This is a genomic window from Micrococcus sp. 093350064-1, assembly GCF_053627955.1.
In genome coordinates this window covers 55541-111071 of record NZ_JBSEYU010000007.1, presented here as the reverse complement: position 1 = coordinate 111071, position 55531 = coordinate 55541, and the positions used below count along the sequence as shown (strand labels likewise).

49 protein-coding genes and 2 pseudogenes (2 of these 51 cut by a window edge) are annotated in these 55531 nt (G+C 72.6%); 24 read left to right on the top strand and 27 right to left on the bottom strand.

Annotated elements, in window-relative coordinates; all coding sequences use genetic code 11:
• Positions 1 to 978, bottom strand: partial view of an ACR3 family arsenite efflux transporter gene (arsB, locus tag ACUW6W_RS09230; protein WP_095347761.1) — the 5' portion only. 114 nt of this gene lie to the left of the window's left edge; 978 of the gene's 1092 nt are visible here — the first part of the coding sequence; it begins with the start codon at positions 976 to 978; its stop codon lies off the left edge, out of view.
• 82 nt (positions 979 to 1060) lie between these two features.
• Here arsB and ACUW6W_RS09225 point away from each other — a divergent pair, with 82 nt between their 5' ends.
• Together ACUW6W_RS09225 and ACUW6W_RS09220 are read left to right on the top strand one after the other, a co-directional pair.
• Entirely contained in the window at positions 1061 to 1426 is a 366-nt protein-coding gene (locus tag ACUW6W_RS09225) for an ArsR/SmtB family transcription factor (RefSeq protein ID WP_036334534.1), read from the top strand.
• 84 nt (positions 1427 to 1510) lie between these two features.
• Positions 1511 to 1747 (top strand): annotated as a pseudogene (locus ACUW6W_RS09220) (ISL3 family transposase); the annotation flags it as partial.
• Between the two features lie 97 nt (positions 1748 to 1844).
• Here the strand turns inward: ACUW6W_RS09220 and ACUW6W_RS09215 are convergent.
• Together ACUW6W_RS09215 and ACUW6W_RS09210 are read right to left on the bottom strand one after the other, a co-directional pair.
• Positions 1845 to 2669, bottom strand: coding sequence for an aldo/keto reductase (locus tag ACUW6W_RS09215; RefSeq protein ID WP_225348738.1), 825 nt, complete (start codon positions 2667 to 2669; stop codon positions 1845 to 1847).
• A gap of 237 nt (positions 2670 to 2906) precedes the next feature.
• A pseudogene (locus ACUW6W_RS09210) lies at positions 2907 to 3038 on the bottom strand (DJ-1/PfpI family protein); the annotation flags it as partial.
• 299 nt (positions 3039 to 3337) lie between these two features.
• On the opposite strand from ACUW6W_RS09210, the gene ACUW6W_RS09205 reads away from it, so the two are divergent.
• From ACUW6W_RS09205 to ACUW6W_RS09195, 3 genes are read left to right on the top strand one after another with little or no spacing between them, the layout of a single operon-like run.
• Positions 3338 to 4003 (top strand): biotin transporter BioY, encoded by a 666-nt coding sequence (locus tag ACUW6W_RS09205; protein ID WP_119217728.1) that lies wholly within the window; start codon positions 3338 to 3340, stop codon positions 4001 to 4003.
• Positions 4000 to 4761, top strand: a complete 762-nt coding sequence (locus ACUW6W_RS09200; RefSeq protein ID WP_371450084.1) for an energy-coupling factor ABC transporter ATP-binding protein — start codon at positions 4000 to 4002, stop codon at positions 4759 to 4761. The genes ACUW6W_RS09205 and ACUW6W_RS09200 overlap by 4 nt, the downstream gene beginning before the upstream one ends.
• On the top strand, positions 4761 to 5396 hold the full coding sequence (locus ACUW6W_RS09195) for a CbiQ family ECF transporter T component (RefSeq protein ID WP_044658729.1): 636 nt from the start codon (positions 4761 to 4763) through the stop codon (positions 5394 to 5396). Before ACUW6W_RS09200 ends, ACUW6W_RS09195 begins: the two co-directional genes overlap by 1 nt.
• Before the next feature lie 35 nt (positions 5397 to 5431).
• On the opposite strand, the gene ACUW6W_RS09190 is transcribed toward ACUW6W_RS09195, so the two are convergent.
• On the bottom strand, positions 5432 to 5884 hold the full coding sequence (locus tag ACUW6W_RS09190; RefSeq protein ID WP_073117263.1) for an acyl-CoA thioesterase: 453 nt from the start codon (positions 5882 to 5884) through the stop codon (positions 5432 to 5434).
• A 124-nt stretch (positions 5885 to 6008) separates the two neighbouring features.
• Between ACUW6W_RS09190 and ACUW6W_RS09185 the strand changes: the two genes are divergently transcribed.
• Complete coding sequence (locus ACUW6W_RS09185; RefSeq protein ID WP_454180141.1) at positions 6009 to 6830, top strand: hypothetical protein; 822 nt, start codon at positions 6009 to 6011, stop codon at positions 6828 to 6830.
• Positions 6831 to 6836: 6 nt separating this feature from the next.
• Here ACUW6W_RS09185 and ACUW6W_RS09180 read toward each other — a convergent pair whose 3' ends face one another.
• On the bottom strand, positions 6837 to 9368 hold the full coding sequence (locus tag ACUW6W_RS09180) for an HAD-IC family P-type ATPase (RefSeq protein WP_437367434.1): 2532 nt from the start codon (positions 9366 to 9368) through the stop codon (positions 6837 to 6839).
• Positions 9369 to 9461: 93 nt separating this feature from the next.
• The gene (locus ACUW6W_RS09175; RefSeq protein ID WP_010080071.1) at positions 9462 to 10028 is read right to left on the bottom strand and encodes a DinB family protein; all 567 of its coding nucleotides are present in this window, start codon (positions 10026 to 10028) and stop codon (positions 9462 to 9464) included.
• A 303-nt stretch (positions 10029 to 10331) separates the two neighbouring features.
• On the opposite strand from ACUW6W_RS09175, the gene ACUW6W_RS09170 reads away from it, so the two are divergent.
• From ACUW6W_RS09170 to ACUW6W_RS09150, 5 genes are all read left to right on the top strand, one after another.
• Positions 10332 to 11564: an AMP-binding protein gene (locus ACUW6W_RS09170; protein WP_363932586.1), complete on the top strand. Its 1233-nt coding sequence runs from the start codon at positions 10332 to 10334 to the stop codon at positions 11562 to 11564.
• Positions 11565 to 11571: 7 nt separating this feature from the next.
• Entirely contained in the window at positions 11572 to 12483 is a 912-nt protein-coding gene (locus tag ACUW6W_RS09165) for an LD-carboxypeptidase (RefSeq protein ID WP_336574769.1), read from the top strand.
• Positions 12484 to 12842: 359 nt separating this feature from the next.
• Complete coding sequence (locus ACUW6W_RS09160; RefSeq protein WP_313362574.1) at positions 12843 to 13775, top strand: HNH endonuclease; 933 nt, start codon at positions 12843 to 12845, stop codon at positions 13773 to 13775.
• A gap of 228 nt (positions 13776 to 14003) precedes the next feature.
• The gene (locus tag ACUW6W_RS09155; RefSeq protein ID WP_230260117.1) at positions 14004 to 15479 is read left to right on the top strand and encodes an aldehyde dehydrogenase family protein; all 1476 of its coding nucleotides are present in this window, start codon (positions 14004 to 14006) and stop codon (positions 15477 to 15479) included.
• Between the two features lie 225 nt (positions 15480 to 15704).
• Positions 15705 to 16685 (top strand): hypothetical protein, encoded by a 981-nt coding sequence (locus ACUW6W_RS09150; RefSeq protein ID WP_336574774.1) that lies wholly within the window; start codon positions 15705 to 15707, stop codon positions 16683 to 16685.
• Positions 16686 to 16804: 119 nt separating this feature from the next.
• Here the strand turns inward: ACUW6W_RS09150 and ACUW6W_RS09145 are convergent, their stop codons facing one another.
• From ACUW6W_RS09145 to purB, 4 genes are all read right to left on the bottom strand, one after another.
• Positions 16805 to 18361: a DUF1846 domain-containing protein gene (locus ACUW6W_RS09145; protein WP_363932590.1), complete on the bottom strand. Its 1557-nt coding sequence runs from the start codon at positions 18359 to 18361 to the stop codon at positions 16805 to 16807.
• Positions 18362 to 18427: 66 nt separating this feature from the next.
• Positions 18428 to 19441 carry a trimeric intracellular cation channel family protein gene (locus tag ACUW6W_RS09140; RefSeq protein WP_454180140.1) on the bottom strand — a complete coding sequence of 338 codons (1014 nt, stop codon included), beginning with the start codon at positions 19439 to 19441 and terminating at the stop codon, positions 18428 to 18430.
• 72 nt (positions 19442 to 19513) lie between these two features.
• Positions 19514 to 20413 carry a trimeric intracellular cation channel family protein gene (locus ACUW6W_RS09135; protein WP_454180139.1) on the bottom strand — a complete coding sequence of 300 codons (900 nt, stop codon included), beginning with the start codon at positions 20411 to 20413 and terminating at the stop codon, positions 19514 to 19516.
• 32 nt (positions 20414 to 20445) lie between these two features.
• Positions 20446 to 21885 (bottom strand): adenylosuccinate lyase, encoded by a 1440-nt coding sequence (gene purB, locus ACUW6W_RS09130; protein WP_454180138.1) that lies wholly within the window; start codon positions 21883 to 21885, stop codon positions 20446 to 20448.
• A 196-nt stretch (positions 21886 to 22081) separates the two neighbouring features.
• On the opposite strand from purB, the gene ACUW6W_RS09125 reads away from it, so the two are divergent.
• Complete coding sequence (locus ACUW6W_RS09125; RefSeq protein ID WP_363932604.1) at positions 22082 to 23662, top strand: AMP-binding protein; 1581 nt, start codon at positions 22082 to 22084, stop codon at positions 23660 to 23662.
• 1 nt (position 23663) lies between these two features.
• Here ACUW6W_RS09125 and ACUW6W_RS09120 read toward each other — a convergent pair whose 3' ends face one another.
• A complete protein-coding gene (locus ACUW6W_RS09120; RefSeq protein ID WP_454180137.1) occupies positions 23664 to 27254 on the bottom strand; it encodes a TM0106 family RecB-like putative nuclease in 3591 nt (1196 codons plus the stop codon).
• Positions 27255 to 27469: 215 nt separating this feature from the next.
• On the opposite strand from ACUW6W_RS09120, the gene ACUW6W_RS09115 reads away from it, so the two are divergent.
• The 3 genes from ACUW6W_RS09115 to ACUW6W_RS09105 all read left to right on the top strand — a co-directional run bounded on the left by ACUW6W_RS09115 (position 27470) and on the right by ACUW6W_RS09105 (position 30014).
• Complete coding sequence (locus ACUW6W_RS09115) at positions 27470 to 27886, top strand: PaaI family thioesterase (protein WP_020624995.1); 417 nt, start codon at positions 27470 to 27472, stop codon at positions 27884 to 27886.
• Positions 27887 to 27957: 71 nt separating this feature from the next.
• Positions 27958 to 29307, top strand: a complete 1350-nt coding sequence (locus ACUW6W_RS09110) for a phenylacetate--CoA ligase family protein (protein WP_049146481.1) — start codon at positions 27958 to 27960, stop codon at positions 29305 to 29307.
• Positions 29308 to 29402: 95 nt separating this feature from the next.
• Entirely contained in the window at positions 29403 to 30014 is a 612-nt protein-coding gene (locus ACUW6W_RS09105; protein ID WP_363932609.1) for a TetR/AcrR family transcriptional regulator, read from the top strand.
• A 13-nt stretch (positions 30015 to 30027) separates the two neighbouring features.
• Here ACUW6W_RS09105 and ACUW6W_RS09100 read toward each other — a convergent pair whose 3' ends face one another.
• The 3 genes from ACUW6W_RS09100 to paaZ all read right to left on the bottom strand — a co-directional run bounded on the left by ACUW6W_RS09100 (position 30028) and on the right by paaZ (position 34282).
• A complete protein-coding gene (locus ACUW6W_RS09100; protein ID WP_454180136.1) occupies positions 30028 to 30975 on the bottom strand; it encodes a hypothetical protein in 948 nt (315 codons plus the stop codon).
• A 115-nt stretch (positions 30976 to 31090) separates the two neighbouring features.
• Positions 31091 to 32023 (bottom strand): 3-hydroxyacyl-CoA dehydrogenase, encoded by a 933-nt coding sequence (locus ACUW6W_RS09095; protein WP_123244488.1) that lies wholly within the window; start codon positions 32021 to 32023, stop codon positions 31091 to 31093.
• Positions 32024 to 32161: 138 nt separating this feature from the next.
• Positions 32162 to 34282: a phenylacetic acid degradation bifunctional protein PaaZ gene (gene paaZ / locus ACUW6W_RS09090; RefSeq protein ID WP_454180135.1), complete on the bottom strand. Its 2121-nt coding sequence runs from the start codon at positions 34280 to 34282 to the stop codon at positions 32162 to 32164.
• Positions 34283 to 34568: 286 nt separating this feature from the next.
• On the opposite strand from paaZ, the gene ACUW6W_RS09085 reads away from it, so the two are divergent.
• Together ACUW6W_RS09085 and panD are read left to right on the top strand one after the other, a co-directional pair.
• Positions 34569 to 35561 carry a DUF559 domain-containing protein gene (locus ACUW6W_RS09085; RefSeq protein ID WP_454180134.1) on the top strand — a complete coding sequence of 331 codons (993 nt, stop codon included), beginning with the start codon at positions 34569 to 34571 and terminating at the stop codon, positions 35559 to 35561.
• 183 nt (positions 35562 to 35744) lie between these two features.
• On the top strand, positions 35745 to 36182 hold the full coding sequence (gene panD, locus ACUW6W_RS09080; protein WP_010080090.1) for an aspartate 1-decarboxylase: 438 nt from the start codon (positions 35745 to 35747) through the stop codon (positions 36180 to 36182).
• 22 nt (positions 36183 to 36204) lie between these two features.
• On the opposite strand, the gene ACUW6W_RS09075 is transcribed toward panD, so the two are convergent.
• From ACUW6W_RS09075 to paaA, 12 genes are all read right to left on the bottom strand, one after another.
• Entirely contained in the window at positions 36205 to 36699 is a 495-nt protein-coding gene (locus ACUW6W_RS09075; protein WP_170079969.1) for an SRPBCC family protein, read from the bottom strand.
• Complete coding sequence (locus tag ACUW6W_RS09070; RefSeq protein WP_355504855.1) at positions 36699 to 37082, bottom strand: MmcQ/YjbR family DNA-binding protein; 384 nt, start codon at positions 37080 to 37082, stop codon at positions 36699 to 36701. Before ACUW6W_RS09070 ends, ACUW6W_RS09075 begins: the two co-directional genes overlap by 1 nt.
• A gap of 33 nt (positions 37083 to 37115) precedes the next feature.
• Complete coding sequence (locus ACUW6W_RS09065) at positions 37116 to 38003, bottom strand: 3-hydroxyacyl-CoA dehydrogenase family protein (RefSeq protein WP_063188652.1); 888 nt, start codon at positions 38001 to 38003, stop codon at positions 37116 to 37118.
• Between the two features lie 8 nt (positions 38004 to 38011).
• Positions 38012 to 38797 (bottom strand): enoyl-CoA hydratase/isomerase family protein, encoded by a 786-nt coding sequence (locus ACUW6W_RS09060; RefSeq protein WP_454180133.1) that lies wholly within the window; start codon positions 38795 to 38797, stop codon positions 38012 to 38014.
• 4 nt (positions 38798 to 38801) lie between these two features.
• Positions 38802 to 40019, bottom strand: a complete 1218-nt coding sequence (locus ACUW6W_RS09055) for a thiolase family protein (protein WP_036318114.1) — start codon at positions 40017 to 40019, stop codon at positions 38802 to 38804.
• Positions 40020 to 40366: 347 nt separating this feature from the next.
• Positions 40367 to 41725, bottom strand: coding sequence for an MFS transporter (locus ACUW6W_RS09050; RefSeq protein WP_036339067.1), 1359 nt, complete (start codon positions 41723 to 41725; stop codon positions 40367 to 40369).
• A gap of 231 nt (positions 41726 to 41956) precedes the next feature.
• Entirely contained in the window at positions 41957 to 42742 is a 786-nt protein-coding gene (locus tag ACUW6W_RS09045; RefSeq protein ID WP_049146507.1) for an enoyl-CoA hydratase/isomerase family protein, read from the bottom strand.
• A 31-nt stretch (positions 42743 to 42773) separates the two neighbouring features.
• Positions 42774 to 43943, bottom strand: coding sequence for a 1,2-phenylacetyl-CoA epoxidase subunit PaaE (gene paaE / locus ACUW6W_RS09040; protein ID WP_061866839.1), 1170 nt, complete (start codon positions 43941 to 43943; stop codon positions 42774 to 42776).
• Positions 43943 to 44452 carry a 1,2-phenylacetyl-CoA epoxidase subunit PaaD gene (paaD, locus tag ACUW6W_RS09035; RefSeq protein WP_049146511.1) on the bottom strand — a complete coding sequence of 170 codons (510 nt, stop codon included), beginning with the start codon at positions 44450 to 44452 and terminating at the stop codon, positions 43943 to 43945. Before paaD ends, paaE begins: the two co-directional genes overlap by 1 nt.
• Positions 44449 to 45282 (bottom strand): 1,2-phenylacetyl-CoA epoxidase subunit PaaC, encoded by an 834-nt coding sequence (paaC, locus tag ACUW6W_RS09030; RefSeq protein ID WP_041102600.1) that lies wholly within the window; start codon positions 45280 to 45282, stop codon positions 44449 to 44451. Before paaC ends, paaD begins: the two co-directional genes overlap by 4 nt.
• On the bottom strand, positions 45279 to 45581 hold the full coding sequence (gene paaB / locus ACUW6W_RS09025; RefSeq protein ID WP_020624884.1) for a 1,2-phenylacetyl-CoA epoxidase subunit PaaB: 303 nt from the start codon (positions 45579 to 45581) through the stop codon (positions 45279 to 45281). The genes paaC and paaB overlap by 4 nt, the downstream gene beginning before the upstream one ends.
• Before the next feature lie 3 nt (positions 45582 to 45584).
• On the bottom strand, positions 45585 to 46592 hold the full coding sequence (gene paaA, locus ACUW6W_RS09020; RefSeq protein ID WP_144859535.1) for a 1,2-phenylacetyl-CoA epoxidase subunit PaaA: 1008 nt from the start codon (positions 46590 to 46592) through the stop codon (positions 45585 to 45587).
• A gap of 259 nt (positions 46593 to 46851) precedes the next feature.
• Between paaA and ACUW6W_RS09015 the strand changes: the two genes are divergently transcribed.
• Positions 46852 to 47289, top strand: coding sequence for a hypothetical protein (locus ACUW6W_RS09015; RefSeq protein ID WP_044658769.1), 438 nt, complete (start codon positions 46852 to 46854; stop codon positions 47287 to 47289).
• Entirely contained in the window at positions 47286 to 48818 is a 1533-nt protein-coding gene (locus tag ACUW6W_RS09010) for a hypothetical protein (protein ID WP_044658770.1), read from the top strand. The genes ACUW6W_RS09015 and ACUW6W_RS09010 overlap by 4 nt, the downstream gene beginning before the upstream one ends.
• A gap of 34 nt (positions 48819 to 48852) precedes the next feature.
• On the opposite strand, the gene ACUW6W_RS09005 is transcribed toward ACUW6W_RS09010, so the two are convergent.
• Positions 48853 to 50766: an FAD-binding monooxygenase gene (locus ACUW6W_RS09005; protein ID WP_206481319.1), complete on the bottom strand. Its 1914-nt coding sequence runs from the start codon at positions 50764 to 50766 to the stop codon at positions 48853 to 48855.
• Positions 50767 to 50964: 198 nt separating this feature from the next.
• Between ACUW6W_RS09005 and ACUW6W_RS09000 the strand changes: the two genes are divergently transcribed.
• From ACUW6W_RS09000 to pcaH, 5 genes are all read left to right on the top strand, one after another.
• On the top strand, positions 50965 to 51693 hold the full coding sequence (locus tag ACUW6W_RS09000; RefSeq protein ID WP_020624880.1) for an IclR family transcriptional regulator: 729 nt from the start codon (positions 50965 to 50967) through the stop codon (positions 51691 to 51693).
• Between the two features lie 71 nt (positions 51694 to 51764).
• Entirely contained in the window at positions 51765 to 52895 is a 1131-nt protein-coding gene (locus tag ACUW6W_RS08995; RefSeq protein ID WP_186299336.1) for a histidinol-phosphate transaminase, read from the top strand.
• A 22-nt stretch (positions 52896 to 52917) separates the two neighbouring features.
• Positions 52918 to 53706, top strand: coding sequence for an IclR family transcriptional regulator (locus ACUW6W_RS08990; RefSeq protein ID WP_036339040.1), 789 nt, complete (start codon positions 52918 to 52920; stop codon positions 53704 to 53706).
• 123 nt (positions 53707 to 53829) lie between these two features.
• Positions 53830 to 55038 (top strand): 4-hydroxybenzoate 3-monooxygenase, encoded by a 1209-nt coding sequence (locus tag ACUW6W_RS08985; RefSeq protein WP_036316631.1) that lies wholly within the window; start codon positions 53830 to 53832, stop codon positions 55036 to 55038.
• Between the two features lie 45 nt (positions 55039 to 55083).
• On the top strand, positions 55084 to 55531 hold the 5' portion of the coding sequence (pcaH, locus tag ACUW6W_RS08980; RefSeq protein WP_196489408.1) for a protocatechuate 3,4-dioxygenase subunit beta. The gene runs 362 nt beyond the window's last position; 448 of the gene's 810 nt are visible here — the first part of the coding sequence; it begins with the start codon at positions 55084 to 55086; the stop codon falls past the right edge of the window.

The following is a 55531-nucleotide window of genomic DNA, read 5'->3' as shown; positions in this document are numbered from 1 at the left end:
GAGGGCCTGGCCGGAGGTGACTCCGAAGGTGCCGATGGCGACGGCGATGGCGAGCTCGAAGTTGTTGCCCGAGGCCGTGAACGCGACGGTCGTGGCCTTCGCGTAGTCGAGGCCGATCGCGCGGCCGAGCAGGAAGGACCCCAGGAACATGACGACGAAGTAGACCAGCAGCGGCAGGGCGATGCGGGCCACGTCCCCCGGTGCGGAGATGATCGCGTCGCCCTGGAGGGCGAACAGCAGCACGATGGTGAACAGCAGCCCGTACAGCGCCCAGGGGCCGATCTTCGGGAGGAACCGCTCCTCGTACCAGGTCCGACCCTTGGCTCGCTCACCGAGGATGCGGGTCAGGAACCCTGCGACCAGCGGGATCCCGAGGAAGATCAGCACGCTGAGGACGATCGCGCCGATCGAGAACTCGGCCGACGTGGTCGGCAGCCCCAGCCAGGATGGCAGCGCCTGGAGGTAGAACCAGCCCAGGGCACCGAAGGCGATCACCTGGAAGACGGAGTTGATCGCGACCAGCACCGCGGCTGCTTCTCGGTCACCGCAGGCGAGGTCGTTCCAGATGAGGACCATCGCGATGCAGCGTGCGAGTCCGACGATGATCAGGCCGGTGCGGTACTCTGGAAGGTCGGCCAGGAAGATCCAGGCCAGGGCGAACATGAGTGCCGGGCCGACGATCCAGTTCAGCACCAGCGAGGTCACCAGCAGGCGTCGGTCCGCGCCGATGCGCCGGGTCTCGTCGTAGCGGACCTTCGCCAGGACCGGGTACATCATCACCAACAGTCCGATCGCAATGGGCAGGGACACGGATCCGATCTTCACCGCTTCCAGCGCGGTGTTCAGGCCGGGGATGAACCGCCCCAGCAGGAGACCCACTGCCATGGCGGCCAGGATCCACACCGGGAGCCAGCGATCAAGGAAGGACATCTTCTTCATCACGCGGGGCTGCTCCACATCCTTGGTGGTCGTACTCATAAGGGGGGCTGAACCTTCCATCGACGGATATCGATGCGAACGCTATGCTTCACATCGATGACTGTCAATGTAAGGTGGGGGCATGTCCACGACGACCGCGATCACAGCTGCCGGGCTCGAGACGATGAACGGCCCTGAGGAGTGCTGCAGGCTCTCAGCGGGGCCCGTCGACAGCGTCGAGGCCGAGAGGATCGCGTTCTTGCTCAAGGCGCTTTCCGATCCGACCCGTCTCCGGCTTCTATCCCATGTCGCTGCTCAGGGCTGCAATTCGGTCTGCGCCTGTGATCTCACCGAGCCGCTGGGCATCAGCCAGCCGACCGTGAGTCACCACATGAAGAAGCTCGTCGACGCTGGCCTGCTCACGCGCGAGCAGAAGGGCCGCTGGGCGCACTACTCCGTTGTGCCGTCGGCCTTCGCCGAGCTCCGTTCCTTCCTCGACATCGCCTGAACCCCCGCCGCCGACTTTGGAGATCCTCCTGACCGCACGGCCCAGTGTCCTGTTCGTCTGCGTCCACGACGCCGGTCGCTCGCAGTCCGGTTAGCCGGCGACGCGTTGGTCCGCTGCCACCGCCGGGTCCAGCAGGACCTGCATGGCCACCGCGGCCGCACGGGCGACCCGCTCTACTCCGCCCGTCGAACCCTGCACGCCGGAACCGGGTTGCTCACCGACAAGCAGAGGGCCCGGCTCGAGGCCACTTGGGGGACCTGCCAGCGGATGATCAGCGCCTACCGCGAACCCGACAAGGCCCGAGGAAAGGAGTTGATGGATGGCGTGCACAGGTTCAGGAGGAGGTGACAGGCAGGTCCTTCGGAGACTTGCGCTGTCCGCACTGCCCGGAACGACCGGGCTGCGCCCTTGGGCAGGGTCACAGCATTTCCAGTGGTCGCGGTCCGCTCGGGGGCGGAAACGCACGGTCCAGAGCATCCAGGTCTTCGCGGGTCAGCTCCACGTCCAGTGCTGTGGCGTTGTCTCGCACGTGCTGCGGGCTGCTCGCCTTGGGGATCGTGCAGAGCGAGTCGCGGCGCAGCACCCAGGCGAGGGCCGCCGCCGCGGGGCTGACGCTGTGACGGGCCGCGACGTCGTTCAGCGTCGTGTCCTGAAGGATGCGGCCCTGCTCGATCGGCGAGTACGCCATGACCGGCAGCTGGTGGTCGGCGCACCACGGCAGCAGGTCGTACTCCGGTCCTCGCCGCGACAGGTTGTACAGCACCTGATCCGTGGCCAGCCCGCCGCTGCCCGGCACGTCCTGCAGGTCGGCGAGGGCCCGGTGGTCGAAGTTGCTGACGCCCCAGTATCGGATTTTCCCGTCCTCGACGAGATGGTGGAAGGCCGCGACGGTGTCCTGCAGCGGGTACCTGCCCTGCCAGTGCAGCAGGTAGAGGTCGATCCGATCGGTGCCCAGGCGTTTCAGGCTGCGTTCGCAGGCCGCGATCGTGCCGGAACGGGAGGCGTGGGACGGCATGACCTTGCTGACCACGAACGCCTCGTCGCGGCGACCCGCCAATGCTTCACCGACCACCTCCTCCGCGCCGCCGTCGGCGTACATCTCGGCGGTGTCGACCAGCGTCATGCCCAGCTCGAGGCCGGCGTGCAGCGCGGCGACCTCGTCGCCGCGGCGGCCGGGGTCCTCACCCCAGCCCCAGGTGCCCTGGCCCAGCACAGGGATGGACTCCCCGCTCGGCAGCGTCATCCGTCGCATCCGGGATCACTTCCTTCTGGTTGTCCTGAGGTGGGACGTGGGCTGAGATCCTCGAAGGGCCGACGCGTCCTCGACCGGTGCCGGCTTATAGGAGGGTGGCGGGTACCGAGGTGCCGGGTGTCGAGCTGGTCGTCAGCCCCGCCTGTGCCATGTGGCGTACCGGGCTGCTCACGAGCGGTTTCCGGCGCTGGTGGGCTGGACAGTACCACCACGGCGGAACAGAAGGCAGAGGTCATCGGGTGAGCGGCTGGTGGCCAGGTTCCCGTCTCGGGCGGCCTCTTGGTCCACCACGTTCACGCCGGCGTTGCGCAGGTCGGTGCGGATGCTGGGGAATGAGGTCAGGGCCCGGCCGGTCACGAGACGTCATGGCCCTGCCCGGACTGCCCGGCCACCCCGCCTTACGCCCCCGCTCGCCAGTACTGGCCGCGGTCCGCGAGATGCTCGGCGGGCCGCAGACCTCGTTCCTGCTGATCGCCGGTCAGCACAACGCCCAAGCCGACCGCTGCCTCGGTGTCGCCCCGGGAACGCACCCCGGCCGCCCACACCCTCGCCCCTGCAGTAGACTCCTGAACACTGTTCAACTCGTCGGGCACTCGCCATGCGCCCCGCGCCTCGGCTGAGCGCCCCCTCGCACTCGCTTCCGCACCAGGAGTCCCTCCATGAGCACTTCCGTGCCCTCGTCCCACGACGGCCACGTCCGCCCCGCGGCCACCACGACGACGGACCGCCCCGCCGACGCCGGCCGCCCCCGTCGCGCTTCCGCCGGCGGCAGCCTCGCGCGCATCGCCGTCATGACCGCGCTGATGGCCGTCCTCGGTCTGGTGCCACCGATCGCGGTCGCCGGTGTGCCCGCCCCGATCGTGCTGCAGAACATCGCCGTGATCCTGGCCGGTGTGATCCTCGGCCCGTGGCGCGGGGCCGCCTCGATGGCGCTGTTCGCCGGCCTCGTGGCCCTCGGCCTGCCGCTGCTCAGTGGCGGCCGCGGCGGCCTGGGCGTGTTCGCCGGCCCGACGGCCGGCTTCATCCTCGGCTGGATCCCGTCCGCGCTGATCGTCGGCCTGATCTTCTGGGCCCTCACCTCCCGGGCCCGCCCCGGCCTCGGCGCCGGACGGGTCGCGCTCGGCGCGGCCGTCGCCGGGCTGATCGGTGGCGTCGTGATGGTCTACTTCTTCGGCGTGCTCGGCTTCGTCGGGATCGCCGGGATGGAGTTCGGCGCCGCCGTCCTCTCCATGGCCCCGTTCGTGCCCGGTGACCTGATCAAGCTCGTCGTGGCCGTCATCCTCATCGTCGGCCTGTGGAAGGCCTACCCCCGCGCCTTCCGATGAGCCAGGACCGTTCCGTCACCCTCACGGGCGTCCGCGTCGAGGCCGACGGCCCCGAGGGCGTCGTCGTGCTCCTCGACGGCGTGGACCTCACCCTCACGGCCCCGCGCGTGGCGGTGATCGGGGAGAACGGCTCCGGCAAGTCCACGCTGGCCCGCGCGATCGCCGGACTGGCCGACGTCGTCGCCGGGGAGGTGAGCGTGCACGGGGTGGACGCCGTCCGGGACGTGAAGGCGCTGCGCCGCACCGTCGGCTTCGTGTTCGCGAACCCGGCCGCGCAGGTGGTCATGCCCACCGTCCGGGAGGACGTGGAGCTGACCGTGAAGTCGCTCAGGGACGACGCCGGCCGCCGCCTGACCAAGGACGACGTCGCCGCGCGCGTGGCCGCGGCGCTTGAGGAGCACCGGCTCACCGCGCTCGCGGACCGGGCGTGCCTGTCCCTGTCCTCGGGGCAGGCGCAGCGGCTGGCGATGTGCTCGGTGCTGACCGCCGGGCCGTCCCTGGTGATCGCCGACGAGCCGACCTCCCTGCTGGACGGCCGGCACCGGCGGATCGTGGCCGACCGGCTGCTGGCCGCCGACCCCTCGGCCCCGGACGGGTTCCAGCTGCTGCTGGTGACCCACGACCTCGAGCTGGCCCGTGCGTGCGACGAGGCGGTGTGGATCCACGGCGGCCGTGTGGAGCGGACCGGCCCGGCCGAGGACGTGGTCGAGGCGTACGAGCGCTTTCTGGACCACGCCGTGGCGGCGGAGCTGCGCTGATGCTCTCCCTGTACATCCACGGCGACTCGCCCCTGCACCACGCCCGCGCCGGCCTCAAGACGGGCCTGTTCGCGGTGTGGGTGCTGGCCCTGACCCTGCTGCCGCTGTCCCTGTGGGCCGCGGGCGCCGCCGTCGTGGGTGCCGTGACCGCGTATCTCGTGGGCTTCGGGCTGCGGCGCGGTGCGGCGATGATCGCCTCCGACCTGCGCGCTCTGTGGCTGTTCTACGTGGTCCTGTTCGCGGCGCAGTGGATCTTCACCGACGCGTTCGCCGCCGGACTCATGGTGGCGCGCGTGCTCGGGCTCGTGCTCACCGCGCAGGTGCTGACGCGCACCACCCGGATCGCGGACATGACCGGGGTGGCCGAGGCGGTGCTGCGGCCGGTCGAGCGGATCCCGTGGGCGGGGCCACGCCTGGCACGGGCGGGGTTCCGCGCCGACCGCGTGGGCCTGGCGATGGGCCTGGTGCTCTCCTCGATCGGCCACCTGCGCGCCCTGGCTGAGCAGATCCGGCATGCGCAGGCCGCCCGCGGGGTGCGGATGGCGCCGTGGGCCTGGGCGCTGCCGCTGCTGGTGCTCAGCTTCAAGCACGCGGACGACGTCGGGGACGCCCTGGCCGCCCGCGGCATCGACTAGAGCCCCCGGCCCTCCCGCGTTGGGGGCGGGCCGGTTCAGAGGGGGTTGTCCAGGGGCAGACGGTCGCGGTCGTAGGTGATCTCGGTGAAGCCGTGGGGCGCGGGCTTGCCGTCCTCGCCCAGGGACACGAACACGATCTTGTCGATGGTCAGGATCATCTCGCCGGTCACGATGTTCCGCACCTTCGCCCGCATGGTCAGGGACGTGCGCCCGAACTCGGTGGCGCGCAGGCCCATCTCGATCATGTCGCCCTGCTTCGCCGAGGCCAGGAAGTTGATCTCCGAGATCAGCTTCGTCACGCACCGCGGGTTGCCCAGCTGCAGGGTCGCGTAGATGGCCGCCTCCTCGTCGACCCAGCGCAGCAGCGAGCCGCCGAAGAGGGTGTTGTTCGCGTTGAGGTCCTCCGGCTTGACCCACTTGCGGGTGCGGAAGTTGACGTCGTCGTGGGCGGCGCGGTCGGCCGAACGGGTGAAGAGCGTGGAGTCCATGGCCCCACGGTAGAGCGACGCCGACGCCGGCACGAGGGAGGGCGCCCGATGCGGAGACGTGCTCGAGCAGGCCGTAGGGTCGCCGGAGGGATCCGCAACGGAGCACACAGGAAGGACCCGGCCGATGACCACCCGCCCCCACCCCGACCCCGCCACACCCGACGCCACCTGGCGCGATGTGCCGGTGGTCGGCTTCACGGTCGCCGCCGGCAACGCCGTCCTGTTCTGCCTGGTCTGGCTGCTCCGGGACGGGCTCACCACCGACTACACGTGGGGGCTGCTGCTGGCCCCGGTGCTCATGGGTCTGGCCGGGGTGGCGGTGATGGCCCTCTGGGAGCGGCTCCTCGTCCGCGTCCCGCGGTTGGCCGCCACGCTGGTGGCCGGCGGCGCACTCCTGGCCTTCGTGCTGGTGCTCGCCTGGTGGCTCGTCGAGGTGAACGCGCAGACGCGCCTGTTCACCGGGAGCACGTTCTGGCTGCTCGCCGTCGCCCCGGTCTGCGCGAGCCTCGCCTGGCTCGCGCACCGGCTGCTCCCGCCGGCCCGCCGGCCCGTGGGGGAGCCCCCCGCCGCCCTCGACGACGACGCCTGGGCCCGCCGCCTCGCCGGCGTCCTGCGGCTGCGCAAGGACCTGCCCGACGCGCGGGTGGGCGAGATCGTCCGTGACGCGCGGGCACGCGGGGCCGCGGCCGGGCGCCCGCTGGCCGAGGAGCTCGGCTCCCCGGAGTCGTACGCCGCGGGCTTCCAGAAGGACCGGGTCGCCGCGCCCCGCCGGCGGGCCTGGGCGGTCACCGCGTTCGTGGTGATCATCCTGGCCACCCGTCTCCCGGGCGTGGTGGCCGGGGAGCGGCTCAGCGCGTGGGACGTCGCGTACCCGCTGGTCGCCGTCGTCGTGCTGGTGTGGACGTGGCTCGACTACCGGGCCGCCGTGCGTCGCGCCCGCCGCTGAGGGGTCTCAGGCCCCCGCGGCGGCCAGCACCCTCGCCACGTGCCGGCGGTGCACCTGGTGGATGACCTCGATCAGTCCGCACCCGAGCGCGGCGACCACCAGCGCGGCCACGAGCAGGTCCGCCGGCGGGACCTCCATCCGGTGGTACCAGCGGGAGGCCGGCACCAGCACGACGGCGGCCAGCACCGCGTACATCGCCAGGATCAGCAGCGCCACGCGCGCGTTCAGCGGCCGGGACATCACGCTGAGCACCCACAGGCCCAGCAGGGTCAGGGTGATCATGAACGCGGCCTGCTGGCGGGCCAGGTCGACGTCGCCGGCGGTGAGGCGCACGTACGTCTGCAAGGCCACCATGGACAGCAGGATCACCGCGCCGGAGGGGATCGCGAACCGCAGCGCCCGCCCCAGGAAGCCGGGCACATAGCGGCGCGGGTTCGGCAGCAGGGCGAGGAAGAACGTGGGCGCGCCGATCATGATGAAGTCCACCGTGGAGGCCTGCCGCGGCAGCAGCGGGAACTGCCACGCGAACAGGGAGAACACCACGCCGAACAGCAGCGCGTACGTCGTCTTCGTCAGGTAGATGTGGGCGAGCCGCTCCATGTTCGCGATCACCTGGCGGCCCTCGCCGAGCACGCGCGGCAGGCGGTCGAAGCGCCCGTCCAGCAGCACCATCCGGGACACCGCCTTGGTGGCCGGGGCCGCGTTGCCCATGGCGATGCCCAGGTCCGCGGTCTTCAGGGCCAGGGCGTCGTTCACGCCGTCGCCGGTCATGGCCACCACGTGCCCGCGCGACTGCAGCGCCTGCACCATCGCCTTCTTCTGGTCCGGGCTGACGCGGCCGAACACGTCGTGCTCGGCCATCACGGCGGCGAGCTCCCCGGGATCGTCCGGCAGGGTGCGCCCGTCGTAGGCCTGGCCCGCCACCTCGAGGCCCACCTCGCGGGCCACGGCGGCCACGGTGCGCGGGCTGTCCCCGGAGATCACCACGGTCCGCACGCCCTGCGCGTGGAAGTAGTCGAGGGTCTCGGCGGCGTCCGAGCGCACGTTCTCGCGGAACGTCACGACGGCGACCGGGACGACTCCGGCGGGCAGCACGTCCCCGACCAGGGGCTCGTCCGTGCGGGCCAGCAGCAGCACGCGGCGGCCGGCGTCCGCGTCGGCGTGGACCTGGGCGCGGACGGCCTCGGCGGCCTCGGGGCCGAGGACCTGCTCGTCCACGAGGGCCTCGGGCGCGCCGAGCAGCCACGTGCCGGCCGCGGCCCCAGCCTCGGGGCCGAACGCGACCGCCGACCACCGGCGTGCGGAGGAGAACGCCACCTGGGCCGCGGGGTCCACGGCCGGGACGGCCGTGAAGGGCTCGCGCAGGGCCGCCGCGGTGGGGTTCACGTCCGGGTCTGCGCCGAACCAGGCGAGCACGGCCCGAGCCCCGTCGCCGACCTCGGCCGGGGCGCCGTCGTCGTGGGCGTCCGGGGACGCGTCCGCCGAGGCGGGCGCGGCGAGCCGGTCGAACCGGACGCCGCCCTCGGTGAGGGTGCCGGTCTTGTCCAGGCAGACGGTGTCCACGCGGGCCAAGACCTCCACGGCGGGCTGCTCCTGGATGAGGACCTCCTGCTGGGCCAGCTTGAGCGCGGCCACCGCGAACGCGATGGTCGTCATGAGCGCCAGGCCCTGCGGGATCATGCTGGTCACCGCCGCCACGGACGCGATCAACGCGGGCTCCAGGGCGGCCTCCCGCGGCTGGGAGAGGGCGAGGGCCCAGCCGCCGACCGCCGTCATCTGGCCGTGCACGATCACCGCGATGATCGGCACCAGGGCGATCGTCAGCCAGCGGGCCACCTTCTCCAGGGCGCCGCGCAGCTCCGAGCGGATGGCGGAGTAGCGGCGGGCCTCGGCGCTGAGCCGGGCCGCGTGCGAGGCCGCGCCCACCGCCGTCGCGCGCACCAGGCCCGCGCCGGCCACGACGGCCGAGCCCGAGAGCACGGCGTCGCCGGGGGACTTGGGCACGGGGTCGTTCTCCCCGGTGAGCAGCGCCTCGTCCATGTCCAGGCCGTCCGAGACGAGGACCTCGCCGTCCACGGGCACCTGGTCGCCGCGACGCAGCACCACGACGTCGTCCCGCACGATCTGCGCCATCGGCAGGGGCACGCGCGCCCCGTCCCGGATGACGACGACGTCGTCCTGGTGCAGCAGCGCGATCCGGTCCAGCTTCCGCTTGGCCGAGTACTCCTGGACCACGCCGATCACCACGTTGGCCACGGCCGCCAGCGAGAACAGCAGGTCCAGCCAGCGGCCCATCAGGATCACGACGACGGCGCACAGCGCGATCGCCAGGTTGAACAGCGTGAAAACGTGCACGCGCAGGATCTGCCCCAGCGAGCGGGACGTGTCCCGCGACTGGACGTTGACCAGGCCCGCGGCCTCCCGCTCGGTGACCTCGGTGGCGGTGAGCCCGGTGATCCCCTCCACGCCGGTGAACCCCAGGCCCGTCCCGCTCTCGGGGGCGGACGGGTGCGCGGACGCAGGGGAGGGGGAGGCCATGGCACAGAATCTACCCAGCCGGCGTGGGGCCGGGCATCCGACGAGGGGATGAACCCGGGTGCGACCGCAGGCGGGACTGCGGGTGGGGCGGGCTCACTCGCCGGTCTGGCCGTCGATCCCCTCGCGCAGCAGGTCGGCGTGGCCGGCGTGGCGGCCGTACTCCTCGATCATGTGGGTGAGGATCCACCGCAGCGAGACCGGGTCCCGCCCCTCTCGGATCCGGTGGGCGCGGGCCAGGGCCGCGGCGCCGTCGTCGCCGTCCGCCGCGAGCAGGTCCACCACGATCTGCCGGGACCGCTCCACCTGGCCCTGCCAGAGGGCGCGCAGGTCCGCCGCGGAGTCCTGCGCCGCGCTGTGCCAGTCCCAGTCGGGGTCGGCGTCGAAGTCCGCTCCCACCCAGGGCGCCGAGGTGGGCTCGCCGAGGGCGACGGCCTCGAACCACCAGAACTCGACGAACGCGAGGTGCTTGAGCAGGCCGCCGAGCGTCATCGCGGACGGGTGGCCCGGCAGCCGGCGGTGCAGCGCGGCCGTGTCCAGGTCCGCCGTCTTCCACTCGATCGTGGCGCGCAGGAAGTCGAGGAAGCCCAGCAGGGTGGCGGCCTCGCCCGCGGCGAAGGGCGGCTCGGGGCGGCCCTGGTCGTCGTAGAACACGGTGGTCATGGCGGCCAGGCTACGCCCCACCCGGCGTTTTCGTTCGGGAAACGGCGCGTCCGGGTGAGCTGGCGGGGTGAGCGCCCGCGGACCTGGAACGCGTGCGGTCGCTCTGAGCTTGAAAGGCGCGCTCATACCGACCGCAGGCGTTCCCGGAACGGGCGGGCCGGCGTCGTCGGCCTGGCGGACGAGGTGCATGACGCCCTCGCGGTCGGAGGCGATCCTGCTCACCGCGGCGGATCGACCACGAGTCGCACCCGCGGGCTCGCCTGCTCGGCGGCGTCCTCCTGGGTCTCGGCGATCCGGCGCCAGATGCTGCCCAACGTCCCGGCCTTCGTGGCGGTCTACGAGGCGCTCATGCGTCTGGGCGCGGTGATGGTGCCGCTCAACCCGCTGTTCACCGCCCGTGAGCTGGAGTACTTCCTCGAGGACTACGGGGCGCGCATGCTCTGGGCCATGCCCGGGCTGCCGGCCGTGGACGAGGCGGCCGGGAACGTCGACGTCGAGGTGGTCACCCTGGACCTCGAAGCGGTTGGGCGGGAGTGCGCCGCCGAGGGCATCGCCCCGGTCACGGAGATCACCCCGCGGGACGCCGACGACGACGCCGTCCTGCTCTACACCTCAGGCACTACGGGGTGGCCCAAGGGTGCCCGACTGACGCACACGAACCTGCGTTCCAACGCCATGGCGATGGCGACCGGCCTGGGCCGGCTCGGCCCGGACGACGTCGTGTTCGCGGCGCTGCCCATGTTCCACGTGTTCGGGCTCTCGGCGGTGCTCAACGGCGCCGTGTTCGCCGGGTCCACCCTGTCCCTGATGCCGCGGTTCGAGCCGGCGGACTTCTCGCGGCTGCGCATGCCCCTCTCCGGCGGTGCCAGCCTGCCGGTGGAGACGCTGCGCGCGGCGGAGAAGCTGTGCGGCGTGCCCGTGTTGGAGGGCTACGGGCTGTCCGAGAACGCGGGTGCGTGCTTCTTCAACCCCGTGGACGCGCCGACCCGCCCGGGCACCGTGGGCCGGCCGATGGACGGCTTCGAGTTCCGGATCGTCGCGATGGACGGCATCGAGGTGCCCGAGGAGGACCTCGCGACCTCCGGGGAGCTGCGCATCCGGGGCGAGGGCATCATGGCCGGCTACTGGGGCCCCCCGGAGGACACGGCGGCGGCGTTCGACCAGGACGGCTGGTTCCGCACCGGGGACATCGCCCGGCGGGACGAGGCCGGGTACGTGATGATCGTGGACCGGCTCAAGGACGTGATCATCCGCGGCGGCATGAACGTGTACCCCCGCGAGGTGGAGGAGATCCTCTATGAGCACCCGGACGTGGTCGAGGCCGCCGTGGTGGGTGTGCCGGACGAGCGGCTGGGCGAGGAGATCGCCGCCTTCGTCTCGCTGGCCCCGGGCAGCGCCGTCACGGGGGAGGAGCTCCAGGCGTTCGCGGCCGAGCGGCTGGCCCGCTACAAGCAGCCACGGGAGGTGACCGTCCTGGACGGGCTGCCCAAGAACGCCACGGGCAAGATCCTGCGCCGCGAGCTGCGTCAGGGGTGAGGGGCGTGTGGCGGTCCGGGCGCGGGACCTGAACGCGGCGTTCGCGGACCCGCAGATCCGGGCGGTGATCGCCACGGTGGGCGGGGAGGACCAGATCACTGTGATCGGCCACCTGGACGCGGACACAGTGTGCGCGGACCCCAAGCCGTTCCTCGGTTACAGCGACAACACCAACCTGCACCAGTGGCTGTGGGCGAACGGCATGGCGAGCTTCTACGGCGGCTCCACCCAGGTGCACCTGGGGCCGGGGCCGGCTGTGGATGAGGTGCACGCCGCGTCCCTGCGGGCCGCCCTGCTGACGGGAGGGCGGCTGGAGATCACGGAGCCGGGGGAGTCGGAGGATCACGGCGTCGACTGGCTGGACCCGCGGGCGCTCACCGAGTTCGGGACCCGCGAGCCGGTGCCGGGCCCCCATGACGACGACGGCGGCGCGCCCGGCGCGGGCGCCTCGCCCTGGCGCTGGGCCGGGCCGCAGCGCGCGGTGACCGGCCGGACGTGGGGCGGGTGCCTGGAGGTGCTGCCGTGGGTGATGGCGGCCGGCCGCGGGCCTGCGGACACGGCGGTGCTCGAGGGCGGTGTGCTGTTCATCGAGACCAGCGAGGAGCTGCCGAGCGCCGGCGAGGTGCGGCGGCTGCTGCGGATCCTGGGGGAGCGCGGCGTGCTCGGCGCCGTGGACGCCGTGCTGGCGGCCCGCCCGCCGACGAGCTCCTTCGAGGCGCCGCGGGGTGCGGAGGAGCGGGCGCGGCGGCGCGCGGAGCAGGCCGATGTGGTGTTGGAGGTGGTCGGGCGCTACAACCCGGACGCGGTGGTGTGCGTGGGCGTGCCGTTCGGCCACACGCGGCCGCAGTGGGTGCTGCCGCACGGCGGCGTGATGACCGTGGACGGTGAGGCGAGGCGGGTGTGGGCGGAGTACCACTGAGAACAGGCGCCGCGACCCAACACCCAGAAAGATGCACATCACAGCCAGGCCCGCGAGCCCGACGCGCCACGCCCCGTGCCCACCATGGGCCATGGACCTCAGCTCTGCGCTGGACGGCGTCTCCGTCCTCACTATCGGCCTGAACCTGCCTCGCCCGGCGCCGCGGCCGGGCTGCCGACCCGGCATGCCCTGCGCGAGCCCGACGCCATCCTCGGCGGCGCGACCCCCTCCTACGCCGTGTACCCGGCGGCCGAGAGGTCGGCGCGGCCCGGTGCGGCCAAGCCCGATGCGGGGCCGTGCTTGGTACGGTGCGACATAGACGGCGTCCGCGTCTGAGGCGCTCGCGAGCAAGGACCCCCATGAGTGAACCGATAGGGCTGCGTGACGCTGCCATTGAGTGGCTGAAGATGCGTTCGCTCGATGGCCAGGTACCGCTCACCCGGGAGGACATCGGTGACTTCCGGTGGAACGGGGAGCCGTTCCCGCTGATCTCCACGCAGAACGGAATCCGCAAGCCGGCAGGGTTTGATGCCGCGCTTTCCTTTTACACGGTGTATCGCCCGAAGGGTCATGCCCGTCCCTACGAGGATGAAATCGGCGACGACGGCCTCATGCGCTACAAGTGGCAGGGCACGAATCCCCGTCTCCCAGCGAACCAGGGGCTCTTCCGGGCATACGAGCGCGGCCTCCCGCTGATCTGGTTCGTCGGCGTGGGCATGAGTCCAGCACGGTTTCAAGTGGTGGCCCCGGTCTACGTTGTAGGACGCGAGGATGAACGACACCAAATCGTCTTTGCGCCGATGGAGCCGGAGGACTATTCGCCGGAACTCATGCATGAGTCTGTTCTGGAGGCGTCTCTCAAGCGGTATCTGAGGCGGGAGGTCAAGATCCGCGTTCACCAGCCGCATTTCCGTTCCACCGTGCTGGCCGCCTACGACAACCACTGCGCGGTCTGCAATTTTGCGCATCCGGAATTGCTGGACGCTGCTCACATTGTTCCGGATCGTGAGGTGCATGGTCTGCCGACCGTTGTCAATGGCCTTGCCATGTGCAGGATCCACCACGGTGCTTTCGACAATCACTTCTTGGGCATCACACCTGACTTCACCGTGGAGATCCGACAAGATCTCTTGGACGAGGTAGATGGGCCGATGCTGCGGCACGGACTTCAGGACCTCCACGGGCGAAAACTCATGAAGCTGCCCACGCGGCGGGCGGACCGCCCATCCCGTGAGAATCTCGCGTGGGCATACGAGCGCTTCCGGGAGGCCACCGTTGCCGATGTCGCCTGATGCGGCTCGGCCGTCGTGATGGTCCGCGGGCTGTGACGTGCCGGGGATGGGGAGCAACCATGACGGCGACGAAGATGCGTCGGGGAGAGCCCGTTGCGGTGACGGCACCCGGGGGCTCGAGCTTGTCCCTTCTCTCCTCAGTGGCCCCAAGGTCTCGCCAAGCCCCCCACCCATGCGGGTGAACTGGGTGTTCCAGTCCCGAACTCCCCGTTGAGAGAGGAGCACCTCATGACCCCCACGACCTCCACCCCCGCCACGTTCCACGACACCCGTGTGGACCAGCAGTTCATCGCCGGCCAGTGGCGCGACGGCGCCTCCGGTGACCGCGCGTCGGACATCAACCCCTACACCGACGACGTCGTCGCCGAGTTCGCCCTCGCCACCGCGGAGGACCTCGACGAGGCCTACCGCGCCGCCGCCGAGGCCCAGAAGGCGTGGGCCGCCACCGGGCCCGGCGAGCGCTCCGCCGTCCTGCGCCGCGCCGCCGCGATCATGGAGGAGTGCCGCGAGGAGATCGCGGACTGGCTTGTGAAGGAGTCCGGCTCCACGCGCATCAAGGCCGCCGCGGAGATCGGCTCGGCCATCGCCATCACGTACGAGGCCGCCACGTTCCCCACCCGCGTGCACGGCACCATCCACCCCTCCAACGTCCCGAACCGCGAGATGCGCGTGTACCGCAAGCCGATCGGCGTCGTCGGCGTGATCTCCCCGTGGAACTTCCCGCTCCACCTGTCTCAGCGCTCCGTGGCCCCGGCGCTGGCGCTGGGCAACGCCGTCGTGCTCAAGCCCGCCTCGGACACCCCGGTGACTGGCGGCACCCTGCTCGCGCGCGTGTTCGAGGAGGCTGGCCTGCCCGCGGGCGTGCTGTCCGTGGTGGTGGGCGCCGGCTCCGAGATCGGCGACGCCTTCGTCAAGCACCCCGTGCCGCGCCTGATCTCCTTCACGGGCTCGACTCCGGTGGGCAAGCAGGTCGGCGCCAACGCTGTCTCGGGGGACACCCTGAAGAAGGTCGCGCTCGAGCTGGGCGGCAACGCGCCGCTCGTGGTGCTGGACGACGCGGACCTCGACGCCGCCGTCGACCAGGCCGTGCAGGGCGGCTACCTCCACTCCGGCCAGATCTGCATGTCCGTGCAGCGCGTGATCGTGGACGAGAAGGTCTACGACGAGTTCCTCCCCAAGTACGAGGCCGCCGTGCGCGGTCTCAAGGTGGGCGACCCCGACGCGGAGGGCGTGCTCGTGGGCCCGGTCATCAACGACACCCAGCTGGAGACGCTCAAGAAGAAGATCGCCAGCGCCGAGGCCGACGGCGCCCGCGCCCTCGTGGGCGGCGAGATCACCGGCCGCGTGGTGCCCCCCTTCATCTGGGTGGACGCGACGCCGGACATGGAGATCACCCGCGAGGAGATCTTCGGGCCCATGACCGTGGTGCTCCAGGCACGCGACGAGCAGCACGCGCTGGAGCTGGCCAACGACCACGAGTTCGGGCTGTCCTCCTCCGTGTTCACCCAGGACCTGGACCGCGGCCTGCGCTTCGCGGAGGGCACCGAGGCCGGCATGACCTACATCAATCAGATGAGCGTCCAGGACGAGGCCCACGTGGCCTTCGGCGGCGCACGGAACTCGGGGCTCGGGCGCTTCAACGGCGAGTGGGCCATCGAGGAGTTCACGACCGACCACACGATCGGCGTGACGCGCCTGGGCTGACCCAGACCGGCTACGCGAAGATCCCCTGCTGGGTGACGAGCCCTGCGATATGGCCCCTAAAACCCGCTGATAGGGGCCATATCGCAGGGCTCGTTCCCGGGTGCCGCGGGTGCGAAGTGAGGCGAGCGGAGCACCTCTCCTGCACAGGTGCGGAAACCTCAGCCGTGGTCCACAGGTCGGACTCCGCGCGCCCCGATCGCCCACGCGGAGCACCAGCGTGGTCGCATGCCGCGACCCCTCGCTCCTCTCGCCACGTCGCTTCCTACGATCCTGACCGTCCCGGAAGGTCGGGAGGCCGGCCTGAGCCGCGCCCGGCTCCGCGCACCGGACCTGGTCGCGATCGGCCACGGCCTGCGCATGAGCCGGGATGTCGAGGCCACGTGGACGGACTATCTGCGCGCCGTCCAGTCGCTGAACCCCTCGGGGGTGTTCTCCCACGCCACGGCCGCGCGGATCTGGGGGATGTGGATCCCGGGCCGGCTGCTCGAGGATCCGCGGGTCCATCTCGCGAAGGAGCGCGGCCACGGAGGACGGACGAGTCGGTCGGGCCTGGTCATGCACCAGCTCCAGCCGGACGCACCTGTGATCGAGTACCGGGGTCTGCGTCTGACCGCCCCCGCCTGGACTTGGGTGGACCTCGCCCATCACCTCTCTGTCGAGGACCTCGTGGTCGCTGGGGACAGCCTGCTGCCGTCACCGCACGGGGCGGAGGCGCGCCGTCTCGGTCGCCTGCCTGCCCGGGCCACCACGGTGGACGAGATGCGGCGTCTCGCGCACGCACGGAAGAACGTCCGCGGCATCGTGCGGGCCCGCGCCGTGCTGGACCTGTTGCGCACGGGCGCGGATTCTCCGCCGGAGTCGCGGCTACGGCATCGGCTCCACGAGGCGGGATTCCCCGAGCCTCAGGTGAATCCCCCGATCCGCTTGAGCTCCGGGGAGACGGTCCGCGTGGACCTGGCCTGGGAGGAACTGCGGCTGTGCCTCGAGTTCGACGGCGACCAGCACCGTACGGATCGGGCTCAGTGGCAGCGGGACCGGGCGCGCAGGCGTGGCCTCGAAGCCGACGACTGGGCCGTCACCTGGGTCGCGGGCGAGGTCTTCACACGCGACGGCTGGCCCCGCTTCGTCGGGGACCTGTCCCGCCTCATGCGTCGCCAGGCCACCCGTCGCGGCGCGGTGCTGCCGCCGGGACTGCCGGGGGAGTGAGGCGGCGGCGCGTGCCGGCGTCGTGGTCTGCCTTCACGGGACGATGAGCCCTGCGATATGGCCCCTAAAACGCCCCGGAAGGGGCCATATCGCAAGGCTCGTCGCAAGAACCGCCCCGCTCACCGCTTCCGGTACAGCCCCTTCTTCTGGAACTTCGGCTCGCTCGTCACGAGCATCCCCAGGGACCGGAAGATGCCCTCGTCCACGGAGCCGAGGATCGTCGTCGTGTGCACGTCGCAGCCCTCGAGGCTGGCCAGCTGCTCGACGGCCGCCTTCGCGTTCTCGTCGGTCGCCGCGGACACGGACAGCGCGATCAGCACCTCGTCCGTGTGCAGCCGCGGGTTCTTGGAGCCCAGGTGCACGGTCTTGAGCGTCTGGATCGGTTCGATCGAGGCGGGGGAGAGCAGGTGCACGTCGTCCTCGATGCCGGCCAGCACCTTGAGGGCGTTGAGCAGCACCGCGGCGGAGCAGCCCAGCAGCTCCGAGGTCTTGCCGGTCACCAGGGTGCCGTCCGCCAGCTGCACGGCCGCGCCGGGCTCGCCGGTGCGCTCGGCCACCAACTGCGCGGCACCCACCACCGGGCGGTCCTCCGAGCTCAGGCCCAGCTTGGACATCACCAGGGCCACGCGCTCGGACTCGGTGTCGTCCGTGCCCTCCAGCGCCTCGTTGACCTGGGCCTTGTAGTAGCGCCGGATGATCTCCTGCTTAGCGGCCTCCTGGCACACCTCGTCGTCCACGATCGCCGCGCCGGCCATGTTCACGCCCATGTCCGTGGGGGACTTGTACGGGGTGGTGCCCGTGACCTTCTCCAGCAGCGCGGACAGCAGCGGGAACACCTCGACGTCGCGGTTGTAGCTCGTCACCCGCTCGCCGTACTCGGCCAGGTGGAACGGGTCGATCAGGTTGATGTCGTCCAGGTCCACGGTGGCGGCCTCGTAGGCGGCGTTCACCGGGTGCTCGAGCGGCAGGTTCCAGATGGGGAACGTCTCGAACTTCGCGTAGCCGGCCGGGATGCCCCGCTGCCGATCGTTGTACACCTGGCTCAGGCACGTCGCCAGCTTGCCGGAGCCCGGGCCGGGGGCCGTCACGACGACGAGGTCCCGCGTGGTCTCGGACCACTCGTTGGCGCCGAAGCCCTGCTCCGAGACGATCGTGGACATGGCGTGCGGGTAGCCGGGGATCACGCGGTGGCGGGCCACCTTCAGGCCGAGGCGCTCGAGCTTCTCGAGGAACGCCAGCGCGCGGTGGTTGGCGTCCTCCAGCTGCGTGACCACCACGTGCTCCACCAGGAACCCGCGCTCCCGGAACACGTCCACGAGGCGCAGGACGTCGTCCTCGTACGTGATGCCCAGGTCCGCGCGGACCTTGTTCCGCTCGAGGTCCTTGGCGTTGAAGCACACCAGGATCTCGGTCTCGTCCTTGATGCGGTCGAGCATCGCGATCTTGTTGTCCGGGGTGAAGCCGGGCAGGACGCGGGAGGCGTGCAGGTCGTCGAAGAGCTTGCCGCCCATCTCCAGGTACAGCTTCCCGCCGATCTGGCGCCGGCGTTCCTGGATGTGCTTGGACTGGAGCTCGATGTACTTCGCGCGGTCGAACCCGACGCGGTGGAGGGGGCCGGAGGCCGCGGCCTCCGTGGTGGTGCTGGCGGGGCGGGCGGTCTCATGCGTGCCGGTCATGGACTCTCAGCATAGACCTGTCCGCGGGGCGCGTGGCCCCGGCCCGGCGTCGGGCCCCCGCATCCCTCAGTCCCTCGGGTCCTCCGGGTCGTCCGCGATCCAGTCGTGCTCGGGGTCGTCGAAGCTGCGCGTGCGCCCGGTGCGCAGGTCGGTGACGTCCATGACGCCGGTGCCGCGGTCCAGGCGCACCTGCTGGTGTGAGGCGGGGTCGACGACGGTGATCGTCTGGGTCTGCGGGTCGTAGTCGTCCACCCGCACCTGGTCCTCGTACTCCTGCCGCGGTCCGTAGGACCCGTCCGCGTCGTCGTCGGGGAAGGCGGGGGCGCCGGGGGAGCGCAGCCGGCGCTCGAGGGTGCGCTCCACCCGGCGCGCGGCCGCCTCCTGCGCCTGCGTGGCCAGGCGCCGCAGACGTTCGAGGGACTCCTTGTCCTGGGAGATCTCCGCGCCGAAGAACCGCCACTGGTAGCGGTAGGCGATCATCCGCACCGCGAAGATCAGGAACGCGATGAGGAAGCCCGTGAACGCGTTGAGCGCGCCGTTCATCGCCACCACGGTCGCCAGCACCGCGCCCAGGAACGTGGGGAGCACGTAGACGCCGCGGGGGTCGAAGATGGACGGGACCTCGTTGGCGACGATGTCCCGCAGCACGCCGCCGCCCAGCGCCGTGACCATCGCGATCACCACCGTGGACACCGGGTGCACGCCCATCGAGTGCGCCAGCAGCACGCCGGACACCGTGAACAGGGCGAGCCCGGCGGCGTCGAACACGGTGATGGTCAGGTTCAGCCGATTCGGGTGGATCACCTTGACGTACACGAGCAGGGACACCAGCACGGGCGGGGCCAGGTAGACCGGGTTCTCCAGGGACGCGGGCAGACCGCGGTCCAGCAGGATGTCCCGGGTGAAGCCGCCGCCCAGCCCGGCCAGCAGGGACAGCGCCAGCGAGCCCACCAGGTCGAACTGCTTGCGCGCCGCCAGCAGCGCCCCCGAGGTGGCGAAGAAGAAGATCCCGATCAGGTCCAGGGTCGTGAGCAGCCACGGGACGTCGGTGAGGGTGGCGAAGAACTGCTGCACGTCCACGGCGGCTCCTTCCATCGGGTCCGGGGATTCACCGGCCATTGTCCCGTGCGGCCCGCGCAGTGGCTCGTTTGTTCACCCGGGTGTCCCCCGAGGTGTGACATCTTCGCCGGCTCCGGGCGTCTCCTCGTTCGCCGGGGGGCCGTCCTCGCCGGGGTCGGCGGGCGGCCCGTCCCGGCCCTTGCGGTCGCGGATGTCCGGCACGGGCGGCTCGTCGTGCGGATCCAGGCGCTGGCGCTGGGTCTCCCCCGAGATCTCGGCCCCCGGGGCGAGCCACTCCCTGCGCAGCGACACCACGCGCAGCACGAGCACGAGCACCATCACCGCCGCCGAGGTCAGCGGGCCGAGGAGCTCCGCCTGGCCGAGGGCCGCCGTCGTGCCCGCGCCGAGGATGGCCGGCAGCGCGTACCAGCCGCGCCCGCCGAACACGGCGGGCGGTTCCCCGGCGACGACGTCGCGCAGGATGCCGCCGCCGACGGCGGTCACCAGGCCCAGCACCGCGGCGGCGACCGGGCTCAGGCCGGCGAGCAGGGCGATGCGCGTGCCCACCACGCAGTACACGGCCAGGCCGATGGCGTCGAAGGCCATGACGGCGTGGTGGCCGCGCTCGCCGTCGAAGATCCGGAGGAACACCGCCAGCGACGCGACCGCCGGCAGGATCAGGTACCAGGGGTTGTCGAAGGCCGCGGGCACGTCCCGGCCGACCACGAGGTCCCGGACGACACCGCCGCCCGTGCCCACCATGAGGGCCAGCAGCAGGGAGCCGACGATGTCGTAGCCCTTGCGCACGGCGAGCACGGCACCCGAGATCGCGAAGAAGAACACGCCCACGAGGTCCACGGCGGTGATCGCCGCGGTGATCGCGTCGGCGAGCTCGCCGTGCGCGTTGATCGGCTCGGGCACGTCCCGTTCGAGTTCGGCGGGGTCCTTGGGGGTGGTGGACAGCAGCCACACGGGGAAAGACGGAAGCGGCATCCGCCCATCGTCCCCCGTCAGGCGGTCCCGGGTCAGTCCTGCGCCGGCCCGAACTCCTTGGCCAGCTCCGACGCCACGCCGATGTACCCGGCCGGGGTCAGCTCCAGCAGGCGGGCCTCGGCGCCCTCGGACAGGCCCAGGCCCTGCACGAACTCGCGCATGCGGGCGGCGTCCACGCGCTGGCCGCGGGTGAGCTCCTTGAGGCGCTCGTAGGGGTTGTCCATGCCCGGCACGCCGGCGATCGCCTCGGCGCGCATGACGGTCTGGACGGCCTCGCCGAGCACTTCCCAGTTCGTGTCGAGGTCCTCGGCCAGCACGGGCTCGGCCACCTGGAGCTGGCCCATGCCCTTGGTGACGTTGGTCAGGGCGAGCACCGAGTGGCCGAGGGCCACGCCGATGTTGCGCTGCGACGTCGAGTCCGTGAGGTCGCGCTGCCAGCGGGACTCCACGAGGGTGGCGCCCAGCGAGTCGAGCAGGGCGCAGGAGAGCTCGAGGTTGGCTTCCGCGTTCTCGAAGCGGATCGGGTTCACCTTGTGCGGCATGGTGGAGGAGCCGGTCGCGCCGGCCACGGGGATCTGCGCGAAGTAGCCGATGGAGATGTAGCTCCACACGTCCACGCAGAAGCCGTGGAGGATCCGGTTGAAGCGCGCGACGTCGGCGTACAGCTCCGCCTGCCAGTCGTGGGACTCGATCTGGGTGGTCAGCGGGTTCCAGGTGAGGCCGAGGTGCTCCACGAAGGAGCGGGAGAGGGCCGGCCAGTCCGCGTCCGGGGCGGCGGCGAGGTGGGCGGCGTAGGTGCCGGTGGCGCCGTTGATCTTGCCCAGGTACTCCTGGGCGGCGATGCGCCGGGTCTGGCGGGTCAGACGGTGCACGAACACGGCCATCTCCTTGCCCAGCGTGGTGGGCGTGGCCGGCTGGCCGTGCGTGCGGGAGAGCATGGGGGTCTCGGCGGCCTCGGCGGCCATCGCGGAGACGGTGGCCACGGCGGCGCGGGCGGCCGGCAGCCAGACCTGCTCGACGGCGTCGCGCACACCCACCGCGTAGGCGAGGTTGTTGATGTCCTCGGAGGTGCACGCGAAGTGCACGAGCGGCTTCAACCGGCCCAGGCCCAGCCCCTCGAGGCGGTCGGCGATGAAGTACTCGACGGCCTTCACGTCGTGCACCGTGACCTTCTCGGTGGCCGCCAGCTCGGCCACGGACTCCGCGTCGAAGTCCGTGACGATCGCCCGCAGCCCCGCCTGCTGCTCGGCCGTGAGCGGCTCGAGACCCGGCAGCACGCGGTGCTCGGCCAGGTGGATGAACCACTCGACCTCCACGTGGATGCGGTTGCGGTTCAGCGCCGCCTCGGACAGGTGCTCCACGAGCGGCTCCACCGCCGCACGGTAGCGGCCGTCCAGGGGGCCGAGGGCGATGCCGGCCTCGGCGAGGGAACGGCGGTGGGCGGTGGACGCGGGCGCGGGCTGCGAGGTCATGGCCCCCATTCTGGCAGGCGCCGCGGACGCCCGACGAAGGCGGCGACCGGGTCCGTCCTCGACCGCGACGGGGTGGCGAGTGCAACATCGAGTGCAACATGCGGACGCGCCCGGTGGCCCGGGGCGCGGTGGACCTACCGTGGCTGACGTCGCCGTCGCCCGGCGTCGGCATGCCGAGAGGGATGAGGAGACCGAGATGACGGAACGGACCGGGCAGGCCCACGAGGCCGGGACGATCGACCGGCTGATGGCCGGGTGGGTCGCCGACGTCGAGACCCCGGACGCCTGCGCCGCCCACCTGCTCTGCGACCGCTGGCCGGCCGACGCCGTGGCGTTCCGGTTCGTGGCGGAGGACATGTCCGCCGTCGACCTCACCTTCGGCGAGCTGGCCGACCGCTCCCGCCGCCTCGCCACCGGCCTCGCCGCCCGCGGCGTCACGCGCGGCGACCGGGTCCCCGTGATGATGTCCAAACGGGAGGAGCTCGTCATCACGCTGCTGGCCCTGTGGCGGCTCGGCGCCGTGCACGTGCCGCTGTTCACCGCGTTCGCCGCGGGCGCCGCGCGGATGCGCATCGAGGGCGCGGCGGCGCGGCTCGTCGTCGCCGAGCCCCGCCAGGCCGAGAAGCTCACGGACATCCCGGGCATCGAGATCATCCGCACCGGCCCGGAGTGGGACGCGCTCGCGGACTCCGCGCCGCTGGCCGAGGACGTCGCCGTCGGCGGGGACGGGCCGATCGCCCTGCTGTTCACCTCCGGCACCACCGGCCGCCCCAAGGGGGTGCCCGTGCCGCTGCGCGCGGCCGCCGCGTTCGCCGTCTACCTCACGTGCGCGGTGGACCTGCGCCCCGAGGACCTGTTCTGGAACGCGGCCGACCACGGCTGGGCGTACGGGCTGTACTACGGGATCGTCGGCACGCTGGTGCTCGGGGCGACCTCGGTGCAGTACCGCGGCGCCTTCTCCCCGGCGACCATGGTCGAGGTGATCCGCTCGCAGGGCGTCACGAACCTCGCCGGCGCCCCCACGATGTTCCGCGCGCTGGCCAAGGCCGGGGAGGTCACCGAGGACGCCCCGCTGCGGCTGCGGCGCGTGTCCACGGCGGGGGAGCCGCTGCCGCCGTCCGTGCTCGAGTGGGGCCGGTCGGCCCTCGGCACGGAGATCCGCGACCACTACGGCCAGACCGAGCTGGGCATGGTCATCTGCACCCCTGCGCACCCCGAGCTGGCCGCGCCGCCCCGCCCGGGTTCGATGGGTGTGCCCCTGCCGGGGGTCGCCGCCGAGATCCGGGACGGGCAGATCGCGATCGACGCGGCCTCGCCCCTGTTCTGGTTCCCCGGCTACCTCGGGGAGCCGGAGAAGACCGCTGAGCGTTTCACCCCGGACGGGCGCTGGTACCTGACCGGGGACACCGCCCGGCAGGACGACGACGGCTGGTTCTTCTTCTCCTCCCGGGACGACGACGTGATCCTCGCCGCCGGGTACCGGATCGGCCCGTTCGACGTGGAGTCCGTGCTCATCGACCACCCGCGGGTGCAGGAGGTCGCCGTCGTCGGCCTGCCGGACCCGGAGGGGGTGCGCGGCGAGGAGGTCGTGGCGTTCGTGGTGCCCGCCGGGGCCGTCGCGGACCCGGACGCCCTGGCGGCCGACCTGCAGGCGAAGGTCCGCGACGAGTACTCCAAGCACGCCTACCCGCGCCGGGTGCACTTCGTGGACCAGCTGCCCAAGACCCCCTCCGGCAAGCTGCAGCGGTTCCTGCTGCGCCAGGGGACCACCGACTGAGTCAGCGGTGCACGAGCCGCAGGAACGCGCCGATCATCGGCAGGTCCTCGGGGCTGGTGGGCAGCGCGTCCGCGAGGGCGGGGGAGTGGACGAGGTAGGCGGCCCACTGTCCGCGCGAGATCGACACGTTGAGCCGGTTCCGGTTCAGGAGGAAGTCCAGCCCGCGCGGCACCTCCTGCGGTGAGGACGCGGCCATCGTCAGGATCGCGACGGCGGCCTCCCGGCCCTGGAACTTGTCCACGGTGCCGACGGCGGTGCCCTCGAGACCGGCGGCGTCGAGCGCCTCCCGGACCGTGGCGACCTGCGCGTTGTACGGGGCCACCACGATCACGTCGGACGGCTCGAGCGGCCGGCCGGGATCGTCCGGGCCGGTGGACCAGGTGCGGCCGAGCAGTGACCGGATGATCTCGACGACGGCCGCGGCCTCCTCCGGCGAGGACACCGCGTTGCCCGTGTGGGAGACCGGCCACGGGTGCAGCCCGGGCTCCACGCCGTCGAGCCGGCGGGCGTCCGTGACCTCCTCCCGCGCGCCGAGCCGGCCGGCGTAGGAGAGCTCGGAGACCGCGCGGGTGAGCGCCGAGTGCATGCGCCACGAGGTGTCCAAGAAGAAGCCGCGATCGGGGCGGAGCACGGGGGCACCCTCCGCGATCCAGGTCAGGGCCGCGTCGCCGATGGGCTGGGGGTGCTCGCCCTTGCTGACCTGGGGGAGCTGCTGCGGGTCACCCAGCAGCAGCACCGTCTCGGCCAGGGCGCTCGCGCCCAGGAGGTGCGCGAGGGAGAGCTGCCCGGCCTCGTCCACCACCAGGAGGTCGACCGGCTGGGCCGCGGCGTTCGCGAAGGTCCACGCGGTGCCGCCCAGGACCCGGCCCGGTGCCAGGAAGGCATGGACCTCCGATGGGCCCAGGGACGTCCAGCGGTGCGGTCCGTCCGGGTCCTTGGGCTCCTTGCCCACGCGGTCGGGGTCCACACCGACGCCGATCAGCTGGTCGAGGAAGTTCTCCACCACCGCGTGGGACTGGGCGGTGACGCCGACCGTCCAGCCCCGGTCCAGGAGTTCCTTCACCGCGCGGCTGCCCACGTACGTCTTGCCGGTGCCGGGAGGGCCCTGCACGGCCACGTAGGAGCCGCGTGCGGACTCGACCGCCTCGACCAGGCCGCCGACGCCGTCCCGCCGGCCGTCTCGTACGTCCGCCCCGATCGCGGCGAGGGTCCGGCCCGTGGTGCGCGGGCCACGGCGCGCCAGGATGTCGAACATCGCTCCGTCCGGCAGCCGGCCGCGGCGGGCGGCCTCGGCGGCCTGCTCCCGGATGCGTTCGAGGAGGCCACCGGGCCGGACATAGTTGAGGTGGAACACCGCCATGGGCACCTCCGCGTGCGGTTCCGGCTCGTACTTGGCGCTGAGGCGCTGCAGCAGGCTGACGCGGAACCGGCCCGGTGCGATCTCCTCCACCGCGGTCACGTCCACGGGCGATCGGCTCTGCCAGCGGACGGCGTTGGGGGCCAGCTCCGCCCAGCGCGGCGGCTGCTCGTACAGGGCGTTGAGCTTGAACCTCTCCTGGCTGTTCCGACGCGGCCGGACCTCGGTGCCCGGCTCGAGGCGCCCGGTCACGGTCAGCGTCCGGGCGGGGTTGCTCCGCGGGGTGGGGCGTTCCCACGCACCCACCGACTCGACGGTGTCGAACACCAGGTTCGCGCGCGGCTCCTGCCACTCGTCCGGGGCGGACACGGCCCGATCGAACATGGCCCACCACAACGGCTTGTTCTCCCTGGCGAAGTAGCCCAGGCCCGCGGCCAGCAGGGCGATACCGCGCCGCCCGCCGTCGAGCTCCGCCTCCGGGGCCCCCGTCCCGCCCGCCTCGTCCCTCTCGACGCCCGCCAGCGCCTGCAGCGAGGCGGCGAGGGCCGCGTCCTGCTCCTGGAGCGACGGCGCGGCCTCGACCAGCGGTTCGTTCTCGCTCGCGGCGTCGTCGGCGGGACGGTCCGCGACGGCCGCCTCCTCGGGCTCGACCTGCGCCAGCAGCCAGTCCCGCAGCCGCGCCGTGGAGACGCAGTCGTACCGGTTGTAGTCCTCGATGTCGGCGCGGATCGCCCTCGCGACCTCGGTGTCCCCGGCCTCCATCGCGGCGACGTACCGGTGGTACTCGGTGACGCTGTCCGCCGCCGTCGTGACGCCGTCCTCCGCCCGGTGCTCCGCCCCCATGTAGAGGGGCTCCAGCTTCTTGATGGAGTAGCTCGGCACACCGGCCCGCAGGGCGGCGCGGACCGTGGAGTAGAGGTCCACGAACAGCCCCGCGCGCAGCCAGTCGTCCAGCTCGCGCTCGCCCACGCCGTGGCGCACGGTCAGGCGTTTCAGCGTGGTGACCTCGTACGCGGCGTAGTGGTAGATCCGCATCCCCGAGTGGGCCGCGCGTCGCGCCTCCACGAACGCCACGAACTGCTCGAGCGCCGCCCGCTCGGCGGCACGGGTGTCCGCCCACAGACCCGTGAACCGGAAGTCGGCCGAGGCGGTGCGCGCGGTGTCCCCACCCGGCGCCTCGACCCAGCCCCACAGGTACTCGAGGCCCTCCATGCTCCCGTCCGCGGAGACCCACAGCGGGTCCCCCTCGAAGTCGAAGAAGACGTCTCCGGCGTCCGGCGCCGGCAGCCCCGCCACGGCGCGCGGGTCCACGATCCGATGCGGCGGCAGCCCGTCCGCCCCGGCCGGCTCCAGCTGGATCGCCGCCTGCTCCCGCAGCGCCTCCCACGTGCGGCGGGCCATGCCCTCCGGCGGTGCGACGGACGCCGCGAGCTGCTCGATGGTCGTGATGCCGGCCTCGCGCAGCCGGGTGCGCTGCAACCGCGTGGCCCCCGCCGTGAGCAGCACGTCCCGGTGCTCGGCGACGGCCTCCTCGCACGCCTCGCATGCGCCGCAGACGCTCAGGCGGTCGTCGCCCCAGCGGGCAGGCTCCCCGGCGGCCACGTGACCCTGCAGCAGCGCCTCCAGTCGGGCGCGCTGGTGCCGGTACACCGGGATCACCTCGTCCAGGTCCGCGACGTGCCGGGAACCGTCCCCGAGCCACAGGCTGCCCTGCCGCGCCCGCGGCACGCCCATGCCGTCCAGCAGGTCTGCGTACGCGGCGATCTGCAGCAGCGCCGTCACGCGCGCATGCCGGGCCAGCTTCGTGTCCACCACCTCGTACGCGCCCTCGGGGTGCTCCTCGTCCGTGCGGAGCACGAGGAAGTCGGCCAGGCCGCCGAACGCGCCGTCGTGCAGCATCCCCTGGAACACGACGGCGGGACGCGCGGCCAACGCCGCCGCGGTGCGCTCCCGGGCGGCCCGCACGCCCTCGGGCGTGTAGCGCTCCGGGCGGGCGAGCCGGACCACCTGGTCCGCGCCGTGCTCCGCCTCGAGTTGCGCGAGCACGCGGGACTCGTGCTCGTCCCCGAGGCGGGAGACCCGCTCCAGGAACGCGTCCGCCACGCCGATCCGCGGGGCGCGCCCGAGCGCGGGGTCCACCGTCCCGCGCAGCCACCCGTACGTGCACGTCGCGGCGGCGGTGATGTCCGAGGGGCTGAGCATGAAGGAGGCGCGGTCCGGCGCGAAGGTCACCATGCGGTCACCCTAGACAGTAGCCGCGGACACGATGGGCAGGGCCCGCACACAGGGTCTCGGTGCGCCCCGCCCCGGCGGTGGCAGGGCGGGGTCGGCGAGCGTCACACACCGGAGCGGACTTGACGCGGGTCACATCCAGAGAGTTACCTAATGATCGTTCAGTAATTCTCTGCGCCGCCGCGCCGGCGCGCCCGTGCCGGCAGGGAGGCCCGCCCATGACCGAGACCGCCCACCACCCCATGCTCGCGGAGGACCGCGTGGCACGGTGGCTCGGCGTCACCCTCGAGGCCGCCGAGAAGGACCACGCGCGCATCCGGATGACGCTCACCGAGGACCAGCACAACGGCTTCGGCCTGGCCCACGGCGGCGCCGTCTTCGCGTTCGCGGACACGTGCTTCGCGCTGACCTGCAACGACCCCGCCTCGGACGGCTCCACCCTCACCGTGGCCTCCGGCGTGGACGTCAACTTCCTCGCGGCCACCCGCGCCGGGCAGACCCTCGTCGCGGAGGGCCGCCTGGTCGCCGCCGCCGGCCGCTCGGCCGTCTACGACATCACCGTCACCACCGACGACGGCACCCCGGTGGCCGCCTTCCGCGGCCGCTCCCGCACCATCCCCGCCCCCGGACGCTGACCGACGGGCGCACCCGCCGGTGCGCCGCCGTCGTCGACCGTCGCCCGACCCCGCATCCCCAGGAGAACGCCATGCTCGAGGCCTCGATCCCCAACCCGTACACGCCGGCACCCCTGCCCGCCCCCGCCGACCGCGGGGCCCCGGACCCCGAGGAGACGATGAGCCGGGACCAGATCGAGGCGCTCCAGTTCGAACGCCTCCGCTGGACCCTGCACCACGCCTACGAGAACGTGCCCGCGTATCGGGAGCACTTCGACGCGCACGGCGTCCACCCCTCGGACTTCACGGAGCTCGGGGACCTCGCCAAGTTCCCGTACACGGACAAGGAGTTCCTGCGGAAGAGCTACCCGTTCGGCGCCTTCGCCGCCACGGGCCCCGAGCTGCGTCGCATCCACGCTTCCTCCGGCACCACCGGCCAGCCCACCGTGGTCGGCTACACCGACGACGACCTGGCCACGTGGGCCACCCTCGTCGCCCGCTGCTTCCGCGCCGGCGGCATCCGCCCCGGTGACCGCGTGCACAACGCGTACGGCTACGGCCTGTTCACCGGCGGCCTGGGCGCCCACTACGGTGCCGAGCGCATCGGGGCGGCCGTGATCCCGATGTCCGGCGGGCAGACGGAGAAGCAGGTGCAGCTGATCACCGACTTCCAGCCGCGCGCCATCCTCTCCACGCCCACCTACCTGCTGACCATCGCGGACGGCTTCAAGAAGCTCGGCCTGGACCCGCGCGAGTCCTCCCTCGAGGTCGCGATCCTCGGCGCCGAGCCGTGGACCGAGGAGATGCGCCGCGAGATCGAGCAGACCTTCGACCTCGACGCCCTGGACATCTACGGCCTCTCCGAGGTCATGGGCCCGGGCGTGGCCGGCGAGTCCGCGGCCACCAAGGACGGCTCCCACATCTGGGAGGACCACTTCCGCCCCGAGATCATCGACCCGCTCACGGACGAGGTCCTCGAGACCGGCCGCCACGGCGAGCTCGTCTTCACCTCGCTCACCAAGCAGGCGCTGCCGATCATCCGGTACCGCACCCACGACCTCACCCGCCTGCTGCCGGGCACCACGCACCCGGGCCACCGCCGCATGGGCCGCATCACCGGCCGCTCGGACGACATGATCATCCTGCGCGGCGTGAACCTGTTCCCGTCGCAGATCGAGGAGCTGGCCCTCAAGGAGCCGGCCCTGTCGCCGCACTTCACCCTCGAGATCACCCGCCCGGACCGCATGGACCAGATGGCCGTGAACATCGAGCGCCGTGATCATGCGACCCTCGAGGAGGCCCAGGCCTGTGCCGCGCACCTGCGCATGGAGATCAAGACGAAGATCGGCTCCTCGTGCGTGATCAACGTGGTGGAGCCGGAGTCCCTGGCCCGCTCCTCCGGCAAGCTCAAGCGGATCTACGACCTGCGCGACCAGGCCTGATCCCGTCCCCGCGGCCGGACCCGACGCCGGCGTGCCCGGTAGAGTGGACCGGCGCGCCGTCGTCGTCGGCGTCCGCCCGCCCCCGAAGGAGCCCCGTGCCCCAGAGCAGCCCCACCCCGCGCCGCGGCCGGCCCGGCTATGACCGGCAGACGCTGCTGGCCGAGTGCGTCGAGCTCTTCAACCGGCACGGCTACGAGGCGACCTCCATGGGCATGCTCGCCGCCCACCTGGGCATCTCCAAGTCCGCGATCTACCACCACGTGGAGTCCAAGGAGGCGATCCTCGACCACGCGGTGACGGAGGCGCTCGACGCCCTCGAGGCGTGCCTGGACGATGTGGTGGCCAGCGGGGTCGACGCCGGCGCGCAGGTCGAGGCGGCCATCCGCGGCACGCTCGGGGTGCTGGCGGAGAAGCAGCCCGAGGTGACCCTGCTGCTGCGCCTGCGCGGGAACTCGGCGGTCGAGGTGGCCGCCGTCGAGCGCCGTCGTGAGATCACCCGGCGCTTCGGTGACCTGCTCGAGGCCGCCCAGGCCGCGGGTGCGGTGCGCTCCGACGTGACCCCGCGCAACCTCGCCCGTCTGGCGCTCGGGATGATCAACTCGATCGTCGACTGGTACCGGCCGGATCGCGGCGTCCCCGGCCAGGAGGGACCGGGCCAGATGATCGACGCCGTCACGGGCGTGGTGCTCGGGGGCCTGCGGGGCTGAGGGCCCGCTGTCCTCAGCCCTCGCCGTCGAGCGCGGCGAGCACGTCGGCCACGATCGAGGCCGCGCGGTCCTCCGCGTCCGCGGGCACCCCGCCGTCCGCGTCGGCCTGGGCCACGGCCACGGTGCGGGCGCCGTCCTGCACGTCCGTGAGGTGGGCGTAGACGGACCCCCCGGGGGCCGGGAGCGCCGTGTACGCGGTGCCGCCCTCGTGCTCGGTCCGCGTCACGCTCTCCACGCCGAGCCCGGCCAGGTCCACCCCGGTGCAGGCCTGCGCCGCCGCTCGGGCGTCCTCCAGGGCGGCGCGGGCGGCCTCCTCCGTGGGGTACACGGTGACGCGCACGCCGAGCGGAGTGACCTCGGCGTCGGGGGACGCCGTGAAGGAGGGCGCCGGCGTCGTGGTGGGCCCGCCGCCCGTGGTGGCGGCCGTCTCCGGCTGGGCCGTGAGCCCCAGGTCCGCGGCCCCGGCCTCGGCGTCCCGCTCCAGGGCGGAGCGGGTGGCGTCCAGGCAGGCCTGCTGTTCCGCGCTGCGGGTGGGAGCCGGGCTCGCGCCGGCGTCGACCGCCTGCTCCAGGCCGGCGGCCCGCTGGCGCAGCTCCGTCTGCCGCTCCAGCGGCGAGGCGGCGCTCAGCCCCACCTCGGACCCCGGCCCCGCGGCCCGCTGCACGGCGGCCTGCACCGCCAGGGTCCGCTGCCCGTCCAGCGCGGGGGGCATCTCGAGGGACAGACTGCTGGAGGCGGAGGCGCTGGCCGTGCTCGCCGTGGAGGTGCTGGCCGCGGGCGACGTGGGGGCCGTGGAGCTGCTGGCCGCGGGCGACGTGGACGCGGACGAGGCCGCCGTCGTCGTGGACGACGCCGACGAGGGGGCGGGGGAGGAGGGCTCTGCGCCGCCGCCCGCGCACCCGGCGAGGGCGAGCGCGCCCACGGCGAGGGCGCCGAGCAGGGGGAGTCGGGAGGTCGTCATGGCCCGACTCTACGTGCGCTGTGACGGATGCCACAAGGAAGCGGCGGGGGCATGCGTCGGGGCCGCCCGATGCGTGGTGCGCACCGGACGGCCCCTGATCCGTCAGTCGAGGAGGTCAGCCGAGCGGGGTGTCCTTGTCGCCCAGGTTCCAGTCCTCCACCGGGCCGAGGTTCTCCCCGTCCGGCCCGTAGCGGTAGAACCCCTGGCCGTCGGCCACACCGCTGTGGCCCTCCGCGATGCTCTTCTCGAGCAGCTCAGCGAAGCCGATCTGCCAGTCGACGCCCGTGTTGCGGGAGACGTTGGCGGCCACGTGGAAGCCCACGATGTCGTAGGTCTGGAACGGGCCGCGCTCGTTGCCGGTGGCCACGCGCCAGGTGCGGTCGATGTCCGCCGGGTTGCCCACTCCGTGCATGTACAGCTTGGAGCCGGCCTGCAGCCACGGGATGAGCAGGGAGTTGAGGAAGTAGCCCGGGATCTCCTTGCGCACGTGCACGGGGACCATGCCGGTCTCCTCGGCGAACTGCAGGGCTCCCGCGACGGCCTCCGGCGAGGTCGCGGCGGTGCCCATGACCTCGGCGGTGTTCTGCGCCCAGATGCGGTTGGCGTAGTGCAGGGCCAGGAAGCGCTCCGGATGGCCGCTGGCGTCGGCGAAGTCCGAGGGCAGCAGGGAGGAGGTGTTCGTGGCGAACAGGGTCGTGGCGGGGGCGAGCTCGCCCACCTGGGCCCACACCTTGCGCTTGAGCTCCAGGTTCTCCGGGACGGCCTCGATCACGATGTCCGCATCCGCCAGGGCCTCGCCGAGGTCCGAGGTCGGCGTGATGCGGGCGATGGCCTCGTCGAAGCGCTGCGCGTCGTAGCCCTCCCCGAGGTCCGCTTCGTAGCCCTGGCGGATCCACGCCCATCGGCGCTCGATCCCCTCGAGGGCGGCGGGGACCGCGTCGTAGGCCATCACCTTCTTGCCGTGGTACGCCGCCTGCATGATGATCTGCGAACCCAGCACGCCGGTGCCCAGCACGGCGACCTGCTCGAAACGGGTGAACTCGGACATGTATGTCGACCTTCTTCTCTCGCGGTCCGAATGGGACGTACAGGTGAACGTTCCGGGCACGCTCCTTGTTCCCGGGGACGACGACGGGCCGCCCGGCGCGCAGCGGGCGCACGGGACGGCCCGTCGAAGCAGGGGGGCTCAGCCCTGGGAGGTCTCGGACGGGGCCATCGGCCAGGTCTTGGCCACGAGCGTCAGCACGTCGTACTGGGCGCAGAGCTCGTCCTTCTGGTTGTGGATCCGGCAGTCCCAGGCCACCTCGCCGTACTCGTCGCTCACGCGCGGGGTGATGCGCTTGGCCGTCAGGGTCACGCGGATGGCGTCGTCGTAGGTCACCGGCGTGATGAAGCGCAGGTTCTCCAGGCCGTAGTTGGCCAGCACCGGGCCCGGATCCGGGGCCACGAACAGCCCCGCGGCCCACGAGACCAGCAGGTAGCCGTGGGCCACCCGGCGCGGGAAGAACGGGTTGGCCATGGCGGCCTCCTCGTCCGTGTGGGCGTAGAACCTGTCCCCGGTCTCCTCCGCGAAGGCGGTGATGTCCTCCAGGGTGACGGTGCGCAGGCCGGAGGCGAACTGGTCGCCCACCGTCAGCTCGGCCAGGGACTTGTAGAACGGGTGCACGGCCGTGCCGGCCTCCACGTCCTCGCGGGTCACCGTGTGGGCCGCGGCGCCCTGATGCCACACGCCGGTGATGGCCGTGAGCATGTCCGGGGAGCCCTGGATCGCCGTGCGCTGCATGTAGTGCTTCACGGCGCGGACCCCGCCGAGCTCCTCGCCGCCGCCGGCGCGGCCGGGGCCGCCGTGGATCAGCACCGGCACGGGGGCGCCGTGACCGGTGGTGGTCGTGGCGGTCTGGCGGTTCAGGACGTGCACGCGGCCGTGGTGGGCGCCGATCCCGGCGGCGAACGCGCGGGCGGTCTCACCGTCGTTCGTGGCGACCGTGGCCACGAGCGACCCCGAGCCCAGGGCGGCCAGGGCCACGGCGTCGGCCACGTCCGTGTAGCCGATCACCGAGGTGACCGGACCGAACGCCTCGACGCTGTGCACCTCGGGGGTGCGCGCGTCCTCGAAGGTGAGCACCGTGGGGGCGAAGAACGCGCCGGACTCGGCGTCGGCGTCACCGGTCGAGCCCTCGGGGCCGCCGAGGCGGACCTGACCGCCGGCGTCGACCAGGCGCTGCACCGCGCCGCGGACCTCGCCCTGCTGCTCCTTCGAGGCCAGGGCGCCCATGGTGGTGCCCTCGACGCGCGGGTCGCCCAGGACGACCTTCGCGGCCAGGCGCTCGGTGAGGGCGGCGGTCACGGCCTCGACCCGGTCCTGCGGGACGATCACCCGGCGGATGGCCGTGCACTTCTGTCCGGCCTTGACCGTCATCTCCTGGAAGACGACCTTCACGAACGCCTCGAACTCGGGGGACTCCGGGTCCGCGTCCGGGCCGAGGATGGCGGCGTTGAGGGAGTCGGTCTCCGCGGTGAAGCGGACGCCGCCCTCCTGCACGTTCGGGTGCTTCTTCAGCGTGGCCGCGGTGGCGGCGGAGCCGGTGAACGCGACGTGGTCGCGGTAGTCCAGGTGGTCCAGCAGGTCGCGGGCGGAGCCGGAGATCAGCTGGATCGAGCCCTCGGGCAGCACGCCGGACTCGAGCATCAGCTCGACGCACTTCTGCGTGACGTAGCCGGTGGGGGTGGCCGGCTTGACCACGGTGGGCACGCCGGCGACGAAGGCCGGGGCGAACTTCTCGAGCATGCCCCACACGGGGAAGTTGAACGCGTTGATCTGCACGGCCACGCCCGGGATGCGCTGGTAGATGTGCTCGCCGATGAAGGAGCCGTCGCGGGAGAGGGGCTCCACGTCGCCGTCGATGATCACGGTGGAGTTCGGTAGCTCGCGGCGGCCCTTGCCGGAGAACGTGAAGAGGGTGCCGATGCCGCCGTCGACGTCGAAGGCGTGGTCGCGCTGCGTGGCGCCGGTGGCGAAGGAGACGTCGTAGAGCTCCTGGACGCGGGAGTTCAGAAAGAGCGCGAGCTCCTTGAGCTTGAGGGCGCGCTCGTGGATGGTCAGCTCGCCCAGGGCCTGCTGGCCGACGGTGCGGGCGTGCTCGATGGCGGCGGCCGTGTCGAGGCCGTCGGTGGAGACGCCGGTCAGGCGCGCGCCGGTGTTCGCGTCCGTCACGTCGGTGACCTTGGACGGGTGCGACGGCGTCCACCAGCTGCCGGCGACGTAGCTGGGGAGGATCTCCGGGAGGGAGGGGGCGGTGACGGTCACGAGGTCTCCTGGTGTCGGGGGCACGGACGGGTCCCGACCGATCGGTCGGTTATTGCTCCTCACCCTAGCCGAGACGTGGATCACGCGGGAGGGGGAGCCGGGCCGGTGACGCCGTCGTCGTGGGGAGGGGTGGGGTGGGGTCTGGCGGCGACCCGTGGCGCCAAAGCCCGCAGACACGCCGCTATGGCCAGGACGTGGCGGCGTGTCTGCGGGCCTCGGCGGGGCGTCGTCCACAGATCCCGGCGGACGACGACGGCGGCCCGCCCGGATCGGGCACGCTCGGCCCATGCCCCGCTCGCCCGCGCCCCTGCCTCCGATGCGCTGCGGACTGGACGGCCTCCTCCGCGCTCCGACCGTGTTCTCGACCCCGGCCGCGCGCGAGGCGGGCGTGAGTGCGGCCCGGCTGCGGCGCGGGGACGTGGTCTCCCTCGGCTGGGGGCTCTGGGGCCTGCGCGGCGTCGCACCGGACCCCATGGATCATGTGCGGGCACTGCAGGATCTGCACCCCGAGGGCGTGTTCAGCCACGTCACGGCCGCCCGGGTGCTCGGCCTGTGGTTGACCGGGCCGCTCGCCGCCGACCGGTCCGTGCACATCGCGACCCCGCGCGGCCACGGCACCGCGTCGAGCCGGGCCGGGATCCGCTCACACCGCCTCCGCGCCGACGCACCGGTGCGGATCGTGGACGGGGTGCGTGTGACCGCACCGGGGTGGACCTTCGTGGACCTCGCCGCGCACGCCGGGCCGCTCGAGCATCTCGTCGCGCTGGGGGACAGCATGGTTCGGACCGCCCCGACGGAGGCCCGCCGCCGTCGGCTGCCTCCCGGGGTGACGGACGTGGCCGAGCTGCGCGCCGCCGTCGAGGAACGCGGTCGGGTGCGCGGGATCCGTGCGGCCCGGGAGGCGCTGGAGCTCGTGCGTCCCGGGGCCGACTCGCCGCAGGAGAGCCGGCTGCGGGCGCGGCTGGTCCTGGCAGGCGTCCCCGAGCCCGCAGTGAACCCGTGCATCCGCCTCGCCACGGGACAGCGGCTCCGCGTCGATCTGGTGTGGGCGGACGCCAAGGTGGCCGTCGAGTACGACGGCGATCAGCACCGCACGGATCGCCGGCAGTGGCGTGAGGACCGCGAGCGGGACGCGGCCCTGCGCGCGGAGGGGTGGGAGGTGATCCGGGTGACCGCCGACGTGTTCCGGCCAGGGCACTGGGAGCTGTTCGTGCGGCAGCTGCGGGGCCTGGTGGCTGCGCGGACCCCGCCGGGCCGAGTGCCGCCGTCGTGGATCTGACCCGCCCAGGCCTGCAGACACGCCGCTACCGCCAGGGCGTAGCGGCGTGTCTGCGGGCCTCGACGAGAGGGGCGGGAGCCTCGGGCCGGCGTCGGCCCCTGCCCCTCGTCTCCGGACCGGCGTAGAATCGAGCACCGGTCCTCTCGGACCCGACCCACCCCCTCATCCGGAGAGTTCTGCCGCATGCTGCGCACCATGTTCCACGCCAAGATCCACCGGGCCACCGTGACCCAGGCGGACCTGCACTACGTGGGCTCCGTGACCGTGGACCAGGACCTGCTGGACGCCGCGGACATCCTCCCCGGCGAGCTCGTGTCCATCGTGGACGTCACCAACGGCGCGCGACTGGAGACCTACACCATCGCGGGCGAGCGGGGCTCCGGCGTGCTCGGCATCAACGGCGCCGCCGCCCACCTGGTGCATCCGGGGGACATCGTCATCCTCATCGCCTACGGGCAGATGGACGACGACGAGGCCCGCCACTTCCAGCCCAAGGTCGTCCACGTGGACGCGGACAACAGGATCGTGGAGCTCGGCATCGACCCCGCCGACGGCCTCCTCGACGGCCTCTCCCGCCCGCCGCTGTCCCGCGAGTGGAACGAGGCGCAGGCCGAGCTCTGAGCCGGCCTGGGGCGCCGGGCCGTCATGGACGAGCCCTTCGAGCGGGATCAGCGGTCGGCACGGCCTTCGCCCCGAGCGCTCGACGCGCGGAGCGCATCGCGGCCGCGTGGCTGAGGCCCATCGCGGTGCGGGCGCCCGGCACGCGGGTCACGGCGCGCATCCACGGCGAGGTCAGCACCACCTCCTGCTCCCACGTCACGACGCAGTGCGGCGCGTGTCCGGCCGGGGCGCCGTCGTCGTGCACGGTGACCCGCACGGTGCCCGTCAGATCCCCGCTCAGGTGCGCGACCAGAAGGCCGCGGGCGCGGTCGTCGATGAGACGCTCCATCGTCAGACGCACCGGCACGAACCCGCGCAGCCGGACGGCGGCGCGGTCGGGGCCCAGGCGATGGGCGCGCGGGACGGCAGGCCACCAGCGTGGGTAGCCGGCCGGGTCGGCGAGCAGGGCCAGCACGGACCGGGCGTCCGCGGGGGCGGCCCAGCGGTGGGTGAAGCGGAAGGGGCGGTCAGCCGACATCAGGCCCGGCCGAAGGTCTCGGGGTCCACGGGGCGCCGGGTGCGCGGGAGCTTCGCGACGACCAGCAGGTACGACTCCGTGACGAGGTCCCGGACGAGCTGCTCGTCGAGGTCCGGGTGCGCGGCCAGGCTGAGCCAGTGCCGCTTGTCCATGTGATAGCCGGGCGTGATCGCCGCGGGCAGGGCCGCGCGCAGCTGGGCGCCGTCCTCCGGGCGGGCCTTGACGTTCACGAGGCGGCGCCCGTCGTGGTCGATGAACACCGCGAACAGCTTCCCCTGCACCTTCATGACCTCGGTGTCCGGGCCGAAGGGGCGCGACGCGGCGCTGCCCGGCAGCTCGAGGGCGCGGTCGCGGGCGACGCGCAGCAGCGTGGGCTCGTCCATGCCCGTCACGTTAGCCGCGCCGGCCCCGGGGGCTCAGCGGTAGTCGAAGAAGCCCTTGCCGGACTTCCGGCCGAGCTCGCCGCGGGCCACCATGTCCCGCATGAGCTGCGGCGGGGCGAAGCGCTCACCCAGCTGGGACTCGAGGTACTCCGCGATGCCCAGGCGCACGTCCAGGCCCACGATGTCGGTCAGGGCCAGCGGGCCGACCGGGAACTTGTAGCCGAGCACCATGGCGGCGTCGATGTCCTCGGGGGAGGCCACGCCCTCCTCGACCATGCGGATGGCCTCGAGCGCGATCGCCACGCCCAGGCGCGACGAGGCGAAGCCCGGGGCGTTCTTGACGACGACGGGGGTCTTGCCGAGCCCGCGGACCCACTCGGTGGACAGGGCCTGGAGCTCCGCACCGGTCTGCTCGCCGATCACGACCTCCACGAGCTTCGAGGCGGGCACCGGGTTGAAGTAGTGCAGGCCGCAGAAGCGTTCGGGGCGCTGCAGGTGCGTGGCGATCTCGTCGATGGAGAGGGAGGAGGTGTTGCTGGCCAGCCAGGCGTCCTCGCGCAGGTGGGCCTCGACGTCGGTGAGCGCCTCGATCTTCACCTGCATGTCCTCGAACACGGCCTCGACCACGAGGTCGCAGCGGGCGAAGTCGGCGCGGTCCACGGTGACGGTCAGGCGCTGCGCCCACTCGTCCAGGTCGCCGTCGATCTTGCCGCGGTCCAGGGAGGCGGCCAGGTCGGCCTCGATGCGCTCCCTGGCGGCCTCGGCCGACCGCGGGTCGCGCTCGACGACGACCACCTCGGACGAGCCGGAGACGAGGAACGCGTGGGCGATGCCGCCACCCATCCGGCCGCCGCCGAGGACGCCGACGACGGCGGGCACGGAGGACGGCGCGGCATCAGGGGTGTGCTGCTGATCGGTCATGTCAGTCCTCACTTCTTCTTGCGGTCGAGGAACGCCTGCATGCGCTCGAACTTGGCCTCGGACTCGAACAGGATGGCCTGCGCGATCTCGTCCACGTGGGGGTGGGCCTCGCGGGGGAGGTGGAAGACGCGCTTGGACAGCCGCACCGCCAGCGGGTCCTGCTGCGCGATGCGGTCGGCGAGGGCGTCGGCGGCGTCGAGGAGGGCCTCCGGCTCGTGCAGCTCGGTGACGAGCTTGAGCTCGAGGGCCTCCTGCGCGTCCAGGATCCGTCCGGCGAGCAGCAGCTCGAGGGCCACCGGCTCGCCCACCAGCTCCTTGAGCCGCCACTGGGCGCCCGCAGCGGCGGTGATCCCCAGACTCGTCTCGGGCTGGCCCATCTTCAGCGCCGGGGTGGCGATGCGGAAGTCGGCCGCGTAGGCCAGTTCCGCGCCGCCGCCGAGGGCGAAGCCGTCGATCGCTGCGATCACGGGCATGGGCAGCCGGTGGATGCGGTCGAAGACCTGCGAGTTCACGCCGCGCAGGGCGTCGTCGCGGCGGCGCTCGCGCAGCTGTCCGATGTCCGCGCCGGAGGCGAAGATGCCGGAGAACGTCCCCGGCTCGCGCTTCGACTCCACCTGCGTGCCCGAGATGATCAGGATCTTCGGCTCGCGTTCGAGGTGGGCGCAGAGTTCGTGGAACTCGTCGACCATGGTCTGGTCGATCGCGTTGCGCACGCCCGGGCGGTCCATGCGCGCGTGGACGCGGTCCTCACGCTCCTCGACGCGCAGTGCCGTGAAGTGGCTGAAGCCGGTCATCTGCTCAGACCCTCTCGACGAGCATCGCGGAGCCCTGACCCACGCCCACGCACATCGTGGCCAGGCCCCTGTCCGCGCCCTCACGCTCCATCCGACCGAGCAGCGTGACCACGAGACGCGACCCCGAGGAGCCCAGCGGATGGCCCAGGGCGATCGCGCCGCCGTCGGCGTTGACGGTCTCCGGGTCCAGGCCGAGGCGCCGCATCGAGGCCAGGGACTGGGTGGCGAAGGCCTCGTTGAGCTCGACGGCGCCCAGATCCGCCACGGACCAGCCGGAGCGCTCGAGGGCCTTCTCGGTGGCCGGGACGGGGCCCAGACCCATGATCTCGGGGGCCAGGCCCGCCGAGGTGGACTCCACGACGCGGGCTCGCGGGGTCAGGCCGTACTTCTGCGCGGCCCGCTCGGAGACGACGAGGATCGCCGAGGCGCCGTCGTTGAGGGAGGAGGAGTTGCCGGCGGTGACCACGCCGTCCTTCTTGATGATCGGGCGCAGGCCGGCGAGCACCTCGGGGGTGGAGCCGGGGCGGGGGCCCTCGTCCGTGTCCACGATCGTCTCGGCGCCCTTGCGGCCCGTGACGACGACGGGCACGATCTCGTCCGTGAAGCGGCCGGCCTCGATGGCGGCCAGCGCACGCTCGTGCGAGCGGGCGGCGAAGGCGTCGGCGTCCTCGCGGGTGATGCCGTCCACCTCGCCGACCTCCTCGGCGGTCTCCGGCATGGAGAAGGTGAACTTCTCCCCGAACTCGCCGTCCGCGAAGCGCGGGTTCACGAAGCGCCAGCCGATCGCGGTGTCGAAGGCCGCGCCGGGCTTGGCGAACGCCGTCGTCGGCTTCTCCATCACCCAGGGGGCGCGGGACATCGACTCCACGCCTCCGGCCACGACGACGTCGGCCATCCCGGAGCGCACCATCGCGGTGGCGATGCCGATCGCGGACATGCCGGACGCGCAGAGGCGGTTCACGGTGATGCCTGGGACGGTGTCCGGGAAGCCGGCCAGCAGCCAGGCCATGCGGGCGACGTTGCGGTTCTCCTCGCCGGCGCCGTTGGCGTTGCCGAGGATGACCTCGTCCACGACCGACGGGTCGATGCCGGCGTCCTCGATCACGGCCTTGATGGTCAGGGCGGCGAGGTCGTCGGGGCGGACGGAGGAGAGGGCGCCGCCGTACTTGCCGACGGGCGTGCGGCGACCGCCGACGAGCAGGGCCTGGGACTGTGCGGACATGGAGACTCCTTGAGTGACCGACGACGAGGCGGGCGCGGCGAATTACCGACCGTGCGTTCAGGTTCAGTATCCCGGGCCGGTGTGACGGGGGTCAACTGCGGGGGCGGGGTGTGACGGGGCGGAGACGGGGCCGGGCGGCCGCGCCGAGGCCACGTCGATCAGCGTCTGACCCGGCGCACCCCGCACGGAGGCCCGCAGACGCGCCGTTTCGTCCCCGACGTGGCGGCGTGTCTGCGGGCCTCGGCGCCGGCCCGGTCCGGTCGCCCACGACGACGGCGCGCCCTTCCGGAGGAGGACGCGCCGTCGTCGTGGGGTGGGGGCGGGCGAAGCCCGTCAGGCGGGCCAGATCAGGCCGGGACCACCGGGTGGGAGCGGGTGGCGACGACCTGCTCGTCGTGCAGCTCGCGGTCCTGGATGCCCTTGGGGACGAACAGGACGGCGATGAGCGAGACCGCGGAGATCGCGATGATGTACCAGGCCACGTTCTCCCAGCCGGTCTTCACGAGCTGGTCGGCGATCAGAGGGGCGAAGGCGCCGCCGATGATGGTGCCGAGCGCGTAGCCGATGGAGACGCCGGAGAAGCGGACGCGGGCCGGGAACATCTCGGCGTACATCGCCGACTGCGGGCCGTAGGACGGGCCCAGGCCGAGGGTCAGGACGAACAGGCCCAGCGAGAACAGCGGCAGAGACGCGGTGTTCAGCAGCCCGAACAGCGGGAAGGCCCAGACGATCAGGAAGCCGTAGCCGAGGACGAAGGTCAGCTTGCGGCCGATCTTGTCCGAGATCCAGCCGCCGAGCAGGGTGAAGATGAACCAGCCGACGCCGCCGACGAGGCTCGCGATGAGCACCTCGGAGGAGGTCATGCCCAGGCCCTTCGGGCCGCCGTACTTCGAGAACCACGCGATGAGCAGGTAGCCGACGCCGTTGTTCGCGGCGAAGATCACGGCGGCGAGGATGACCTCCTTGGTGTGGTGCCGGAAGAGCTCGCCCAGCGGGGCGGACTCGTCCACCTTGAGCTGCTGCATCTCCTTGAAGACCGGGGACTCCTCCACGGCCTTGCGGATCAGGTAGCCGACGACGATCAGCACCACGGAGATCAGGAACGGGATGCGCCAGCCCCAGGCGAGGAACTGCTCCTCGGACATGGTGGAGCGCACGATGAACAGCACGCCGGTGGCCAGGATCATGCCCAGCGGCACGCCGATCTGCGGGGCGGAGCCGAACAGGCCGCGCTTGCCGTGGGGGGCGTGCTCCACGGACAGCAGCGCCGCGCCGCCCCACTCGCCGCCGGCGGACAGGCCCTGCAGCAGGCGCAGCACGACGAGCAGGATCGGCGCCCACACCCCGATCTGGGCGTAGGTGGGCAGCAGGCCGATGAGGGTGGTGGCCAGGCCCATGCCGATCAGCGTGAGGGACAGGACGAACTTGCGGCCGAAGCGGTCGCCGAGGTGGCCGGCGATGATCGCACCGAGCGGGCGGATGAGGAAGGAGATGCCGAGGGTGGCCCACGCGGCGATCTGGGAGCCGTTCTCGCCCATCGGCTGGAAGAAGAGGGCGGCGAAGACGAGGGCGGTGGCCTGGGCGAAGATGAAGAAGTCGTACCACTCGATGGTGGTGCCGACGACGGTGCCGGCGATGACCTTGCGCTCCTCGCGGCGATCGCGCGCGGGGGCGGGCGCCGCGGGGGATGCGACGGTGTGGCTCATGGATGCTCCTGGGATGCGGGGCGGCGGCCGACCGTGAGACGGCGGCGGGACGGTGTGGTTCCCGACCGATCGGTCGGGAAGTGACACCCGTCACCGTATACGATCCTCTGTGACTCACGCCACGATCCCAGCTGATGACGGGAATGTGACGCGGCCAAGCCGGGACGACGACGGCGCCGCGCCCTTCACGTAAAGGGTGCGGCGCCGTCGTCGGTGGCGGGGTGCGGCGGCTCAGCCGCGGCCGGTGAACTCCGGCTTCCGCTTCTCCTGGAAGGCCTGGAAGCCCTCGGCGTAGTCGGCGGTGCCGCAGAGCTCGCCCTGGGCGATGTTCTCCGCGTCGAGGGACTCCCACAGGCCCACGCGGTGGTCGCGGACCTGGGCCACGAGCTCCTTCGACGCGCGGAACGCGAGGGTCGCGCCGGAGGCCACCTGGGCGACCTTGGCGCGGGTGAACTCGAGCAGCTCGTCCGCGGGCAGGGCCCGGGAGAACAGCCCGGCCTGGACGGCCTCGGCGCCCGAGAGGAGCTCGGCCGTGTAGATCAGGTCCAGGGTGCGGTGCGCGCCCAGGCGCTCGGTGAACAGCCAGTGGCCGCCCGAGTCCAGGGTGGCCCCGAGGTTCGCGAACGGCGAGCCGATCTTCGCGTCCTCGGCCACGTACACCACGTCCGTGGCGATCGCGAGGCCGAGGCCCACGCCCAGGCAGGCGCCCTGCACCGCGGCGAAGGTGGGGACCGGGATCTCGGACATGGCCCGCAGCACCGGGGTGACCCTGTCCCGCAGGTAGGCGGTGGCGTCGTCCTCGGCCGGGACCACGGCGGAGATGTCGCGGCCCGCGCAGAAGCCGCGGCCCTCGCCGCGCAGCAGCACGGCCCGGACCTCGCCGGACTCGACGCCGGCGGCGGCCCGCTCGTAGGCGGCCTGGAGTTCGGCCAGCGCGGCCTCGTCCAGGGCGTTCATCCTCTGGGGGGCGTCCAGCACGATCTCGGCGACGCCGTTCTCGACGGTGATCTCGATCATCGGGGGCTCCTTCGGTCTCGTGGGCGGGCGCTCAGGCGTCGAAGTCCAGCGTGATCGAGTCGGAGGTCGGGCGGGTCTGGCACGTGAGCACGTAGCCCTTCTCCACCTCGTCCTTCTCGAGCGCGTAGTTCTCGTCCATCTCGTACGCGCCGTCGACGACCTTGGCGCGGCAGGTGCCGCACACGCCGCCGGCGCACGCGAAGGGCACGTCCGAGCGGACGCGCAGCGCCGCGTTGAGGACGGTCTCGTGGGCGGACTTGGGGGACTCGACCTTGGCGGTGAGGCCGTCGAGGTTGAACTCGATGGTCACGTTGTCGCCCTTCGGGTCCACCTCGACGACACGTCCGGAGTGGCCCTGCGGGTTCTCCGGACGGCCGGTGGTGAACAGCTCGAAGCGCACGTCGTCCTCGGACACGCCGCGGGCGGCGAGCGTCTCACGCGTGAGCTGCACGAGCTCGAACGGGCCGCAGAGGAACCACTCGTCGGTGCCCTCCACGTCGATCACGCGGTCCAGGAGGGTGGTGAGCTTGTCCTCGTCGATGCGGCCGGAGAGCAGCGGGGACACGCGCTGCTCGCGGGAGAGCACGTGGTGCACCGTGAACCGGGCCGGGTACTTGTCCTTGAGGTCGCCGATCTCCTCGGCGAACATCACGTCCATGGCGGAGCGGTTCGCGTAGACCAGGTCGAAGCGCGAGGTCTCGGAGGCCGCGAGCACGGCCTTGGCGATCGCCATGATCGGGGTGATGCCCGAGCCGGCCGCGAACGCCACCAGGTGCGTGTCCTTCTTCTCCGCGACCTTCTCCGCCGCCACCTTCTGGGCGTCGTTGAGAGAGGTGACGTGCGTGCGGGACGTGAACGCGCCCTGCGGGTTCATCACGTCGATCTTCTCGCCGACCTCGAGGCTCTCGTTGGCCCACGTGGAGAACTTGCCGCCGATGTCCTTCTTCACGGCCACGCGGATCTCGCCGCGCTTCGGGACGGCGCAGATCGAGTAGGAGCGGCGCACCTCGGCGCCGTCGAGCTCCTTGCGCAGGGCCACGTACTGGCCCGGCACGTAGTCGTAGTCGTCGGCGAGCTCCTCGGGCACCGCGAAGGTGATCTCCACGGAGTCGTCGGTCAGGCGGCGCAGCTCGGACACCTCGAGGGTGTTGAACGTGGCGCGGCGCTTGCCGGTGGTGGGGACGTCGGTGGTCTCGGTCATCAGTGCACCTTGAAGTAGTCGAAGGGCTCGAGGCACTCCCGGCAGGTGTAGAGGGCCTTGCAGGAGGTGGAGCCGAAGCGGGTGATCTCGCGGGTGTTCAGGGAGTGGCAGCGCGGGCACTTCACGGCCATGCCGATCATGACCGGGCCGTCCGTGGTGCGCGCGACGGGCGGGGCGATGCCGTACTCGTTGAGCTTGGCCTTGCCCTCGTCCGTCATCCAGTCCGTGGTCCACGCCGGCTGCAGCGCCAGGCGCACCTCGGCGTCGGGGAACCCGGCGCGCTCGAGCGCGCGGGTGACGTCCGTGGTGATGGTGTCCATGGCGGGGCAGCCGGAATAGGTGGGCGTGATGACGACGACGGCCCTCTCGCCCTCGGCCCGTGCCTCCCGGAGGATCCCCAGGTCCGCGATGGACAGCACGGGAATCTCCGGGTCGTGCACGGTGGAGGCCGCATCCCAGACCCGCGCATCGGCGGGATCGGCGGGGCGCAGCTCGCTGGCGGTGGTCACCAGGTCGCTCCCGGGTGACGGCGCGCCAGGGACTGCATCTCCGCGAGGATGTACCCGCGGTACTCGCTCATGGCGCCGGAGCGGTCGCCGCCGCGGGCGGTGCCCGTCGTCGGCACGGTCAGGCCGGCCTCCTCGATGGCCGCGCGGATGCGGGTCATCGTGGGCTCCTCGAGCGAGGACGGCAGCACGGCGACGCCCTGCTCGGCGAGGGCGCGGACGACGTCGTCGTCGTGGAAAAGCTCGGCCACGTAGGGCCACAGCTCGTCCAGGCCGCGCTGCATGCGGCGCTTCGACTCCTCGGTGCCCAGGCCCAGGCGCTGCAGCCACAGGGCGGCGTGGTCCTGGTGGTACAGGACCTCCTTGAGGGCCTTGTCCGCGATGGCGGCGAGCGTGGGGTCGGCCGACTCGCGCAGGCGGGTGTACAGCTCGTACGAGTAGAACGAGTAGTACAGCTGGCGGGCGATGGTCTTGGCGAAGTCGCCGTTCTCGGCCTCCACGAGGCGGACGGAGCGGAACTCCTCCTCGTCGCGGAAGTACGCGAGCTCGTCCTCGGTCTTGCCCCACGCGGTGCCGGCGTAGGAGAGGAGGAAGCGGGCGTGGCCCACGAGGTCCAGGGCGATGTTGCCCAGGGCGATGTCCTCCTCGAGTTCCGGGGCGCGCGAGATCCACCAGGACAGGCGCTGGCCGAGCATCAGGGCGTCGTCACCGAGGGCGAGGGCGTAGCGGGCGACGTCGTCGCTCGCCTTCTGCTCGCCCGCCGCGATCTCCTCGGCGGTGATGGCCACGCCCGCGGAGTGCCTCGTGGCGGAGTCGTTGGTCGCGAAGCTCACAGGTGCGGCACCCCCTCGGACTGCTGGTAGTAGGTGGCGTGACGGTAGGACTTGCCCTGCGCGGACTCGAAGAAGCCGCCCTTGGAGTCCGGGTCTGAGGCCGCGATGGCCTCGGCCGGGACGACCCACACGGAGGTGCCCTCGTTGCGGCGGGTGTACAGGTCACGCGCGTTGCGCAGCGCCAGGGTGGCGTCCGGGGCGTGCAGCGAGCCGGCGTGCACGTGGGAGAGGCCGCGGTTGGCGCGGACGAAGACCTCCCACAGGGGCCAGGCGTGGGAGGCGGCGGTGGTCTCGCTCATGGGTCAGGCTCCGATCAGGTGGGTCTCGGCCGGCGCGTTCTGCTCGGCCTGGCGGCGGGCGTAGGCGGCGGCGGCCTCGCGGACCCAGGCGCCCTCCTCGTGGGCCTGGATGCGGCGGGCCATGCGCTGGGTGTTCATGGGGCCGTTGCCCTTGATCACGGACATGAACTCGTCCCAGTCCAGCTCGCCGAAGTCGTAGTGGCCGCGCTCCTCGTTCCACTTCAGGTCCGGGTCCGGCAGGGTGAGGCCGAGGGCCTCGGCCTGCGGGACGATCATGTCCACGAAGCGCTGGCGAAGGTCGTCGTTGGAGAAGCGCTTGACCTTCCACGCCATGGACTGGCGGGAGTTGGGGGAGTCCTCGTCCGGCGGGCCGAACATCTGCAGGGCCGGGCCGTAGAAGCGGTCCACGGCGTCCTGGGCCATCTGCTTCTGCTCCGGGGTGCCGTGCGAGAGCTCGTAGAGGATCTCCCAGCCCTGGCGCTGGTGGAACGACTCCTCCTTGCAGATGCGCACCATCGCGCGGCCGTACGGGCCGTAGGAGGCGCGGCACAGCGGCACCTGGTTGCAGATCGCGGCGCCGTCGACGAGCCAGCCGATCGCGCCCATGTCCGCCCAGGTGCGGGCCGGGTAGTTGAAGATCGAGGAGTACTTCGCGCGGCCGGAGAGCAGCTGCGCGTTCAGCTCGTCCCGCGGGGTGCCGAGGGTCTCGGCGGCGGAGTACAGGTACAGGCCGTGGCCGGCCTCGTCCTGGACCTTGGCCATGAGGATCGCCTTGCGCTTCAGGGAGGGGGCTCGGGTGATCCAGTTGGCCTCCGGCTGCATGCCGATGATCTCGGAGTGCGCGTGCTGGGAGACCTGGCGGGTCAGGGACCTGCGGTACGCCTCGGGCATCCAGTCGCGGGGCTCGATGCGTGAGTCCTCCGCGATCAGGCGATCGAAGTTCTCCTGGCCGGCCGCATCCTCGGGGGACGGGACGGAGGCCAGGTGCTGGGGGGAGCTGGTCTGCGTCATGGGGATCACCTCACGCTGAGTGCGGGCTGGTTCCGTGGTCAGGGCGCACCGGGGCGCATCGAATTACTGACCGCTCGTTCAGAATAGGCCAGGGTGTGACCTCGGTCAACACGCCGAAGCCGGCGCGACCCGGGTGCGACGCGGCCGCCGGGACGGTGCGAGAGGGTTGGCTCCTGCACAGGCGTCCCGACGGCGTCCCCCATCCCCGGATCGCCCCTCGCCGCAGTCGCGGGGCCCGGGCCCTCCCTACGGTGGCCGCATGTCACCCCTCATCGGACCTCAGCAGATCGCCACGGCCCTGCGGGCCGTCGGACTCGACGACGACGCCGCCCGCCTGGTCGCGTGGGCCGACCCCGCCCGGCGCGAGCGGGAGGCCGCCGAGCAGGCCCTCGCCGACCTCGCCGTGGCCCAGACGCAGCTGCGCACGGCGCTGGGCGGGCTGGTCAGCGCCGCCACGGACGTGCGCTCGGCGATGCACACGGCATGGCGCGGGGAGGCCGCCGGCGCCTATGGGGAGGCCGTCCGGCGGGCGGCGGCCCTGGCGGCGGAGCTCGAACGGGAGGCCGGGGAGTGGCTCGCCCTGCGGGCCACCGCCGAGCGGGACGCCGAGGACGCGCGCCGGAACGCGGAGGCCCGGCAGCGGGCGGCCGAGGAGGCGGCGCTGGCCGTCCTGCGCTCGCTGGCGGTGGCGGCATGACCGGCGGGCGGGGTGCGGGCCCGGGGGCGGTGGCCTTCAGCACGCACGGCGGACCGGGCTCGATCTACGCGGAGGCCGAGGAGATGCGCGTCGTGGCCGGGCGGCACGAGCACGCCGCCGAAGAGGCGGCCGGAGCCTCGTGGCAGGTCGACGCGGCCGCCTTCGGGCTGGGCCGATCGGCCACGTGGCTCGCCTCCGCCGCCCTGCTGCAGGACCGGCTGGCGGAGGCGGTCGGTCGCGTGCGGAGCCTGTCGGAGCAGTGCGCCGAGCTGCACCGCGACCTGCTCTCCGCGGCGGCCCGCTACGAGGAGGCCGAGCGCGCGGCGGCCGGCATCATGGCCGCCGAGGACGCCTCCCTGGAGGAGCTGCCGGCGCTGCTCTGGCGGGACGGCCATGACGGCCTCACCACCCGCGAGGCGGAGCGGCTCGTGCAGGACCTCGTCCAGGCGGTGCCCGAGGCCATCGTGGCCGCCATGCTCACGGCCGCCGGCTTCCCCCTGCTCGCGGCCCTGGCGCGGATCGACGTGAAGATGCTGACGAGGGCGCAGAAGCTCGTGCTGAAGCGGCCCGTCTCCTCCGCGGCGAAGAAGGGGACGGATGCCGCGTCGGACCTCACCGAGGCGCTGCGGGTCTCCCCGGACGAGGCGTGGACCGTGGCGGCGGACGCCCTGACCCTCGCCGGCGCGGCGCCCCGGGGCGCGGTGACCCCGCACGGGGCGCCGCAGGACCGGCCGACGGCGCCCGCCCTGCTGGACGGCTCGGCCACGGGGCTGGCCTCTCTCATCCCGCGCGAGGAGGGGGACGGCGACCTCACGGTCACGGAGGTGGTGCGAGAGAACGGGAGCCGCGCCTGGGTGGTGGGCCTGCCGGGCACCCGCGGCGGCCTGATCCCGGATCCCGAGTCGACCGACCCGTGGGACGCCGGCGGACTCCTGGACGCCCTCGGCTCCGAGTCCGAGGTCACGGCCCCGGCGGTGCGGGCGGCGCTCGAGGCGGCCGACGTCCCGCACGGCGCCCCGCTCGTCCTGGCCGGCTACTCCCAGGGCGGGGTGCACGCCGTGAACCTGGCCGGGCGCGAGGACTTCACGTCCGTGTACCCCGTGACCGGCGTCATGACGGTCGCGGCGCCGTCCGGCAACGCGGTGGAGACCGGGCGGACCGCGGTGCTGGAGTTCTCCGCGGACGGGGACCTGGCCGTCGCCGCGGACGGGGCGCCCACCCCCGTCTCGGCGCGCCGGGCCGAGGTGGTCTTCCACCCGGCCGGCCACGGGTGGGACGGGCCCGGGGGCGGCTTCCGGACCGGCTCTCCGCTGGCGGTCAAGGGTGACCTGGACGCCGCCCACGACTTCGACGTCCAGGTGGACCTGATCCGGCAGTTCGAGGCCGCCGAGCCCGCATCCCGGGCGGAGGTCGCCGGGCTCTCCGCCGCGTTGGCCGGGCTGACCGCCGGCACCGTGGCCTCGAGCCGGGCGGTGCGACTGCGCCGCACGCCGCCCGAGCGGGACCACCTGCCCCCGGGATCCCGGTGAGCGCACCGGCGGCGGGGCGCCCGCCGCCGCCTGCTCAGTTCGCGTCGAGCAGCACGCCCGCGAAGAACGCGTTCAGGCGGTCGACCTCGTCCAGGCCGAAGACGCCGGAGACGTACTGGTCCGGGCGGACCACGACGACGGCGCCGTCACGGCTGATGCCGCGGGCCTCGAAGATGTCCTCGCCGTGCGTGGGCCGGCACGTGGCGAAGATGTTGTTCAGGTCGTGCAGGCCGAGGGAGCCGGTGGTCGGCCGGAAGATCGACGGCACGTCCGGGTGGGCGAACTCGGTCTGCTTCTGCTGGTACACGACCTTGATGTCGAAGCGGGCGTCCTCCGGCCCGTCCGACGGGGTGTGGCGGTTGCGGAAGGACCGCGGGTCCTCCACGATCGCCTTCGCCCACGCCGCCACCTTCGAATTCTCGGCGCGCGGGGAGGCGGCGTCGGCGAACACGTAGACGCGCCAGCGGCCGTCCGCGCGGTGCAGGTGGCCCAGGTGCTTGACGTTGGTGTCGCACGAGCGCTCCACCAGCGCCGACTTGAAGCGCTTGCCGATGGGGTAGCCCTGCGCCAGCGCCTGGCCGGTGGCGTCCGTGGTGAGGAGGGAGGGCTGGTACTCCGTCATGAAGCCGGCCGGGAACTCGGCGGTCTTCGTGTAGAACTCGGCCACCTCGTTCGGGTCGCCCAGCTCAGAGGTGGGCTTGGCCATGAGCGTCGACCACTCCTTGTCGAAGTCGATCAGGTTCTTGGCGATCTCCTTGCGCTCCTCCGAGTAGGTCGGCACGAGCTCGACCGGGGCCATCCCGGAGAGCACCTGGCCCAGCTTCCAGCCGAGGTTCCAGCCGTCCTGCATGGACACGTTCATGCCCTGGCCGGCCTTCGCGGAGTGGGTGTGGCAGGCGTCGCCGAGCAGGAACACGTTGGGGTGGGCCACGCGCTCGCGGTTGTCGAAGCCCGAGGTGAGGCGGTGGCCCACCTCGTACACCGAATGCCAGGCGACCTCCTTCACGTCCAGCGTGTAGGGGCGCAGGATCTGCTGGGCCCGGCGGATGATCTCCTCGAGCGGGGTCTGGCGCACCTTGTGGTCGTCGTCCGCCGGGACCTCGCCGAGGTCCACGTACATGCGGAACAGGTGGCCGCCCTCGCGGGGGATCAGGAGGATCGAGCCGCTGGACGAGTGGATCGCGCACTTGGTGCGGATGTCCGGGAAGTCCGTGTCGGCCAGCGCGTCCATGACGCCCCACGCGTGGTTCGCGGCGTCGCCGGTCAGGGTGTGGCCGATCGCCTTGCGGACGCGAGAGCCCGCGCCGTCCGCGCCCACCACGTACTTGGCGCGCACCTGGCGGGTCGGGCCCGAGGCGGGGTCCTCGAGGGCGTGGCCCTCGGCGTCCACGGTGCGGCGCAGGGTCACGAGCACGGGGTGCTCGCCGTCGTTCGTGTCCTCGAGGGTCTCGAATGCCCAGCCGTAGTCCGGCCGCGCGCGGGTGGGGGAGTTCTTCATGTACTCGGCGAACCAGTCCAGGATGCGGGCCTGGTTCACGATCAGGTGCGGGAACTCGGAGACGCCCTCCGGGTCGTCCTCGGCCAGCGAGGTGCGCACGATCGTGTCCGCGTCGTCCTCGGCCGGGTTCCAGAACGCCATGGAGGTCAGGTCGAAGGCCTCGTCGATGATCTCGCTCGCGAAGCCGAAGGCCTGGAAGGTCTCCACGGAGCGGGCCTGGATGCCGTCCGCCTGGCCGATCTCGAGCCGGTGGGGGCGGCGCTCGATGATGCGGGTGTGGACGTCCGGGAACATCGCGAGCTGGGCGGCGGCGATCATGCCGGCCGGGCCGGAGCCGACGATCAGCACGTCCATCTCGTCCGGCAGCTCGGCGGGGCGGTCCAGGCCGATGCCGGCCGCCACCTGGACGCGCGGGTTCGTGGAGACATAGCCGTGGTGGTGGAAGAGCATGGGGGTCCTTTCGCTGCGGGGGATGTCGCTGCGCGGCGCGCGTGCCACCCGACGGCGTGTTCTCTCAGAGAACACGGTGTTCCCCCTGGGAACACATGTGTGCCAGACTGTACGCGGACGTGACAGGGTTCACAACCGGTGCGCGGGCCGACCACGCCCCGGGCGCGTCACGTCCGGCACGCGAGGCGAGGAGCACGGATGGCAGAGCACGACGGCGGCCCGGTCCGGGAGGGCGCACCCTCCCAGACGCTCTCCCGCGCGCTCACCCTGCTCGAGACCGTCGTGGAGGCGCCCGAGCCGCCCACCATCGCCGACCTCGCCGACGGCCTGGGCGTCCATCGCTCGGTCGCCTACCGCATGCTGCGCACCTTCGAGGCCCACGGCCTGCTGCGCCGCGACGGCCTCGGCCGCGTCCACGCCGCCCCCGGCCTGGCCGTCCTCGCCCGCCGGGTGGAGCAGGATCTGCGCGCGGCGGCCATGCCGCACCTGACCGCCGTCTCCACCGACCTGGGCATGACCGCGTTCCTGGTGGTGTGGGACGGGGCCCACTGCCTCACCCTGGCCACGGCCGAGCCGCCCAGCGGCAACCTCGTCACGCAGCGGCCGGGGACCCGGCACCCCCTCGGGGTCGGTGCGCCGGGGATGGCGATCGCCGTCGCCCTGACCGGACAGGAGTGGGCGCGGCTGCCCGGCGAGGCCCCGCCCGAGCGACCCGAGCTCGACGACGTGCGGGAGCGCGGCTGGGCCGTCAGCTCCGACGAGGTCATCACCGGCGTCTCCTCGGTGGCCGTGCCGCTGCGGGTCCCGGGCCAGCTGCCCGCCGCCCTCGCCGTGGTCTACGCGACGCGGCCGGAGGACCCGGCGCGCCTCGGGGACCGGCTCGGTGAGGCGGCCCGGGCCGTCGCCGTCGCCTTCGGCGCAGCCTGAACCCCGGGGCGCCGCGTCCGGGGCCCGTGCGGCGGATCACAGCGTCCGCGGCCCGCATTACCCTGGTGGCCATGACTGATGACGCACAGCAGACGCCCGCCGTGGTCGCGCCCCACAAGAAGGTCGGCATGCTGCCGCCGTACGCCGCCGGCAAGCCGCCGGTCGCCGTCCCGGGCCTGCACCCCTACAAGCTCTCCTCGAACGAGAACCCCTACGCGCCCGTGCCCGGCGTGATCGACCGGGTGCGTCAGGTCGTGACCGGCCCGGAGGGCGCGCCCAGCACCCTCTGCCGCTACCCGGACACCCTCTCCACCGGCCTGCGCCAGGCCCTGGCCGCGCACCTGGACGTCCCGGCGGACGACGTCGTGACGGGTGCCGGCTCCCTCGGCGCCCTGGCCCAGGTCATCACCGCCTTCGCCGGCCACGGCGAGGCGGGGGAGGGCGACGAGGTGATCTTCGCGTGGCGCTCCTTCGAGGCCTACCCGATCGTGGTCCGCACCGCCGGTGCCGTGGACGTGCAGGTGCCGCTCACCGCGGACCACCGCCACGACCTGCCGGCCATGCTGGAGGCGATCACGGAGCGGACCCGCGTGATCCTGCTCTGCACCCCCAACAACCCGACCGGCCCCGTGCTCACGACCGCCGAGGTCGAGGACTTCCTGGCGCGCGTGCCCGCGCACATCCTCGTGGTCATCGACGAGGCGTACGTGGAGTTCGTCCGCGACGAGGACGCGGTCAAGGGCCTGGAGATGTACCGCAAGCACGCGAACGTCGTCGTGCTGCGCACCTTCTCGAAGGCCCACGGCCTCGCCAATCTGCGCGTGGGCTACTCGGTCTCGCAGCCGGAGATCACCAAGGCCCTGCGCACCGTGGCCACCCCGTTCGCGGTGTCCACGGTGGCGGAGGAGGCCGCGATCGCCTCGCTCGAGCACCTGGACGAGGTCCTCGAGCGCGTGCAGGTCGTCGTCGACGAGCGCGAGCGCGTCGCCGCCGCCCTGGCCGAGGCTGGCTGGGACCTGCCCTCCTCGCAGGCCAACTTCGTGTGGCTGCCGCTCGGCGAGCGCACGCAGGCCTTCGCCGAGGCCGCCCAGGCCCGGGCCCTGTCCGTCCGGGCGTTCGCGGACGAGGGTGTGCGCGTGAGCATCGGCGAGAAGGAGGCCAACGACCGCTTCCTCGAGGTCGCGCGCGACTTCCTGACGTGAGCGGGCCGGCGCGAGCGGCACGTTGGACCGGCTGATCCGGGTCCGCTTCGCGTTCGACGCGGAGCGTCCGGTGTTGACCGTGGCGGCCCTGGCCCGGCGCACCGAGCTGCCCCTGGCCACCGCCTATCGGTGGGTGGACCGGCTGGTGCGCGCCGAGCTGCTGCAGAAGGACGAGGACGGCGTGGTCCGGCCCGGCCTGCGGCTGTGGGAGATGGCCTCCCGGAGCGCGCCGAGCATGTCCCTGGCCCGGACGGCCATGCCGTTCCTCGTGGACGTGCAGTCGGTCCTGCGGCAGCACACGCAGCTCGCGGTCCTCGACGACGACGGCGTCCTCGTGCTCGCCCGGCTCTCCTCCCAGGGGGCCGTGGTGAACCAGGCGGACGTCGCGGGTCGGCTGCCGCCGTTCACCACCGCCCTGGGACTCGTGCTGCTCGCCCACGCCCCGGTCGAGACGGCGGAGCGGTTCATCGCCCGGCACCGGGACCGGCTCGGCGCCGTCGTGGATCACCATCCCCTCGAGTCGGGGCGTGCGGTGCCCGCGGGCGTGCGGGCGCGGGTGGCCACGCCCAGCGAGCCGCGGCTGCGAGCGCTTCTGGCGGATGTGCGGCGGGAGGGGTACGCGGCCGTGGACGGCGCGTTGGACGAGGAGTCCCGGGGGGTCGCCGTGCCGGTCCGCGGGGCCGACGGCGTGGCGGCGGCCGCGCTCGGGGTCGTCGTCCCCCGCGAGGCGCCGTACACCCCGGGGGTGCCGCCCCTGCTGATGACGGCCGCCCGGGGGATCGCCCGCGGACTCGGCGGCCATTCTCACTGAGTGAGAACGGCCGGGCGCGGGCCGTGTCCTGCGCCACAGGATGGTCGGGACCTCCGCCGCCGGCCCCGGCCGCGCGGCCCGACCCGCCCGGCCCGACCGGTGACGTCCCCCGGAAAGGACGCCATGACCCAGCCCCCCGTGACCCGCACCCGCGTCGGCATCGTCGGCGGCGGGCCCGCCGGCCTGATGCTCTCCCACCTGCTCGCGCGGCAGGGGATCGACAACGTCGTCCTCGAGTCCCGTGACCCCGAGACCATTGCGCACACCCACCGCGCGGGCATCCTCGAGCAGCCCAGCGTGGAGATGCTGACGGACATGGGCGTCGACGGCCGGGTGAGGACGGTGGGCGACGAGCACCGCGGCATCATCCTGCGCTTCGACGGCGAGTCGCATGCCCTGGACTTCCCGGAGCTCGTGGGTGCCACGGTCACCCTGTACGCGCAGAACGAGGTCTTCGTCGACCTCGCCGCGGCGCGGCGGCGCGACGGCGGCGACGTCCGCTTCGAGACCGAGGTGCTCGAGGTGCTCGACGTCGACTCGGACACCCCCGGCGTCCGGTTCCGCTCCGTGGCCGCTGGCGAGGAGGGGCCGGTCGAGGAACTGCGCTGCGACATCCTCGTGGGCGCGGACGGCTCGCGTTCCACCGTCCGCAAGGCCCTCCAGCGCGACACCGAGGGCGAGGACCACTTCCACGCGTACCCCTTCGCCTGGTTCGGCATCCTCGCCGAGGCGCCCAAGTCCTCGCCTGAGCTGATCTACGCCCGCTCCGAGCATGGCTTCGGCCTGATCTCGCAGCGCTCGGAGACCGTGCAGCGCATGTACTTCCAGTGCGACCCCTCGACCCGCGTGGAGGACTGGTCCGACGACCGGATCTGGGACCGGCTGCAGCGCATCGTGGCCGGCCCGGACGGCTTCACCCTCAAGACCGGCCCCATCATCGACAAGACGGTGCTCGGCTTCCGCTCCTATGTGCGCACACCGCTGAGTCACCGCAACGTCTTCCTCGCCGGCGACGCCGGACACACCGTCCCGCCCACCGGGGCGAAGGGCCTGAACCTCGCCTTCGCGGACGTGCGCGTCCTGGCCGAGGCGCTCGAGTCGTGGGCCGCCACGGGCTCGCGCGACCTGCTCGACGCCTACTCGGAGACGGCGCTGACCCGCGTGTGGAAGGACCAGAACTTCTCCTACTGGATGACCACCATGCTCCACGCCCGCCCGGACGCCTCGGAGTTCGAGGACATGCGCGTGCGCGGTGAGCTCCGCAACGTGGTCCAGTCCCGTTACGGACGGCAGTTCCTCGCCGAGCAGTACACCGGCTGGCCCTCCGCCTGAGCCCGACCGATCCCCGACCCCGCAGAGAAAGGAGCCGACGTGAGCATCGCCGCCCAGGCCAAGGACGACGACACGTTCGACAGCGCCCACGTGCTCGATCCAGCCGCCACCCGCGACTCGCAGGGGCAGATCAGTGAAGAGATCGCGGCCGTCCATGCCCAGGCCCAGGGCGAGACCCAGCCGCGGCTCGACTTCCCGCCCTATCGCTCGTCGGTGTTCCGCCACCCCACCAAGTCGCTCGTGCACGCCGACCCCGAGACCGTGGAGCTGTGGTCCCCGGCCTTCGGCCACCGCGACGTGCACCCGCTCGAGGCGGACCTGACCGTCGGCCAGAACGGCGAGCCGATCGGCGAGCGCATCAAGGTGCGCGGCCGCGTGCTCGACGACGACGGCCGCCCCGTGCGCCACCAGCTGGTGGAGATCTGGCAGGCCAACGCGGCCGGCCGCTACGTGCACAAGCGGGACCAGCACCCCGCGCCGCTGGACCCGAACT

What these genes read in the sequence shown, in the direction of transcription:
- ACUW6W_RS09225 (WP_036334534.1), top strand. Translation starts at nt 1,061, where the DNA reads ATGTCCACGACGACCGCGATCACAGCTGCCGGGCTCGAGACGATGAAC.
- ACUW6W_RS09215 (WP_225348738.1), bottom strand. Translation starts at nt 2,669, where the DNA reads ATGACGCTGCCGAGCGGGGAGTCCATCCCTGTGCTGGGCCAGGGCACC.
- ACUW6W_RS09205 (WP_119217728.1), top strand. Translation starts at nt 3,338, where the DNA reads ATGAGCACTTCCGTGCCCTCGTCCCACGACGGCCACGTCCGCCCCGCG.
- ACUW6W_RS09200 (WP_371450084.1), top strand. Translation starts at nt 4,000, where the DNA reads ATGAGCCAGGACCGTTCCGTCACCCTCACGGGCGTCCGCGTCGAGGCC.
- ACUW6W_RS09195 (WP_044658729.1), top strand. Translation starts at nt 4,761, where the DNA reads ATGCTCTCCCTGTACATCCACGGCGACTCGCCCCTGCACCACGCCCGC.
- ACUW6W_RS09190 (WP_073117263.1), bottom strand. Translation starts at nt 5,884, where the DNA reads ATGGACTCCACGCTCTTCACCCGTTCGGCCGACCGCGCCGCCCACGAC.
- ACUW6W_RS09185 (WP_454180141.1), top strand. Translation starts at nt 6,009, where the DNA reads ATGACCACCCGCCCCCACCCCGACCCCGCCACACCCGACGCCACCTGG.
- ACUW6W_RS09180 (WP_437367434.1), bottom strand. Translation starts at nt 9,368, where the DNA reads ATGGCCTCCCCCTCCCCTGCGTCCGCGCACCCGTCCGCCCCCGAGAGC.
- ACUW6W_RS09175 (WP_010080071.1), bottom strand. Translation starts at nt 10,028, where the DNA reads ATGACCACCGTGTTCTACGACGACCAGGGCCGCCCCGAGCCGCCCTTC.
- ACUW6W_RS09170 (WP_363932586.1), top strand. Translation starts at nt 10,332, where the DNA reads ATGCTGCCCAACGTCCCGGCCTTCGTGGCGGTCTACGAGGCGCTCATG.
- ACUW6W_RS09160 (WP_313362574.1), top strand. Translation starts at nt 12,843, where the DNA reads ATGAGTGAACCGATAGGGCTGCGTGACGCTGCCATTGAGTGGCTGAAG.
- ACUW6W_RS09155 (WP_230260117.1), top strand. Translation starts at nt 14,004, where the DNA reads ATGACCCCCACGACCTCCACCCCCGCCACGTTCCACGACACCCGTGTG.
- ACUW6W_RS09150 (WP_336574774.1), top strand. Translation starts at nt 15,705, where the DNA reads ATGCCGCGACCCCTCGCTCCTCTCGCCACGTCGCTTCCTACGATCCTG.
- ACUW6W_RS09145 (WP_363932590.1), bottom strand. Translation starts at nt 18,361, where the DNA reads ATGACCGGCACGCATGAGACCGCCCGCCCCGCCAGCACCACCACGGAG.
- ACUW6W_RS09135 (WP_454180139.1), bottom strand. Translation starts at nt 20,413, where the DNA reads ATGCCGCTTCCGTCTTTCCCCGTGTGGCTGCTGTCCACCACCCCCAAG.
- purB (WP_454180138.1), bottom strand. Translation starts at nt 21,885, where the DNA reads ATGACCTCGCAGCCCGCGCCCGCGTCCACCGCCCACCGCCGTTCCCTC.
- ACUW6W_RS09125 (WP_363932604.1), top strand. Translation starts at nt 22,082, where the DNA reads ATGACGGAACGGACCGGGCAGGCCCACGAGGCCGGGACGATCGACCGG.
- ACUW6W_RS09120 (WP_454180137.1), bottom strand. Translation starts at nt 27,254, where the DNA reads ATGGTGACCTTCGCGCCGGACCGCGCCTCCTTCATGCTCAGCCCCTCG.
- ACUW6W_RS09115 (WP_020624995.1), top strand. Translation starts at nt 27,470, where the DNA reads ATGACCGAGACCGCCCACCACCCCATGCTCGCGGAGGACCGCGTGGCA.
- ACUW6W_RS09110 (WP_049146481.1), top strand. Translation starts at nt 27,958, where the DNA reads ATGCTCGAGGCCTCGATCCCCAACCCGTACACGCCGGCACCCCTGCCC.
- ACUW6W_RS09100 (WP_454180136.1), bottom strand. Translation starts at nt 30,975, where the DNA reads ATGACGACCTCCCGACTCCCCCTGCTCGGCGCCCTCGCCGTGGGCGCG.
- ACUW6W_RS09095 (WP_123244488.1), bottom strand. Translation starts at nt 32,023, where the DNA reads ATGTCCGAGTTCACCCGTTTCGAGCAGGTCGCCGTGCTGGGCACCGGC.
- ACUW6W_RS09085 (WP_454180134.1), top strand. Translation starts at nt 34,569, where the DNA reads ATGCCCCGCTCGCCCGCGCCCCTGCCTCCGATGCGCTGCGGACTGGAC.
- panD (WP_010080090.1), top strand. Translation starts at nt 35,745, where the DNA reads ATGCTGCGCACCATGTTCCACGCCAAGATCCACCGGGCCACCGTGACC.
- ACUW6W_RS09075 (WP_170079969.1), bottom strand. Translation starts at nt 36,699, where the DNA reads ATGTCGGCTGACCGCCCCTTCCGCTTCACCCACCGCTGGGCCGCCCCC.
- ACUW6W_RS09070 (WP_355504855.1), bottom strand. Translation starts at nt 37,082, where the DNA reads ATGGACGAGCCCACGCTGCTGCGCGTCGCCCGCGACCGCGCCCTCGAG.
- ACUW6W_RS09065 (WP_063188652.1), bottom strand. Translation starts at nt 38,003, where the DNA reads ATGACCGATCAGCAGCACACCCCTGATGCCGCGCCGTCCTCCGTGCCC.
- ACUW6W_RS09060 (WP_454180133.1), bottom strand. Translation starts at nt 38,797, where the DNA reads ATGACCGGCTTCAGCCACTTCACGGCACTGCGCGTCGAGGAGCGTGAG.
- ACUW6W_RS09055 (WP_036318114.1), bottom strand. Translation starts at nt 40,019, where the DNA reads ATGTCCGCACAGTCCCAGGCCCTGCTCGTCGGCGGTCGCCGCACGCCC.
- ACUW6W_RS09050 (WP_036339067.1), bottom strand. Translation starts at nt 41,725, where the DNA reads ATGAGCCACACCGTCGCATCCCCCGCGGCGCCCGCCCCCGCGCGCGAT.
- ACUW6W_RS09045 (WP_049146507.1), bottom strand. Translation starts at nt 42,742, where the DNA reads ATGATCGAGATCACCGTCGAGAACGGCGTCGCCGAGATCGTGCTGGAC.
- paaE (WP_061866839.1), bottom strand. Translation starts at nt 43,943, where the DNA reads ATGACCGAGACCACCGACGTCCCCACCACCGGCAAGCGCCGCGCCACG.
- paaB (WP_020624884.1), bottom strand. Translation starts at nt 45,581, where the DNA reads ATGAGCGAGACCACCGCCGCCTCCCACGCCTGGCCCCTGTGGGAGGTC.
- paaA (WP_144859535.1), bottom strand. Translation starts at nt 46,592, where the DNA reads ATGACGCAGACCAGCTCCCCCCAGCACCTGGCCTCCGTCCCGTCCCCC.
- ACUW6W_RS09015 (WP_044658769.1), top strand. Translation starts at nt 46,852, where the DNA reads ATGTCACCCCTCATCGGACCTCAGCAGATCGCCACGGCCCTGCGGGCC.
- ACUW6W_RS09010 (WP_044658770.1), top strand. Translation starts at nt 47,286, where the DNA reads ATGACCGGCGGGCGGGGTGCGGGCCCGGGGGCGGTGGCCTTCAGCACG.
- ACUW6W_RS09005 (WP_206481319.1), bottom strand. Translation starts at nt 50,766, where the DNA reads ATGCTCTTCCACCACCACGGCTATGTCTCCACGAACCCGCGCGTCCAG.
- ACUW6W_RS09000 (WP_020624880.1), top strand. Translation starts at nt 50,965, where the DNA reads ATGGCAGAGCACGACGGCGGCCCGGTCCGGGAGGGCGCACCCTCCCAG.
- ACUW6W_RS08995 (WP_186299336.1), top strand. Translation starts at nt 51,765, where the DNA reads ATGACTGATGACGCACAGCAGACGCCCGCCGTGGTCGCGCCCCACAAG.
- ACUW6W_RS08985 (WP_036316631.1), top strand. Translation starts at nt 53,830, where the DNA reads ATGACCCAGCCCCCCGTGACCCGCACCCGCGTCGGCATCGTCGGCGGC.